Here is a 55,030-nt window from a genome sequence, read left to right on the forward strand (position 1 = left end):
TCGTCGTACCGCACGTAATGGGCGCGGCCGAACGCCTTGATCATTGCGTCGCGATCGGATGCCAACACGGATTTCGGTGTACGTAAGCCCGCCTTGAAGAGTTCCCGCGCCGCGCGCATGGCGACCGTGGCATCGATGGGTTTGCTGGCCAGCATGCACAGCACCAATAGCTGAAACAGCGGCATGGGCTTGTCGTTCAGCCGGATTCCCGCCTCGGCGGCGTACGTGGTTCCGGCGACCTTGAGCAGTCGTCGCACTCGTTGCTCGGGCTTGTCCATAAAGGCGGCGTACCCGCGCCGCGTCAGCGCAAACCGGGCCGGTCATTTGGGAGGCAAGCTGCCTGCATAACCAGCACCGTATTTGACCCAACTCGCAAGCTGGCGTTTGGTTTTCACGCCGTCGGCGGCGACCCGCAACCAGCCGCGGGTTTCTCGGCCGGCCATCACCATCGGGCTGACGTGCTGGCGCGTAAGGAGCTTCTCGGTGTCCGCTGGTGGCACCCGGACTAGCAGTCCGCCCTGACCACTGACGGCGACGGCCAGGTGTCCGCCGATCAGGAACGCGAGGCCGCCAAACATCCGCTTCTCGTCGACCCCGGGCTGGGATGCCAGCAACTCACGAATGCGGTTAGCGAGGTCGGTGTCGTAGGCCATGATGGCGGTGTCAGTCCAGGTCCACTCGGATGGTCAGCAGGTCGGTGCCCATCGTCCGCACTCCCGCGCTATTGAGCCTGGGCAGGCTGCGCAGCCGCTGCCGCGGGTCATCGTCAGGCAGCAGATGTGCGATTCCGCTACGCCACTGACCGCCGATTCGCACCCTAACCGCCGGGTTGGCCTTGATGTTGTGGACGTAATCCGAATGGTGGCCATGTTCGGAGACCATCCAGAACTGGTTGTCGATCACCTTGCCACCCACCGCGGTGCGCCGCGGTTGCCCAGTCTTGCGGCCGGTGGTTTCGAGCATGGTCACCGGCAACTGCCGACCGACCGGATTGACCACCAGCCGTTGAATGCGATGAACGACCTGCCGTTTCAGATGTCGAAAGTCCGCCATAACTTTCGATTCTGCACCGATATTAGGCAGGCCGCGGGGCCGGGACACCAACGGCGCGCAACACCCATTCCCTGGGGACGGTCAACAGCAACGACCGGCGGGGAACGGTGGTCAACACCGCCTCGGGGATCGCGGTCTGGTAATGCATGGACAACCGTCCGGAAAACCCGGGGTCGACCTGGCTGACATCGACCTCGATTGCCAGACCGCTTGCGGACAAGTCGGCTTTCACCGGGCCCTCGTCAGGTTCGTCCCAGCGCTTGTCGATGGCTCGCCCCGCAACCTTGGGCACCGTCGACAAGGTGCCGACGACCCGCTGGGAAGTGAGTACCAGGGCGCCGACATAGCTGCGGATGTTTCCCTTGGCGGTCTTGCCGGGCACGGAGCCGCTGAATCGGAACGTGACGGGGACGAACTCGGCGAGATGCAGGATTCCCTCTGGTTCGAGTTCGGCTCGCACGTCGGCGGGCAGCTTGCCAATGCCAAGCATTCTGCGCAAGATCACGGGCATCCCTGCACAGTAATGCCACGCGCGCCAATCAGCCATCAGCCAGCGACGCCGGCCGCGTCTGCGGTCGCTTGGGCGAGCAGACGCATAAGCCCCCAAAACCAGCGGTTTTCGGGTGCTTATGCGTCTGCTCGCGCGGCGCGCTGGCGTGCCCGGAAGGCTTCGACCTTGGCGCGGTTGCCGCACTTGATCCCGCACCACTGCCGGTTCTTTGCTCGCGACGTGTCGATGAAGAGGCGGGTGCAACCCGGGTCGACACAACGTTTGACGAACTCGATGTCGGCTCCGGCAAGAAGGTCCAACAGATCCGCGGCCAGGGTCGCCAGTAGTTGCGCTGTGGTGCCGTCGCGACGAGCAACGCCCGTGCGCTGTAGTAGCGGAGTGAGCTGGCGCTGGGATGCCAGCTCGTTGATCAGATCGACGTCGGCGAGCTTGGGCCTGCGGTGCGCGAGCCGAGCGATCACCGACCGGTAGATGGCCTCGCGCAACTCGATCGCGGCAGCCAAATCACCGTCTGTGACATCAATCGCGGCATCCAGCAGCCCCGCTTGAACTGCCCAGTCGGACAACCGTTCCGGGTGCGTCAACAGTTCCTCCGAGGCGGGACCACCGCGGTATCTCACGGTGCCCGCGAAGTCGAGGCAGCGGCGGCCGCTCACATAGCGAAACGTCACGTAACCACCTTGACAGGTTTCATGGTCGTCGACAAGATGTAACCATATGAAATGGTTACACCAGCGACGTGTGAACCGCAACGGCATCGCCGCCGTCTATTGAAGTGCGAGAGGTGGAAGGAGCCAACGCAAATGGACCTCTACCGCATAACCCACCCACTGCGGTTGGCCAAGGGATCTCACCAGCCGGGATCGGGCAAAGGGTGCGCGATGAATGTGATTTCCTACATCAACGGCGATACCCGAGTTACCGATTTTCCGGAATGCTCAGCGCGGCCGTTGAGCATCCTCGTCCAGTCGTGTAACGACCTGCTTGCGGGAGGCGATGGCTACCTATCACCGGAAGACAGCATGCTGGCGCTCGGCCTCGCGTGGCAGACGGTGGGTACGGCGGATGTCCCGGACACCGTCGTGCACGCGTGGATCGCCGAATTGCTGGCCAATCCGACATGGGGAGTCTTCGGCTACGCCAGACTGACCGCGGTCAAAGCGATCATCGACGTTGCCGAGCTGCATCGCGCCGCCGCGGCGGGCGACATGCCGCCCGCCGCCGACTGGGAGGCTGCCACCCGCGCCATCCGGATGACCAACTGCAGCGCCGCCGGGCTGCATGCCATCCGCGCCGCCTACGAGTCCGCCGCCATGGTGGACGCCGATCTGCTCCCGGGACTGGATGAGGTGGTCGCTCACGCCATGAACGCCCACGCCCTAGGTGCTGAAGGCACCACGGCCAGCCGGATCATCGAGCTCACCCGCCACGCGATCCGTTCGTGGCGTGATCTTGCCGGACTGGACGACCCGGCGCGGCCGCGCCGCACAGTCATTCCAGCGGAAGCGGCCTAAGACTCCGCAGCTGCGTCACATGCTTGGGCGAAAGCTCCTCAAGACAGGTCACGCCCAGTAGCGCCATTGTCCGGGTGATGCCGCTCTCCAGGATTTCGATCGCGCGTGCGACGCCTGCCTGGCCGCCGGCCATCAGGCCGTAGAGATAAGCTCGCCCGATCAGTGTGCAGCGCGCGCCGAGCGCGATCCCCGCCACGATGTCGGCGCCCGACATGATGCCGGTGTCCAACAGAATCTCGGTGTCCTTACTCAGTTCACGCGCCACCGTCGGCAACAGATGGAATGGCACCGGGGCCCGATCGAGTTGACGGCCACCGTGATTGGACAACACGATGCCATCGACGCCGCGATCCACCACGGCGCGGGCGTCTTCAACTGTCTGGATCCCCTTGACGACGAGTTTGCCGGGCCATTGGGATTTGATCCAGGCCAGATCCTCGAAGGTGACGCTGGGGTCGAACATGGTGTTGAGGTACTCGGCGACGGTGCCCGGCCAGCGATCCAGTGATGCGAACGCCAGCGGTTCGGTGGTCAACAGATCGAACCACCAGTGCGGGTGTGGCAGCGCGTCGAGCACAGTTCGCAGGGTGAGCGCCGGTGGGATTGACATCCCGTTGCGGACATCGCGCAATCGCGCGCCAGCAACCGGAACGTCGACAGTGACCAGCATGGTGTCGAATCCCGCATCAGCGGCGCGCCCCACCAACGCCATCGAACGGTCGCGATCGCGCCACATGTACAGCTGAAACCATTTGCGGCCCTGCGGGACAGCGGTGACCACATCTTCGATCGAGCAGGTGCCCAGGGTGGAGAGTGAGAACGGGATCCCAGCCGCGGCCGCTGCGTGCGCACCGGCGATCTCGCCCTCGGTGTGCATCAACCGGGTAAATCCGGTCGGCGCGATCCCGAACGGGAGTACCACCGGCTGACCGAGCACGTTCCACCCAGCAGTCACGTTGGTGACGTTTCGCAGGATCGTTGGGTGAAACTCGATGTCGCGGAAGGCTTGTCGGGCCCGCGCGATGGATAGCTCATCCTCGGCGGCACCGTCGGCGTAGTCGAAAGCCGCCTTGGGGGTGCGCCGTTTGGCGACGCGTCGCAGATCCTCGATGGTCAGCGCGGCGTCTAGGCGACGCTTCGTGCGGTCGACCTGGGGCCGTTTGAACTGGATCAGCGGCGCCAGGTCGCGAATTTTGGGCACCCGCCGTTTGATCGCCACCAATTCATCTAACCAGTGTGCGACCGTAGTCTGATGAAATCGACAAGCGATCCATTCGATCTGCAGCGCTTTGTCGACGCGCAGTCTCCGATCTATCGCAATGTTGTCAACGAGCTGCGCGCCGGACGGAAACGCAGTCACTGGATGTGGTTCGTCTTCCCGCAACTGCGCGGGCTGGGCAGCAGCCCAATGGCCGTGCATTACGGCATCTCCTCACTGGAGGAAGCTCGCGCTTATCTTGCGCACGATGTGCTAGGGCCGCGCCTGCACGAGTGCGCTGGGCTGGTCAATCAGGTACAGGGCCACTCTATCCAGGAGATCTTCGGCCCGCCCGACGACCTCAAGCTGTGCTCGTCGATGACGCTGTTCGCTCGTGCTACTGACGACAACGCGGACTTCGTCGCGCTACTGGCCAAGTACTTTGGCGGCGGAGAGGACCAGCGAACTGTGGCACGGCTGAGCTTCAAATAGGCCGAGCGACGCGACGAGCCGCCAGGGCCAACGCTGAACCGGCCCCGGCGGCTCCGATATGTGTGCGGTCACGCCACGATCAGCCGACTGCCTCCAGTGTCTGGGCGGTGGCGATCGCTTGTGCCACACCGGAAACGATCGCTGCAACCTTCAACGCCTCCAGGACGGCCTCTCGGCCGACACCCGCCTCGCGCAGCGTGTGCTCGTGAGCAACCATGCAGTGCGAGCACCCATTGATCGACGACACCGCGAAGGACCAGAGCTCGAAATTCGCCTTGTCCACACCCGGATTGGCGATGATGTTCATCCGTAACCCAGGTCGCAGATCGTCGTACTGGCCGTCGAGGAAGCCGCGGCCACGGTAGAACACGTTGTTCATGCCCATGATCGACGCGGCTCCCAGCGCCGCATGGTATGCCTCGGCAGACAGCTTGGCGGCTGCTTCGGCGCCAATCTCGGCCAGCACCTGCGTGTTCCGTGTCGCCGCGGCACTGGCCAGTAAGGTGCCCCACAGCTGCTCGTCGCTCAGCACCGCGCTGCGGGTGATGGAGCCCAGGTTCAGCTTGAGGTCTTTGGCGTACTCGGGTATCGCGGCCTTGAGGTTCTCTACACTCATCTCACTCTCCGATCAGGCGTCACGTGTCAGGCGCCAGGCGTCAGGCATCAGGCGGAAGCCTTGAGCAGTTCGCCGGCGTCCAGGGTCGGGTCGCCCTTACGCCAGTTGCACGCGCACAGCTCGTCGGATTGCAGGGCGTCCAGGACTCGCAGCACCTCATCGACGTTGCGTCCCACGGATCCGGCTGTCGCCGAAACGAATTGGATCTCGTTATTGGGATCGACGATGAATGTCACTCGGTCAGCGACGCCGTCGGCGTTGAGCACTCCTGCGGCTTGCACGAGCTCGCGCTTGATGTCCGAGAGCATCGGGAAGGGCAACTTCTTGAGATCTTCGTGCTGTGCCCGCCATTGGAAGTGCACGAATTCGCTGTCGATCGAGACGCCAAGGACCTGCGTGTCGCGGTCCTCGAATTCATCGTTCAGCTTGCCGAACGCCGCGATCTCGGTCGGGCACACGAAGGTGAAGTCCTTCGGCCAGAAGAACACTACCCGCCACTTGCCCGGGTGGTCGTCGCTGGAGATGGTAGTGAAATAGTCGCCGGGCTGCTTAGCGTCGACCTTCGACAGATCGCCGCCGATCAGCGCAGTCAGGCGGTAGGCCGGGAATTGATCACCAATTGTCAGCAAAGACATTTCACTCCTCTTTTCATTTGTCAGCACACAGCTTTTGGTCGCTCGCCACCATGGTGCCTGGATTTTACTGTGAGGTAAAGGTGATATATCCCACTATACTAATAGGTATGACCGATAAGATTTATCAGCCGACCCTGGCCGGGCTCCGCGCGTTCGCCGCGGTGGGTGAAAAGCAGCATTTCGGCAGTGCGGCAGCGACTCTCGGCATCAGCCAGTCGACCTTGTCGCAGGCGTTGGCGGCACTGGAAGCCGGCCTCGACGCCCGCCTCGTCGAGAGATCGACGCGGCGGGTCTTCTTGACGCCCGAGGGCATTCAACTGCTGCCGTTCGCCCACGCCGTGATCGAGGCGGCCGACGCATTCACTGCCGCCGCCGCGGGGGTATCGGATCCGCTGCAGGGCACCATGCGGTTGGGATTGATCCCCACCGTGGCCCCTTACGTACTGCCGACTGTCTTGGCCGGACTGGCCCGTCGGCTGCCCGCCCTAAGTGTGCGGGTGATCGAAGACCAGACGGAACGCCTACTTGCGATTCTGCGGGACGGGGCATTGGACGCGGCCCTGATCGCATTGCCCGCCAACACCAGCGGCTTCACCGAAGTCCCTATCTACGAAGAGGATTTCGTGCTGGCGCTACCCCCGGGACATCCGCTGTCCGGAAAGCGTCGGGTGCCCGTAGCGGCGTTGGCGGACTTGCCGTTGCTCTTGCTGGACGAAGGCCATTGCTTACGCGATCAGGCTCTCGACGTGTGCCATACGGCCGGTGTACGGGCCGAACTTGCCGACACTCGGGCGGCTTCGCTGGCAACCGCCGTTCAATGCGTAATTGGCGGATTGGGGGTGACGCTGATACCGCAAAGCGCGGTGCCCGTCGAGGCCGCACGCAGCCGCGTTGGGCTCGCGCAATTTGCCGTGCCCAGCCCTGGGCGGCGGATCGGTCTGGTGTATCGCACGTCCAGCGGTCGCGATCAGCCCTACCGGCGGCTCGCCGGCATCATCGGCGAACTGATCAGCGCTCAAGAGCGGGTGCGGCTGGTCAAATAACAGCCGGCGCATCGGCAAGGTGCACACGTTAAGTTCGGCGCTATGGAGAAGGTAATCGCCGTGCTGATGCGGGCCGATCCGGATGACGAGTGGTGCGCCCGACAGCGTGGTCCGGTCGCCGACGCCCTGTTGGGGCTGGGTGTTCCCGGGCTATCGGTCAATGTTCGCGACGGTGCGGTGCGCCACTCCTTGATGACATTGACGACGCTGAACCCACCGGTGGCCGCAGTGGTGAGCCTGTGGACCCAGCAGTGCTACGGCGAGCAGACGGCGGAGGCGTTGCGCCTGCTCACCGCGGAATGTGAGCAGTTCGCCGCCTACTTGGTGACCGAATCGGTACCGCTGGCTGGCCCGATGCCCGAATCCGCGGCTCGCACACCGGGTTTGGCCAACATCGCGCTGTTGCGCCGGCCTGCGGGTCTGGACCAGTTGACCTGGCTGAACCGGTGGCAGCTCGAACACACGCCGGTGGCGATCGAGACCCAGTCGACGTTCGGCTACACCCAGAATTGGGTGGTGCGAGCCCTCACTCCAGACGCGCCGGGAATCGCGGGCATCGTCGAAGAGTTGTTCCCGGCGGAGGCGATTACCGATATCAAGGCCTTTTTCGGCGCCTCCGACGACAACGACCTGCAGCACCGGCTCGCCCGGATGGTCGCCAGCACAACTGCATTCGGTGCCAACGAGAACATCGACACCGTTCCTACCAGCCGTTACGTGTTCAAGACACCTTTTCGCTGAATGTGAGGACCGCATATGACAACACTGGATGAGGCTGTGGCGCTGGCCGCGGCAGAAAGTGGTCTGGCGGTGGTTTCCACGGTTCGTGCCGACGAAACCGTGCAGGCTTCACTGGTCAACGTCGGCCTGTTGCCGCATCCGGCGGGTGGCGCACCAGTGCTGGGCTTCACCACCTATGGAAAGGTCAAACTCGCCAACCTGCGGGCTCGGCCGCAACTGGCCGTCACATTCCGTAACGGCTGGCAGTGGGCGACCGTCGAAGGCCGCGCCGAGTTGGTGGGCCCTGATGATTCGCAAGCGTGGCTGGCCGACCCGGACCAGTTCCGGCTGCTGCTTCGCGAGGTCTTCACCGCCGCAGGCGGCACGCATGACGACTGGGACGAGTACGACCGGGTGATGGCCGCGGAGCGGCGGGCCGTGGTGTTGATCGCGCCCACCCGGGTCTACAGCAACGGCTAGCCCGGCGAGCAGACGCGAAAGCGCCGTGGAACGCCCGTTCCACGGCGCTTTCGCGTCTGCTCGCCAGGTAGGTTGGCTACCTGTGACGCTGCTCATCGACGACCAAAACCGCGTACGCACCTTGACATTGAACCGGCCCGAGGCGCTGAACGCCTTCAACGAAGCTCTGTACGACGCCACCGCCCAAGCGCTGTTGGACGCGGCCGACGATCCGCAGGTCGCCGTGGTCTTGCTGACTGGCACCGGTCGCGGCTTTAGCGCGGGGACCGATCTCGCCGAGATGCAGGCGCGAATCACCGACCCGGACTTCGCCGAAGGCAAGTACGGGTTTCGCGGGCTGATCGACGCGCTGAGCGGTTTCCCCAAGCCGCTGATCTGCGCTGTGAACGGCCTCGGAGTCGGGATTGGCACCACGATCTTGGGCTACGCAGACCTGGCGTTCATGTCCTCGACGGCGCGCCTGAAGTGCCCCTTCACCAGCTTGGGCGTGGCACCCGAAGCGGCGTCCTCGTACCTGCTGCCTCAACTGGTTGGTCGGCAAAACGCCGCCTGGCTACTGATGTCCTCGGAATGGATCGACGCCCAGGAGGCGCTGCGCATGGGGCTGGTGTGGCGGGTCTGCGATCCCGATGCACTGCTGCCCGAGGCCCGCCGACATGCCGAAATCCTTGCCGCCCGTCCCATTGCCAGCTTGATCGCCGTCAAGCACACGATTGTGGAACCCATGCGACCCGAGATTGCGGCCGCGACCGCACGGGAAAATGCGCACTTCGCCGAACTCATGGGCACCCAAGCCAACGCCGCGGCGCTGGCGGATTTCAGCGAACGCCGTCGCTAGGGCGCCGGAACCGGGTCCAGTCGAGCGGCGGCGATGATTGCCCGCAGCGTGCGACGGCAGCGTCCGCAGTCGCCGCCCGCCCCGCAAGCAGCGGCGATCTCTTTGGAGGTCGACGCACCCCGCGCCACGGCGTCACATACGGTCTGATTAGTGGCTCCGACGCATAGGCACACGTACATCAGCAAACCCCTGCCACAGGCTTACGCATCGCCGCCCGCATCATCGGGATGCCTGCCGGAGACCAACGTCGCATATTAGTGGAGTCTAACCTAAGTAGGTTAGTGGAGTCTAACCTAAGCTGCTCACATTGGCCTTGGGCTCTACGTCGGCGTGACGCGCGGACGGCGCAACAAACACGCGCCGACCCCTAGTCGCTGCACTAGATTTAGACCCGGCACCCCAAAGGTGCTGCAAAACCCCAGCATGGTGGCGCTCCAGCCCAGCCCACCTGTTGCGGTCAGACATGCCAGCCTTCACACCGTAGGAGTGCTCATGCAAGGTGATCCGGATGTTTTGCGCCTACTCAACGAGCAACTGACCAGCGAGCTCACCGCCATCAACCAGTATTTTCTGCATTCCAAAATGCAAGACAACTGGGGCTTTACCGAACTCGCGGAGCACACCCGCGCCGAGTCCTTCGACGAAATGCGGCACGCCGAGGCGATCACCGATCGCATCTTATTGCTGGACGGGCTGCCGAACTACCAGCGTCTGTTCTCGGTGCGCATCGGGCAGACGCTGCGCGAACAGTTCGAGGCCGACCTGGCCATCGAATACGAGGTGCTCGACCGACTTAGACCTGGAATCATCATGTGCCGCGAGAAACAAGACACCACCAGCGCCATACTCCTGGAGAAGATCGTGGCCGACGAGGAACAACACGTCGACTATCTGGAAACGCAACTGGAGCTGATGGACAAGCTGGGAGAGGAGCTGTACTCGGCGCAATGCGTCTCCCGGCCACCAAGCTGACGCGGTAGGCGCTCGGCCTGCGGATTGATTGCCACTGGTTTCTCTGGACGGCCAGGCTCACCGATAGCGGCGACGACCTCCGGGTCGCCTACGCAGCTGGGCTGGATCACGGCGAGATCGGCCCGAGCATCCGGCTTCGACGGTCGCCTCGACCGCCGCGCCGTCGAAGCCGCCCGGGGACGTGTCGCTCATCGCGTTCTGGTCCAACGTGATTGGGGCGACGACGCACCGACTGCGACTATTCCGGCAGAGGCTGTCAGCGGCGACGGGTCGCGCGGGCGTACCATCTCGCCATGAGCCGAATCGGAACATTCGCTGACGACGACGTGGCCGGGTGGGTCTTAAAATCCCCGGAACTGGGCGGCGCACTCGCCAACTTCAGCCACGCGGTGTACAGCAAGAACCGGCTGCCACTGCGCACGCGTGAGCTCGCCCGTGCGGTGATCGCCAACGACAATGAATGCGTCGTGTGCGCCAACACCCGCTTCGCAGATGCCGACGCCGGAGACTCGGACATTCCTGAAGAGCTGTATGAGCACGCGGCGGAGTGGCGTACTTGGCCTGGCTATAGCGAACAAGAGCGGCTAGCAGCCGAATTCGCGCACCGGTTTGCGACCGAGCACACCATGCTGCGCGACGACGAGGACTTCTGGCGCCGGTGCAGCGAGCACTTCTCCGACGAATTGCTTGCCGACCTGGCGTTGTCGTGCGCCCTGTGGGTGGGCATGGGACGGGTGCTGCGGACCCTGGATATCGGTCAGGCGTGCAAGCTGATCTTGCCCAGCCACGCATAGCCGCCACCACACTCGTCAACGAAACAATTTGGCCCGCACCGCTGCCATGACCGGCACACCGCTTGCCGCCGCGGCGATCGCCCAACTGGAGGCCGAGGGCGTCGACACCGTTATCGGTACCGTGGTGAACCCGGCCGGGCTCACCCAGGCCAAGACCGTGCCGATACGCCGTACCAACACATTCGCCGACCCCGGCTTGGGGGCCAGTCCTTCGTGGCATGCTTTCGCCATCGACCAGAGCGGCATCGCGTTCACCGAAGATGTCGGTGTAGTTGGCGATCAGCGCATCCGTATCGACCTGTCAGCGCTGCGGATTATCGGCGAGGGGTTGGCGTGGGCTCCCGGCGCGTTCTTCGAGCAAGACGGCACACCCGTTCCCATGTGTGGTCGCGGAACGCTCAACAGGATCGAGACCGCCCTCGCTGACGCCGGCATTGGCGCGCTGATCGGCCACGAAGTCGAGTTCCTCCTGGTCGGCGGCGACGGTGGCCGGCTGCCCTCGACGATGTGGGCGCAGTACGGCCTTGCCGGTGTGCTCGAGCACGAAGCGTTCGTGCGGGATGTCATCGCGGCGGCATCGACGGCCGGCGTCGCGATCGAGCAGTTCCATCCCGAGTATGGGGCCAACCAGTTCGAGATCTCGCTGGCACCGTTGGCACCGGTGGCCGCCGCCGACCAGTTGGTCCTTACCCGAATCATCATCGGTCGCGCCGCCCGCCGCCACGGACTACGCGTGAGCCTGTCGCCGGCACCGTTTGCCGGTGACGTCGGATCCGGTGCCCACCAACACATCTCATTGTCGACTCCAGAAGGACCGCTGTTTTCCGGCGGTATCGGGGCACACGGCATGACGCCAGCCGGGGAAGCCGCCGTGGCAGGAGTGCTACGCGGACTGCCCGGGGCACAGGGCATCCTGTGCGGATCGATCGTGTCCGGATTGCGGATGCGGCCCGGAAACTGGGCTGGAGCCTACGCGTGTTGGGGTACCGAGAACCGGGAAGCAGCAGTGCGATTCGTTGAGTCCAGCCCGGGCAGCCTGCGCGGTGGCAATGTCGAAGTGAAAGTGATCGATCCATCAGCCAACCCGTACTTGGCGTCGGCGACCATCCTCGGGCTGGCGCTCGACGGTATCAAGCACAAAGCAGCGCTACCGCCGGAAACGACAATCGATCCGGCAAAGCTTTCGGACGCCGAGCGTGCCCGTGGAGGCATCGTACGGTTATCCGAATCTCAGGCCGACGCGATTGCCGCGCTGGATAATTCGGATTTGCTTCGCGGAATTCTCGGTGATCCCGCGGTCGACATTGTGGTTGCAGTCCGTCGTATGGAACATGACCGCTACGGCGGCGTCGGACCCGAGCACCTAGCTGACCAGTTCCGCATGGCCTGGAGCCTGTGACGGGGCGCGTTGGAAGTGTCTTACTCCTCGGCGCTGGCCCGACACATCGACGAAGTGGCGTTGATCGATCAGCATGTCCACGGATGCTGGTTGACCGCGGGGGAGCGGCGGCGGTTTGAGAACGCGCTCAACGAGGCCAACACCGCACCGCTGGCGGACTTCGACTCCGGATTCGACTCACAGTTGGGCTTTTCGGTCCGCAACCACTGCGCTCCGATTCTGGGACTGCCCAGACACGTTGACCCGCAAGTGTATTGGGATCGTCGCAGGGAATTTGACGAGGCCGCGTTGGCCCGACTGTTTCTGAGGGCCGCCGGAGTATCCGATTGGCTGGTCGACACCGGAATCGGCAATGCGACAGCAGATGTCGCAACATTGAGCGAATTGTCCGGCGGCCGCGCTTTCGAAGTGGTTCGTCTCGAGCAAGTGGCCGAGCAAGCCGCACAGGAACCTGGCGACTATGCGTCGGCATTTGAGGAGATCCTGCACCGACGCATGGCCACAGCGGTCGGCACCAAATCCATCCTGGCGTACCGGGGCGGCTTCGACGGCGATGTGACCGAGCCGCCAGCGTCACAGGTCGCCGAGGCTGCCGCGCGCTGGCGTGACCAAGGGTCGACGCGATTGCACGATCGGATATTGCTGCGCTTCGGGCTGCACCAGGCGCTACGTCTTGGCAAGCCGGTGCAACTCCACGTCGGCTTTGGCGACCGGGACTGCGATCTGCACAAGACGAATCCGCTGTATCTGCTTGACTTTCTTCGCCATTCGGGGGACACCCCGATCGTGTTGCTGCACTGCTATCCCTACGAGCGCGAAGCCGGCTATCTCGCCCAGGCGTTCAACAACGTCTATCTCGACTGCGGATTGAGTGTGAACTATCTGGGGGCTCGGGGACCCGCCTTCATCGCCCGTCAGCTGGAGATGGCGCCCTTCCGCAAGATCATGTACTCATCGGACGGTTTCGGGCCCGCAGAACTGCACTTTCTTGGTGCAGCCTTGTGGCGCAACGGTATTCACCGCGTCCTACGCGGCTTCGTGGACAGCGGCGACTGGAGCGAGGCGGACGCCATCCGCGTCGTCGACCTGATCGCCCACCACAATGCCGCGCGCATCTACCACCTTGGTGAGAGGACCAATTAGCGGGGAACGAATCGCCGCAGCTTCCCGCTGGCCTGGTGGCGTTGCAGGCTTTCGGCGACCCGGATCTGGATTGTCGGCTCCGGCAATCCATAGCGGCGCAGCGCGGAAACCAGCGACGCGGTCAGCGCATTGAGATCGGGACAACCGATGACCAGGATGTCGGCGCCGGTCGCGGTCTGGGTGACCTGGTATTCCGATACGTGGCGATCGGTACCCAGTACGTCGCGAAACGCCGTCGCGGGCACCGTCGTTTCCCCGTAGCGGAAGTCATCGTCGCGACGTCCACCGATGTCGGCGACGCGCGCGAAGGCGCTGCCGCATGCGCAGCCGCCCGCCAGCGGGGTGACTTGATCGCCAAGGTCGTAGCGGATGAACGGGAACGTCCGGTTAGCCAGTCCGGTGGCCAGCGTGCGGGCCGCCGGCTGGTCGGGGCCGGCCGGGGCGCCGCTGTCGTCGACACGCTCGAGGATCACTTCGTCCTCGCACACGTGCAGTCCCGCTCCGCGTCCGCAACCGACCGCCTGTACACCGATTTCGGTTGAGCCCCAAAGGTTATGGACGACGGCATCCCAAGCCTGGGCAATTGCCAGTCGGTCCTCCTCGAGTAACGGCTCCGAGTTGGTGCTGACCCGCACCGGGTCGATTCGGAGTTCGCCGGCCAGCGCCGCCCGGGCCAGCCGGCCGATCACCGACGGATAACCCACCAGATGGCTGGGTCGGGCTGCCACCACCGCGGCGAGCACCCCATCAAACGGTGCGCCCGCGGCAACCACCACCGTCTCCATGTTCGGAGCGGTAGGCACGTCGAACAGCGGCGTGCTGGCATGCGGCGGGGCCCCCGCGGACAGCACGGCAAGCCGCGCGGGCTTCAACACCCTCGGATTGCGCAGTTCGTCACGCGCCTGCATTCGCCAGGCAAGGCAAGCCGCCGAAACAAAGAACTGCCAGTCCCATACGTAGACACCGCGTACCCCGCTGGAGCCCCCCGAGCTGAACACCTGCAGATCGCCCGCGGCATACGAAAACCATTGCTGTTCAGCAAGAATGCCTTCGGCGCGGTCGCGATCAAGGTCAGCTGTGACGATGTCGTCCCAGTGCTCCTGGGCGTCCTGTTTGGTCATCATCGGAAGGGACGCCAGATCGGCGACGGAGGCGCGGGTCGCGTCGAGCCCGCGCAGTCGCCGAGCGTGAAAGGGCGAGCGGTGTATTGCGTAGCCGAGCAGTGCCCGCAGGCGGTGGTTCTGGTACTCCGCAATCTGCCGACGCGACCATTCCAGCCGGGCCATGTGGTCGGACATGTGGGCCTGTACCGCATTGAGGTGCGCCCGGCGCAAACCCTCGTAGGCCGCCCGTGTCGTCACGATTACCTAGATCAGGCCCGTCGCGTCAAAAATCCAGCTGGTATCAACATTCTCCAGGCCCTCGAAGTGGTTGGGAGGCGCGAAACTGGTCAGGCTGGCCATGTCCCAATAGTCTTTCCACAGCGTAACTTTGCCGTCGATGACCTTGTGCACCGTTACGAACCTCAGGACACCTTGCTCGCCCGTCCTGAAGGTCCAGGTCTCCGAGTGCTCGTACATTACGTCGGGACCATCGGATACCAGCAGACCGTCGTGGTTTTCATAGCCAGCCAACGGCTCCAGCCCGATCTTGAGCCGTTTCAGGATATTGTCCGGGCCGCGTGCCGCCAGGGCGGGAACGGGCATGTCGACGTAGAGGCAGTCGTCGGACAGGAACGTCTTGACCGTGTCCCAGTCTCGTCGCGAAAGTGCCTGCCATAGGCCCAGTACCGCATCCCGAACCGCTACCCTCGAATCTTCCGCCACAGTCGTTATGACACCCGCTTGCGCCACCGGTGTCAACCAGCCCGCCGGCCGGCCGAGCAGTACCATCAGGTCCGCCACTTCGCTACCGTCCACACCGCATCCGGTCACGAAACGAGGACCCTCGCCGTGCACACATATTCCGGAAAGTTTCGCCTGGCGGTCATCGTAGGGGCACTCGGTGTGGTGTTCGGCGACATCGGTACCAGCCCGATCTACACCATCCAGACCGTCTTCAATCCCAGCGACCCGCATCCGATCCCGATCAGCCCGGACAACGTGTACGGGGTCGTGTCTTTGATCGTCTGGTCGGTAATGATCATCGTGACGTTGACGTACGTGACCCTGGTGATGCGTGCTGACAACGGCGGCGAGGGCGGCATTATGGCGCTCATTACGCTGTTGAAGCGCGGCGATGGGCCCCGGAGTGAGCCCCAAACTGGGCGATGCCGAACTGTTATGGCGCTGACCGCCATGGGTCTCTTCGGCGCCGCGCTGTTCTTCGGCGACAGCATGATCACTCCAGCGATCTCGGTGCTCTCGGCCGTCGAAGGCATCAAGGTCATCGAGGCACGGTTGGATACCTGGGTCGTCCCGGTCACCGCGGTGATCATCGGTGCGCTGTTTTCCGTGCAACGCCACGGCACGGCCGCCGTTGGGCGTCTGTTCGGGCCGGTGATGATCGTGTGGTTTACCGCGATAGGCGCCTTCGGGGTGACCGCGATCATGGATCATCCAGAGATTCTCAAGGCGCTCTCACCGATGTATGCGGTGAAGTTCATGGTGGGGCACTTCCACTTTGCGTTCTTTTCGCTCGCCGCGGTCGTGCTCTCGGTGACCGGCGCCGAGGCGCTGTATGCCGACATGGGTCACTTCGGTCGTCGCGCGATCACGTGGGGCTGGCTGCTGCTCGTGCTGCCCGGGTGTGCCCTCAGCTACCTCGGCCAGGGCGCACTGCTGCTCGGCGACGCGAACGTGGTCGGCGCGCCGTTCTTTCTCCTCACGCCAGATTGGGCACGATTGCCTATGGTGCTGCTGGCCACCGCCGCAACAGTGATCGCGTCGCAAGCGGTGATCACTGGCGCATACTCGGTGGCGTCACAAGCCGCTCAGCTCGGCTATCTGCCGAGATTGCGGATTGCCCACACCTCGGAGTCGACAATCGGCCAGATCTACGTGCCGTGGATCAATGCGCTGTTGCTGGTGTCGGTGCTCACCCTGGTGTTCGCGTTCCGCAGCTCAGCGGCATTGGCGTTCGCATTCGGCATGGCGGTCACCGGGACGATCACCATCACCACGCTGCTGTTCCTCTACATCGCCCGAACCAGATGGGCAACACCACTGTGGCTGGTCGTGTTCGGCGGCGGCGCGCTGTTGGTGGTCGATCTGATGTTCCTAGCGGCCAACCTGACCAAACTGATTCACGGAGCATGGCTGCCATTGCTGATTGCGGTGACCGCGTTCACCGTGATGACCACCTGGCAACGCGGACGTGAAATCGTCACCAGCACACGTGAGAAAGCCGAAGGACCGCTGCGCGAGTTCGTCGACAGCCTCCCGAATTGCCAGCCGCCCCTCATGCGCGTGCCTGGCACGGCAATATTTCTCAACCGCGGAAAAGAGACGGCACCGCTCGCGATGCGGGCCAACGTCGAGCACAATGGCGTGCTACACGAACAGGTGGTGATCATGGCGATCGAAACGCTGCCGGTGCCGCGGGTGCCGGAGTCCGAGCGCACCGAAGTCGATGCTCTTGGCTACGCCAAAGATGGGATCATCCACGTGACCGCCCACTTCGGGTACATGGAAACGCCGAATGTCCCTGACGCACTGCGCCTGCTTGATCCGACGCAGACGGAAGGCCCGATCGCCATCGACGACGCTTCTTACTTCCTATCGAAGCTCGAACTGATCAAGGGCACCGCACCCTCCCTGGCGCCGTGGCGCAAGCGCCTGTTCATCGCGACCTCCTACAGCACAGCCGACGCCGCCGAGTACTTCGGGCTGCCGCTAGACCGCACGGTGGTCATGGGTTCGCGCATCGAGGTGTAGCCCTCTAGCGCGAGCAGACGCAAAAGCCCCCAAGTTCGCGCGAACTTGGGGGCTTTTGCGTCTGTTCGCGTCACTGGGCAACCATCGACCGCGCCGGACCCAGGATCACCGGAAGGGTCGACCAACCGCGCAGCACCCGGGTATCACGCCTGCTTCCGGCGCCGGCCGGCCGCACCTCAGGGAAGCGGTCGAAGAAGGTTCGCAGGCCGACCTCGCCCTCGGCGCGGGCGAGCGCGGCCCCGAGGCAGAAGTGGCGGCCGGTGGAGAACGCGAGATGCTTTCCCGCGTTGGGGCGTTCAATGTCGAAGCGGTGCGGATCTGGGAACACGGCCGGATCACGGTTGGCCGCGGCCAGGTAGATCACCACCAACTCGCCGCGTTCGACCACCGTGCCGGCCACATCGACATCCTTGCGTGCCACGCGCGCACTGATCTGGACCGGCGAATCCAGCCGCAGGATTTCTTCCACCGCATTCGGCCAAAGGTCCGGGCGCTGTCGCAGTTTGTCGAGTTGCTCGGGCGCATCAAGCAACATACGAATTCCGTTGCTCAACAGGTTCACTGTGGTCTCGAAACCGGCTACCAACACCAGCCCGGCAATCGCCCGCAGCTCGGTGTCATCGAGATATGTTTCGGCACTACCGCTTTCAGCCATTCGAATCAATTGGCTCATCAGGTCGTCACCGGGAGCGCGTCGCAACTGCCCCAGATGCGCTGTGAGCCATGCGTTAAATCCCGTTATTCCCCGCTGCATGCGCTGATACTGCCGATAGGGCACCCCGATATCCAGACTCGGGGCACCCAGTTCACCGAATTCCAGAACGCGCCGCCGATCGTAGTTCGGTACTCCCAAGATGTCGCTGATGACCGCGATCGGAAGTTGCGAACAGTACCGCCCGACAACGTCGACAACACCGGGCTGATCCGCGAGCCGACCCAAAAGGCTGATCGCGGTCTGCTCCACGCGATCACGCAGTGCGGCAACCGCCCGCGAGGTGAACACCGCCGACACGGTCTTGCGGTAGCGCGTGTGATCGGGCGGCTCAACCGCCAGCAATGACGGCGGCCGCAATGGATGGAGCTGCTTGTCCCGGCTGCGGCGCTCCAGCCAGCGAAGCGGTGTCACCAGATTCTCACCGAAGGAGATGACGCGGAAATCGTCCGATCGCAACAGTTCGTGGCTGAGCCGATAATCGGCGGTCAGATAGTTGGCGCGTGTCCGCACCAGGCGGCCGTGGCTACGCACTTCGTCGTAAAAAGGCACCGGGTTCCCGGCGACCGCAGGGTCGGCGATCAGCCGCGCCTGCAAGTCGCCCCGCCGCATCGCGATTACGGCTAAACCACGGATGACTCCGTGCATCGCGAACCAATGCAGTCTGTCCTTCACCGCTCCTCCATCGTTCGGCTGGGGCACAGTACGCGGGGGCGTCAGCACTCAGCGATGATCTGGAAGTCTGTTGTCACGACTTTATTGGGATTGCGGTTGCTGATTCCATACGCGCTTCCGGTGATTGTGTAGGTGTGGTTGGCGAGGTTGACATGGGCGTCGCCCACCCCGCCTTGCCAGAAGCTGCCGTTGAACCCGTCGACGTTGTGGATCTTCACCCACTGAGGGATCACCCGATCGCCGCTGAGCAAGACGACCGCTTGCACTTGGCCGTCGTGGTCGCGGATGTCGATCGTCCGATACGACTGTTCCTGACTGCATGCCGGTGGACGTGTCGCGTGGCTACTGCCGTCGATGGTCAGGCGGGCGGCGCTTCGAGGCACGGTCTGGGCATGCGAACACCCAGATACGCCGACGACGACCAGTGCGGCTCCCGCCATCGTGACCAAGCGCTTGTCCACGAGCCACCTCCATTTCGGGCCTTCGCATCGTGGAGGAAACATTACTGCCGTTTTGGGTCCAGCCGCGGTAGGGCTTTGACGATGCGACTCCGGACAAACTCCGGGCTGATGCCCTTGAGCCGGTCGATCCAGCGGATGCTTTGCGGTACATACCAATGCAATCGCGTCGGGTGGTGGTACGCCTGCCACGCCACCTCGGCCACGCTGGCCGCGGGCATCAGGCGGAACATGCCCCTCTTGGGCGCGGTCGCGCGGAGCTCCTCGGCAGAAATCGGCTCCGCGTCCTCGGAATGCTGGGGCGTCGCAGTGAGAATCGGGGTGTCGATCAGGCCCGGTAGCACGTCGGCAACCCGCACGCCGTGCCGCTGCCATTCCGCGCTCAATGCCTCGGTCAACCCCTTGACCGCGTGCTTGGTCGCCGAGTAGACGGCGAGGCGTGGCATGCCGTAGGTGCCCGACGACGATGATGTCGAGAACATCAGACTTCCGGGCGCTTTCTTGAGGTAGGGGAGCGCGCCATAGGCCCCAGTCAGCACCGCCTTGAAGTTCACGTCGACGACGCGCATCGCAGCTTCGTAAGGCACGTCCTCGAACCAGCCGCCCTCGCCGATGCCGGCGTTGTTCCACATCATGTCGAGCCCGCCACCGACATGGCCGGCACAAAAATCAGCCAAGGCGCCATCGAGCGCGGCCTTGTCCGTCACGTCAACGACACGGGTCCACAACCCCGGACCGAGCTGCGCGCTCAGCGAGTCGAGACCGTCCTCGTTGCGGTCTATCGCGCCAACGCGCCAGCCCCTGGCGTGGAACAGCTTTGCGCCTTCACGGCCCATTCCGCTGCCCGCACCGGTGATGAATATCGCCTTCATCGATCCGCTCGACGCCGGCCCTTAGCCAGCTTCGACCACATCCTTGATGCGCTGCAGCGTCTTGTTCATGTCGCGGATGTTGTTGCGCTGTCTTAACCACCCCCCGAACACCCAGTAGTACACGCTCGTCAGCACGGACGGAGCCAGCCGAAATGACTCGGTCACATCGGTGCCGTCACCGGCCGGCGTCAACCGGTAGTGCCAGTTGTTCACGGGCCGGTCGCCGAGCATCGCAGCAAATCCGAACTCGCGGCCCGGCTCGCACGCGGTGACCTCGCAGGTCGTCCAGTAGACCGGCCCGATCCCGTTGCGCCGGACGTGCCCGCGGAACCGGGCGCCGAGCTCGGGGCCGGTCGAGTCACCAAGCCACTCGGCCTCGAAGGTTTCCGGTGAGAACCGTCCGGTATTTCTAATATCTGCGATTAATTCCCAGATCTTGTCCGCTGGTGCCGCCATATGAACTGTCGCTGAACCCTCCATAGGAGAATCCAAACACGTTCACTGTAACGAAACCAGACCAACCGCCGATATTCATTGTTTGGGCGTGAATATCCCGAGGATCCCAAGGACAGTCTGCTCCAGTTGACGTACCGGCTTGGGCAACACCACCGGCACGGGTGGCAGGCCGCCTGCGGCGGCACATTTCGGCCATGCGCCGGGTCCCTGGCCGGCCAGGACTCGGTTGGCTACGGCGATTTGTTGCTGCTTAGAGGCGTTTGCAGGGTTTCCGACGCCGCCGTATTCCTCCCACGTGGCTTGCTTGAACTGCAGACCTCCGTAGGCGCCATTGCCCGTATTAGCGCGCCAGTCGCCGCCGGACTCGCACTCGGCGACGGCTTCCCAGTTCATGACATCGGCGTCTGCGACGCCGGTGGATAGCGACATCCCCGTCGCGATGAAACCCGCGGCCATGGCGGACTTGATGAGGGGCTTTGCGATGTTCGTCATGTCCGGCATTTCGCCGGGCGTAGTCAAAGCGTTACCGATTAGAAAAAAATGTGAGATCGGTTATCAATCGCGTTGAGATTGGCGCAAACGGCATTCAGCCAAGCGGATCGGGCCGACGGCTGAGCCTGGCAGTACCAGCGAGTCGCGACTTCCAGGACCCGTTGATACAGGTTGTCGAAGCGGCGCGCCCGCACCGTTTCGCTGCTCGCTCTCTGGAGTTGGCGAGCCCATCCCGGCGAGCGCAGCAAACTCCAATTAAGCGCAATCTGAGAGAAAAACTTATCGTTCAGGGCCGCGCTGACGATCTCAACACGTGGTGATGCGTGTGTACGGCGAGTATCGCAACATGACCGATCACCGCAACGACACCAGCACGTGGACCGACATCACCCGGGGAGTTCACTGGGCCCGTAAGACCCGTTAAAGCCCGCTAACGCGCTCCTGCGCTTGAGGGTCCGTTTGAATCGGCCTGTCAAGCGCAGGAGCGGCGGTGCGGAACGGGTTACGCCCTTGTCAGCGGGCACCCAACGAGCTCTGCAGATCACCCTTCATGGCGTTGAGCTGAGCGCCCCAATACTCCCAGCTGTGCGTCCCGTTGGAGTCGAAGTTGAACACAGCGTTGTGGCCACCGGCGGCGTTGTAGGCATCCTGGAACTTCAGGTTGCTGCTGCGCACGAAGTTCTCCAGGAATTCGGCCGGCACGTTGGCACCGCCCAACTCGGACGGGGTGCCGTTACCGCAGTACACCCAGAGCCGGGTGTTGTTGGAGACCAACCTCGGGATCTGGACCGTCGGGTCATTACGCGCCCATGCCGGGTCGCTCGACGGGCCCCACATGTCCGAGGCCTTGTAGCCGCCGGCGTCACCCATCGCCAGGCCGATCAGCGAGGGACCCATCCCCTGGGAGGGGTCCATCAGCGCCGACAGCGAGCCGGCGTAGATGAACTGCGCGGGGTGATAGGCAGCCAGGATCAGTGCCGACGAGCCGGCCATCGAGAGGCCGACCGCGGCGCTGCCCGTGGGCTTGACGCTCTTGTTGGCGGACAGCCATTGGGGCAGCTCGCTGGTCAGGAAGGTTTCCCACTTGTAGGTCTGGCAGCCGGCCTTGCCGCAGGCGGGGCTGTACCAGTCACTGTAGAAGCTGGACTGGCCGCCGACGGGCATGATGATCGACAGGCCCGACTGGTAGTACCACTCGAACGCCGGGGTGTTGATGTCCCAGCCGTTGTAGTCGTCCTGGGCACGCAGGCCGTCGAGCAGGTAGACCGCAGGCGAGTTGTCCCCGCCGCTCTGGAATTGGACCTTGATGCTGCGGCCCATCGCCGCGGAAGGCACCTGCAGGTACTCAACCGGCAGACCCGGACGGGAGAACGCTCCCGCGGTTGCGGCTCCGCCGGCAAGTCCGACCAGACCCGGCAGTGTGGCAGCGGCAGCTGCGCCGACCAGAAGTCGGCGGCCCCAGGCCCGTATCTTCCCGCTCACCTCAGTCATACGTGTGCCCCTTAGTTCCTTATGTGTGGTGCCCCCGGCAGAACTTACCGCGCGAGTAGGCCAAATGTCGATCTGGACGCGAACTCGTTTCGTTTCGGTATCGGTTACCGACGTGGATATAGCAACTGTGCTATGGGGGCCGCGGCGGTTGTGCCGCATTCGTTATAGCGCCCGCCCGGCGCGGCTAAACGGCACACACGCCGGGCGTTATGCACGCGTTATGCACTTGGAACCTGCTGCGGCAGCATTGGCATCCGGGTCAATTTCGCTGCAGCCACCTGCTGGTTTCCGTTTGGTAACGACACCGGGGAGGCCGAACTCGCGTCGACCGCGTAGGCTCGCTCGAAGTAAGCCGATGGAGACCACGCTATATCTCGGTCCGTTCCGGCGCTCACGTCCCACCGCACCTGGGCTTTGAGGTGCGCCGTGGGATTGGTAGCGGGCGTCGAGGGTCCGGGACAGATTGAGGTGCGAGATTTTGGATACGGTACTTGGGCTGTCAGTAACGCCGACCACAGTCGGGTGGGTACTTGCAGAAGGACACGGCGCCGACGGCACCATCCTGGATCATCACGAACTGGAACTGCACGGGGGTCATGGGGTACGCGCCGTCCACACCGCGCGGCAGGCGGCGGCGGAGGTATGGCGCGCTAGGGAAGTGGCCACCGCGGGTGATCATCGGCTGCGTGTCATTGGCGTCACCTGGAACGACGAAGCGTCGGCGCAGGCGGCACTGCTGTTGGAGGCTCTGACCGACGCGGGTTTCGACAACGTCGTTCCGGTTCGGATGCTCGATGCCGTGGAAACTCTGGCCCGGGCCATCGCACCCGTCATCGGCTACAAGCAAACCGCGGTGTGCATTCTCGAGCACGAGTGGGCCACAGTGGTCATGGTCGACACTCACGACGGAGAGACCCAAACGGCGATCAAGCATGTGCGTGGCGGCTTTAACGGGCTGACTTCCTGGCTGACGGGAATGTTTGACCACAGTGCATGGCGTCCCTCTGGCGTGGTTGTGGTCGGTTCCGACCGGGACGTCAGCGACTTTTCGTGGCAACTCGAAAAGGCTTTGCCGGTGCCGGTTTTCGCACAAACGATGGCGCAGGTGACCGTCGCGCGTGGTGCGGCCCTGGCGGCGGCACAAAGCACCGAGTTCACCGATGCGCAGCTGGTGGCCCATATCAGTGAGCCCGCCGCTGTGGCCGCGCGGTCTCGGCGGCTGTCCTACACCGGTGCTGCGACCACGTTGGCCGCGGCCGCGGTGACCTTCGTCGCCTCCCTTTCCCTGGCCGTGGGCCTTCAACTGGCTCCGGACCAAGATCCCGGAACGCCAAAACACGTGGTGCACAAACCGGCGCCGCGCGTCGCAGAAGCCGCGGCTACCGCCGTTGCACCGCCGACGTCGGCTCGGCCATCGATTCCCGCGGCAGCCCCCAAAGCCCCGGCGCAGCAAGAGCCCGTCCGGCTGACCGCCGGTGAACAGCTCACGGAATCCACTCCGGAGGAGACGCCAAGCCCCATGGCGCCGCAGACAGATCCGACCAATGGGCTCATATTGACCAGGGTGCTCGAGCACATCCCTGGCACCTATGGCGAGACAGCCGGGCGGCCACCGGAGTAGTCATCAACAGTCAGGTTTGAATTCGGGTTGAGCCGCTACCGTCCTTGGCGCGAATTACGTTAAAGGACACGGTCACTTCGTCGGCGACTTGCAGTGAGCTCATCAACAGTGAGTACGGCTTGACGTCGTAATCGGACTGCCGGACGACAGACTCCGCAGTCATGCGCCACGAGTCACCGAGATCGTCTGTGCGCAAGTTGATTACATGATCGCGCGACCGTTTCCGGATGTGCAATGTACCGCTCAGGCGGTATCCGTCGGCGGTTTTGTCAATGGCTTGCGCGGTGAAGCGGATAGCGGGATAACGTTCCGCGTCAAGCGATCTCAGCGCATTCGACCGAACCAACACCTTCTCGGGCCCGGACAAGCCTTTGACGCCGCCTTCGCCGCGCAGCACCTCCAACGAATTCGCCTCGACCGCAAGCTCTCCGGTGGTGGGTTCACCCTCCACCCACCTCACCGTGGCCCGCCACCGGCTGATTGCGATGGTGAGCCGATGACCCATTCGCGCCGCCCTGCCGGTAACGCCGGTCCGAACAAGCAATTCGCCGTCGGATTCGTCCATCATCCACGTGTCGGTCACAGACCGACTGTAGTCACATCGTCAGAACGGTGCGGTAGTGTGACCGCCCCTGCTCCATCGCCGCGTAGCCGTCGGCCGCCCGCGACAACGGGAGCTTCTCGATCCACGCCCGCACGCCGGACAATACCGCGAAATGCATTGTTTCTTCGATATCTTTCGCGGTCCCGGAGGGATGGCCGATAACACTGAGTCCCGGATTTATCAGCTGCACGGGACTGATCGGCAGGGGATCTGCTGTGACACCGATGGCGACCAGTTCACCTTGTGGCAGTAACCCACCGATCGTGTCGGCCATGGCCACCGAGTTCCCGGCAGTGGCCAGCACGACCGCGGCGCCACCCAAGGCTCGCAGTGCATCGGCGACGTCACCGCTGGTGGAGTCGACGTAGTGCTGGGCGCCCAGTTTCCGGGCGTCCTCGGCCTTGGCGGTACCGCGAGCGATTGCGATGGTCTCAAAACCCATCGCCACGGCGAACTGCACCCCGAGATGGCCGAGCCCGCCAACGCCGAGTACCGCGACCCGATCACCGGGCAACGCCTTTGTGCGACGCAGCGCGTTGTACGTCGTGACACCGGCACAGCCCATCGGGGCGGCTTCGATGTCGGAGAGCTCGGCAGGTATGCGGGCCAACGCATTTGCCGGAACTGTTACCGACTCGGCATAGCCGCCGGCATACTGCCAGCTCGGTACTTTCATGTTCGAGCAGTGGATGAAAATGCCTTTGCGGCAGCAGTCACACTGGTTGCAGTTTCCGCCGAACCACCCGACGGCGACGCGATCCCCAACCACGAAATTATCGACCCGTTCGCCGAGTTCTGCTACGGTTCCGGCGATTTCGTGCCCCAGGGTCAGCGGCCACGACATGCCCGGGAAGCCACCCTGGGCAAAGTGGCGGTCGGTGCCGCATACGCCACACGCGGACACCGCTATCCGTACCTCGTCGCGGCCCGGTGGAGGCGTCGCGACCTCGACAATCTCTAATGGCGCACCAGGCGACTGGATTTGGGCAGCTCGGTGAGTGGACACGCGTGTCCTAGTGTGCGACAGGGCATTTGGCTGCCCCATTGCTGTGATAGTCGACCTGCCAATGCTTGATGCCGTTGAGCCAGCCCGAGCGCAGCCGTTCGGGTTTTCCGATCGATTCCAGGTTTGGCATGACGTCGGCGATCGCGTTGAACATCAAATCGATAGTCATCCGCGCCAAGTTGGCACCGATGCAGTAGTGTGCACCAGTGCCGCCAAATCCCACGTGGGGATTGGGATTACGCAGGATGTTGAAGGTGAACGGGTCGTCGAACACGTCCTCGTCGAAGTTGGCGGACCGGTAAACCATCACCACCCGCTGACCCTTCTTGATCTGGACACCAGACAGTTCGTAGTCCTGGAGGGCAGTGCGCTGGAACGAGGTGACCGGGGTCGCCCACCGGACGATTTCGTCGGCCGTGGTGGCCGGACGTTCCCTCTTGTACAGCTCCCACTGGTCGGGGAAGTTGGTGAAGGCCATCATGCCCTGCGTGATGGAGTTGCGGGTGGTCTCGTTACCAGCGACCGCCAGCAGAATGACGAAAAAGCCGAACTCGTCTTCGGAGAGTCTGTGGCCCTCGATGTCGGCCTCGACCAACTTGGTGACGATGTCGTCCCCTGGGTTCTTGGCCCGGTCGGCGGCCATTTGCATGGCATACGTGATCAGTTCCACCGAGGCGGCCATGGCGTCATGGGTGGAGAACTCGGGATCTTGGTCGCCCACCATCTCGTTCGACCAGTGGAAGAGCTTCATGCGGTCCTCTTGCGGTACACCCAGCAACCCGGCGATTGCTTGCAACGGCAATTCACAGGACACCTGTTCGACGAAATCGCCGGAACCTTCGGCGGCCGCCAGCTCGACGATGCGCCGGGCACGCTCACTTAGGTCATCGCGCAACCGCTCGACGGCGCGGGGAGTGAAGCCCCGCGAGATGATCTTGCGCAGCCGGGTGTGCTGCGGAGCATCCATGTTGAGCAGGACGAACTTGCCCCTGTCGATTTGCTCGCCAATGGTGCCGTCCTTATAGCGTGGCAATGCGGTCTTCTGCAGGCTGGAAAAGATATCGCTGCGCAATGAGACCTCTTTGACGTCCTTGTGCTTGGACACCACCCAGAAGCCGCCGTCATCAAAGCCGCCCCGGCCGACCGGCTGCTCGTTCCACCAGATCGGCGCGGCTCGACGCATCTCGGCGAGCTCTGCAACCGGCAACCGCTCGGCGTAGATGTCCGGGTCGGTGAAATCGAACCCGGGGGGCAGGTTGGGGATCCGCTTGGCTGTCGTCATGGGCTCACTCCTCGATACACCATGCGCTAGTGGTTGGCTCGTGCGACTAATTCATTGCTACACCACGGTTGGGAAGGATCGGAAGAAGTTGCCCGAAGCCGAATTGCAACGTGTTCACCCGCGATGAGTTTGCGGCCTGACGTCGGTCGCCGTGACACAGCACCAATGAGCGCCACCCACAGCCGAAGGGCATGAGTGATGCGCATTTCCCCGAAAGCCTGTCTGGCGGCAAAGGCGGTAGCGGCCTTGTGAGCCACGCGGCAATCGTTATGCTTTGGTGAATGTCACCGGCGCCATGGAGGGTGGATCATGATTCGCGAATTGCTCGCCACCGCTGCGGTCGCGGGTGCCGCGATCGGGTTAGCACCGGTCGCCGGCGCCGACAACGGGCGTTGGCCGGGGGACGTGCCGGGGATGAACTATGACGCCTCACTGGGCGCCCCGTGCGACAACTACGAACGCTTCATCTTCGGACGGGGCCCCAGCGGCCAGGCCGAAGCCTGTCACTTCCCGCCGCCCAACCAGTTCCCGGCGGCAACCACCGGCTATTGGGTGATCTCCTACCCGCTGTATGGCGTCCAACAGATCGGCGCGCCGTGCCCCAAGCCACAAGCAGCGGCACAATCGCCTGCCGGTCTGCCGATGCTCTGTCTGGGAGCTCAAGGATGGCAAGAAGGATGGTTCACCGGAGCAGGATTTTTCCCGCCTGAGCCATGACGTGCCACTGCCAGCTCACCGAAACACCCGTTCCGCGGTGGCTGCGTTTCGTGCTGGCGTCCGATCGTGCCGGCTCGGCGTGGTACATCGGGGCAAGCTTCTTCTTCGCGCCGGTACTCGCGGTGCTGTCACCGTGGCCCACGGTCACCGCGGTGCTGTGGTGGATCATCGGGTTGGCGGGCCTTTGGCTCGGCCTGCTCGGAATCGCGATGGCCGTGGGACTGGCGCGGATATTGCGGTCTGGCGCCGAAGTTCCGGAACACTACTGGCGCACCCTCGTCGACTACTGAACACCGATTCTGGCTGGGCGAATTCGCCGGGATTACAGTCGTATCAAGCGTTCGCCAACGAATAGGAGACTCCGATGGCCCTCAATCCCAAAGATGCCGTCGATGCGGTCCGCGACATCGCGACCAACGCCGTCGAAAAGGCCTCCGACATCGTCGAAAACGCCAGCGACATCATCCGCGGCGACATCGCCGGCGGCGCCAGCGGGATCGTCCAGAACTCCATCGACATCGGCACCCACGCCGTCGACCGCGTGAAAGAGGTGTTTACCGCTCGCGACGACGATCAGGACTAGTCAGCCGTCAACCCGCGTCACACGGCGGCGGCGTTGAGTTCGTCCAGCCTGGTGGTGGCCTGGAGGTACTCCTGCACCCAGCGCTCGATGACGGTAGCCGTCTTCTCCACCTTCGTGAACTGTCCAACCACCTGACCGACCGGGTTGAACGCGACGTCGACGGTCTCGTTCGGGTACTTGTTCGTCGCCCGCACCGCCATGCCGGAGACCATGTACTGCAACGGCATACCAAGCGGCTTCGGGTTGTCCGGTTGCTCCCACGCCTCGGTCCAGTCGTTGCGCAGCATCCGCGCCGGCTTACCCGTGAACGACCGGCTACGGACGGTGTCACGACTGCTCGCCTTGGCGTATGCCGCTTGCTGCACAGGGGTATTGGAGGCCTCCTCGACCATCAGCCACTGTGAGCCGGTCCACGCGCCTTGAGCACCAAGTGCCAACGCCGCGGCGATCTGCTGCCCGCTGCCGATGCCACCCGCGGCCAACACCGGGAGCGGGGCGACCTCCTTGACGACCTGCGGCCACAGGACGATTGAGCCCACCTCACCACAGTGGCCGCCGGCCTCGCCGCCCTGGGCGATGATGATGTCGACGCCCGCGTCGGCATGCTTGCGGGCCTGCGAAGGCGACCCGCACAATGCGGCCACCTTGCGACCGGACTCGTGAATGTGGTTGATCATGTCCGCCGGTGGGGTGCCCAGCGCATTGGCGATCAAGGTCACCTTGGAGTGTTTGAGCGCCACCTCGACCTGCGGGGTGGCGGTCGCCTCGGTCCAGCCGAGTAGCTGGAGACTGTCCTCGGCAGCATCTTCGATCGGAACACCGTGATCGGCAAGGATTTTGCGCGCGAAATCAAGGTGCTCCTGCGGCACCATCGCTTGCAATGTTTTGGTGAGCTCTTCGGCGGACAGGTGCGAGTCCATGCCCTCGTACTTGTTCGGAATGACGATATCGACCCCATAGGGATGATCACCGATGTGCTCATCGATCCAGGTGAGTTCGATCTCTAACTGTTCAGGGGTGAAGCCGACCGCCCCAAGAACGCCGAAACCGCCGGCCTTGCTGACAGCGACAACGACATCGCGACAGTGGGTGAAAGCGAAAATGGGGAACTCGATACCGAGGTCGTCGCAGATGGCGGTGTGCATGCCTGCTCCTGGAAAGCTCAACCGATCCGATAAGAACTGAAACGTGTTCTAGTTTAGTACGGAGGGCGGCGACGTGGCCAGCCAGGTCTTGACGCGTCGCAACTAGAACCCCTCAGGACCTGTCAGATCGCCAGGGTATGCCCCACCCACAGGACCAGGAACGCGAACATGCAGCCGGCGCAGACGAGGTGATCCCGACAGATACCTCGCGCCAGGCGGCTCTGTTCGACCGAGCTGTCGATGCGCTTTCCAAGCCGGACTGCGCAAGGGACGGTGTGTAGCAGGGCCAGCATCACGGGGACACCCGCGAGACCAGCCGTCGTCGCAAGCAACCAGCCAGGCTGGTGTCCGCGGGCAGCTTCAAACCCCAACGCGCCCAACAAGATCACCATGACCAGAGCGATCAGCCGGCTCATCGGTCGCGATGTCGTCGTGGCGCGGTGGTAATAAGCAGCGATGGACGCGAGCACGGGCTCGGGCAATGCGCCGCCCACTCGTCGATACCGCAGAACCTGGACGTCGAACATCAAGTCCATCCACAACACCGCAAGCAAGAACCCGCTGCAAGCCGTGAGTATTGGCGCCACGCCGTTTATCCACCTCCGGGTCGCCACAGGCTATCGGTGTTGGAACGGATTAGAACAGGTTCTAGTAGCGCCAAACACCTCCAGTAACCTGGCCCGTCATGGGACGCGTCGATACGAAGGTTGCTCTGATCAGCGGCGCTGCGCGCGGGATGGGGGAGTCTCATGCGCGGTTGCTTGTCGCCGAGGGTGCCGAAGTGGTGATTGGCGACATCCTTCATGACGAAGGTCAGGCGCTTGCCGATGAATTGGGCGCCGCGGCGCGCTACGTGCATCTTGACGTGACCAATCCGGAGCAATGGACCGCCGCCGCGGCTGCGGCGGTGGAACAGTTCGGGCGGCTGAACGTGTTGGTCAACAACGCCGGGATCATAAACTACGGCCCGCTTAAGACTTTCGACCTAACCAAGTGGCAACGGATCCTCGACGTGAATGTCACCGGCACGCTGTTGGGCATTCAAGCCGTCGTCGATCCGATGATCGCCGCCGGCGGCGGCTCGATCATCAACATCTCATCTATTGAGGGACTGCGCGGCGCTGCGTGGGTGCACGGTTACGTCACCTCCAAGTGGGCGGTTCGCGGTCTGACAAAATCGGCCGCGCTCGAATTGGCACCAAATAACGTCCGCGTCAATTCTATTCATCCGGGCTTCATCCGGACCCAGATGACCGCCAAACTTCCGCAGGACACGCTCAACATCCCGCTCGGCCGACCCGGCGAACCCCAGGATGTGTCGTCATTCGTACTCTTTCTCGCCAGCGACGAGTCGTCGTATGCGACCGCCGCCGAGTTCGTTATCGACGGCGGTCTGGTCGCCGACGTTTCCCACAAGGCACAGTAGTCCCGATTGCGCTGAAATCATTTGTGCCACTGCGGTTTTAGCATCGTCAGCGCCGCAGCATCGAGCGCGCCGCGAGGGTGGCGCCGATGAATTTGGCGGGGCGGCGCTTTGCGCCCGTGAGCCTTCGGGGCGCGCCTGCCCCGAAACCCGACCGGGACCGGGGCTGGCAACAAAATATGAAGAATGACTGAAAACGCGTAATCAGGTTGCTCCGATCGCGGTAAGCTCCGAATTTGCCAATTCCGCGCCCGGGGACCGCGCGATCTCCGGCTCGGTATGACATATAGATCTTCTCCTAAATGGAGGTGTCAAATGTCGTTTCTCATCGCGGCGCCGGAAGCCATCGCGACGGCCGCCTCGGATCTAGCGAGTCTCGGTTCGGCGATCAGCACGGCCAATGCCGCTGCGGCGGCCTCGACGACGTCGGTGCTGGCCGCGGGCGCTGACGAGGTGTCCGCCGCTATAGCGGCGATATTCGGGGCACAAGGCCAGGCCTACCAAACGCTCAGCGCGCAGGCGGCGGCGTTTCATGCTCAATTCATGCAGACCTTGAGTGCAGGCGCCAACTCGTATGCGACCGCAGAGGCGGCGGCCGCATCGCCGCTGCTCGACCAGATCAACGCGTTCTTCGTCGCGCAGACCGGGCGCCCGCTGATCGCCAACGGCGCCAATGGGGCCCCGGGGACAGGGGCCGCTGGCGGGGACGGCGGCTGGTTGATCGGCAACGGCGGCGCCGGCGGGTCCGGAACGTCTTCAACTACCGACAACGGCGGGCCAGGCGGCGCCGGCGGCGCCGGCGGCCTTCTTGGGAGCGGCGGGGCCGGTGGAACCGGCGGGAACACCACGGGTGCTGGCAAAACCGGCGGGGCTGGCGGGGCCGGTGGCAACGCCATGCTGATCGGAGCCGGTGGGGCAGGCGGCGCCGGCGGATTCAGCGAAAATGGTACAGGTGGCGCTGGCGGGACCGGCGGAAACGCCGGCATGCTGTTCGGCGCCGCCGGGTCTGGCGGCCCCGGCGGGTTTACCAATAGCCTCGGCGCCAAAGGCGGGGCCGGCGGCGCCGGTGGGGCCGGCGGGTTGTTCTCCGACGGTGGGTCCGGCGGGGCCGGTGGGGGCAACGCCATCGGCAGCGGTGGGGCTGGCGGGGCCGGCGGGGACGGCGGGTTGTTCGGCACCGGAGGCACCGGCGGACAAGGCGGGCTTGGCAGTGTCGTCAGCGGCACCGGCGGGGCCGGGGGCGCAGGCGGCGCCGGCGGGTCGCTGGGGGCTGGTGGTACCGGCGGCAGCGGCGGCGGGGCCAGCGTAGGTGGAGCCGGCGGGGCGGGCGGCAACGCCGGCATGTTTGCCTTCGGTGCCGCGGGCGGAGCTGGCGGCGCCGGCGGGGAAGGCTTCGTCGGGGCCGGTGGTGCCGGCGGGGCGGGCGGCAACGCCGGCGTGTTGTTCGGTTCCGGCGGCGCCGGCGGGGCCGGCGGGCTGGGCACCACCACCGGCGGGGCTGGCGGGGCCGGCGGCAACGCCGGCCTGCTCAACGGCTCCGGCGGCGCCGGCGGGTCCGGCGGCATCGGCAAGGGCGGCGCAACCGGCGGGGTCGGCGGGACCGGCGGCAAGGCCGCGCTGATCGGTAACGGCGGTAACGGCGGCGACGGCGGCGCAAGCCAGACCGGCACCGGCGGTAACGGCGGGGCCGGTGGCGACGGCGTGCTGATCGGTAACGGCGGTAACGGCGGTAGCGGTGGGACCGGCGCAACCGCGGGCAAGACCGGCCTCGGCGGCATCAGTGGCGCGCTACTTGGTCTGGACGGATCCAACGCTCCAGCCAGCACCAACCCCCTACACACCCTGCAGCAAGACGCACTCAATGCGATCAACCAACCTGTCCAGGCACTGACCGGGCGCCCGCTGATCGGTAACGGCGCCAACGGGGCTCCGGGAACCGGGGCTGACGGCGGGGCCGGCGGCTGGTTGTTCGGCAACGGCGGAAACGGCGCGCACGGAGCCACCGCCGCCGCCGGCGGGCCAGGAGGGGCCGGCGGAGCCGGCGGAATCTTGTTCGGCACCGGCGGTACCGGCGGCACCGGCGGGATCGGGACGGCCGGTGCCGGCGGGGCCGGCGGCGCGGGCGGTAACGCTATGGTGATCGGCTCCGGCGGTACCGGCGGCACCGGCGGATTCGGCACTACCCTTGGCGGGGCCGGCGGACGCGGCGGGAACGCCGGCGTGTTCTTCGGCGCCGCCGGGACGGGCGGCCATGGCGGCACTCCCGGCGGCGGCGTGGTCCCCGGCGGCGCCGGCGGCACCGGGGGGCTGTTCGCCAACGGCGGCACCGGCGGGTCCGGCGGGTTCGGCGGAGTCGGCGGGTCCGGCGGGAACGGCTTGCTTTTCGGGGCCGGCGGCACCGGCGGGGCCGGCTCCGCGGGTGCCGCCGGCGGGGCCGGCGGGAACGGTGGGCTGTTCGGCGCGGGCGGCGTAGGCGGCTCCGGCGGCGGCGCCAGCGGCAATGGCGGGGCCGGCGGCGCCGGCGGCAACGCCGGCCTACTGTCCTTCGGTGCGTCCGGAGGCGCCGGCGGCAGCGGCGGGGTTTCCAACAACCTCGGCGGGGCCGGCGGGGCCGGTGGCTCCGGCGGGGTGCTCTTCGGCTCCGGTGGGGCCGGCGGTAACGGTGGCTGGGGCGGCGCCGGTGGCAACGCCGGTACGGGCGGCACCGGCGGTGCCGGTGGTAAGGCTGGCTTCCTCGTCGGTTCCGGCGGCGCCGGTGGCGCGGGCGGAGCGGCCGGGGGCGGCGCGAACCAGGGCACCGGTGGCGCAGGCGGTGCCGGCGGCACGCCTGGGGCGTTCGGCAACGGCGGTAACGGCGGTGCCGGCGGCGACGCCGGAACGACCGGTGGCAAGGGCGGTAACGGCGGCAACGCCGTGCTGATCGGCAACGGCGGTAACGGCGGTAACGGCGGCAAGGCCGCGGCTAATGGCACACCCGGCGCCGGCGGAACCGGCGGGCTGCTGCTCGGCAACAACGGGAACAACGGGTTGCCGTAACCGGTTGGGGCGCAAGGCCGGTTGTTACGGAGGCACTCGGCAGCCAACCGGCCGCGATAGCGCGGATGTCGCTCGAAAAATGGCGCGAGGCAGCAAGCGTGTCACGCCCTCGTGAGCGCCGTCGCACTCGGACTGCCCGGAGGCCGTGTCGAATGACCTCAGTAGACGAGGCCATGTCGCGAAACTAGTTGTGCCACAATAGTTTCAGTAGCATTGCGTCCAGCACGTTTCCAAACCTATTCAACAAACTGGGCAAACACCCCCCGCACACGTTCGCGCATCAACAATCTGCAAGTAAGCACTGGCAAACGAGGTGGTGTCAAGCAACTCGACCAATGCGCTCATCGTGATTGTGCCGTTACGCTCTCAGGGCTCGGGCGACAGGTGTTGGCGGAAAAACCGCCGTTGCCAACACAAATCGCGCAAAGGCCCGCGCACATTCATTGAGCCGATTGCGGCCAATCCGACCTACTGCGATCACCGTTAACGAGCGATCACGGTGAACCGAGCCCCACGGTTCCCGGTCTGACCAAATCGGCAGCGTTCGAATTGGCGCCAAACAACACTCGGGTCAATTCCATTCATCCGGGCTTGATCCGGACCCATATGACCGCCAAACTTCCCGACGACATGCTCAACAGCCCCTCGGCGACCAAACGAACCGTAGGATATGTAGTCGTTCGTACTACTCCTCGCCAGCGACGAGTCGTCATTTGCGACCGCCGCCGAGTTCGTCATCGACGGCGCCTGGTGGCCGACGTTTCCACCATGCACACTAGTCCCGATTACGCTGAAATCGCTTGTACCACTGTGCCTTCAGCGCCGCCGTCGCTGCATCTTCGTCGACAAGCCGACATTGCGTTTTGCGTCGTCGGCCGCCGATGTCCGAAACGAACAAGTTCACTGTTATCGCGCGGTTGGCGACAAAGTAGAGCAGGAAATCCCGAACTGCGGAAGTTGTGGGCCGAACCGCGATAAGATGCAACACTGCAATTCCTGGCTAGAGACCGGGATCTCCGGCTCGGCATGACATATAGCTCATCTCGGATTTCGGAGGTGTCAGATGTCGTTTCTCATCGCAGCACCGGAGGCCATCGCCGCGGCGGCTTCAGATTTAGCGAGTCTCGGTTCGGCGATCAGCACGGCCAATGCCGCTGCGGCGGCCTCGACGACGTCGGTGCTGGCCGCGGGCGCTGACGAGGTGTCCGCCGCGATAGCGGCGATATTCGGGGCACAAGGCCAGGCCTACCAAACGCTCAGCGCGGAGGCGGCGGCGTTTCATGCTCAATTCATGCAGGCCTTGAGCGCAGGCGCCAACTCGTATGCGACCGCGGAGGCGGCGGCCGCATCGCCGCTGCTCGACCAGATCAACGCGTTCTTCGTCGCGCAGACCGGGCGCCCGCTGATCGCCAACGGCGCCAATGGGGCCCCGGGGACAGGGGCCGCTGGCGGGGACGGCGGCTGGTTGATCGGCAACGGCGGGGCCGGCGGGTCCGGAACGGCCGGCGCCAGCGGCGGGGCCGGCGGCGCGGGTGGGGCCGCCGGGCTGATCGGCAACGGCGGGGCCGGTGGGGCCGGTGGAATTGCCAACGGCGCCGCCGGCGTAGGTGGGGCGGGCGGCGCCGGCGGCAACGCCGTGCTGTTCGGCGCCGGCGGCGCCGGCGGGGCCGGCGGGGCTTCAACGAATGTCGCCGGCGGCAGCGGCGGGGCCGGCGGGGCCGGCGGCAACGCCGGCATGCTCTTTGGGGCCGCCGGTGTCGGCGGCGCGGGCGGATTCTCGAATAGCGTCAACGCCGTACTCGGCGGGGCCGGCGGCACCGGTGGGTCCGGCGGACTGTTTACCACCGGCGGGGTCGGCGGTGCCGGCGGGATCGGCGACAACGGCGGGGCCGGGGGCGCCGGCGGCGTTGGCGGGCTGTTCGGTGCCGGCGGCACCGGCGGGGCGGGTGGCTTCGGAACTGACGGAGCAACTGGCACCGGCGGGGCCGGCGGCGCCGGCGGCGCCGGCGGGCTGTTCGGCGCCGGCGGGGAAGGCGGCAGCGGCGGATCGGCCCTGACCACCGGCGGGGCCGGCGGCGCGGGCGGCAATGCCGGCATGCTCGCCCTCGGCGCCGCCGGCGGCGCCGGCGGGATCGGCGGGGACGGCGGCTCACCCACCCTAGGAGGCGGCAAGGGGGGTGCCGGCGGGGCCGGCGGCAACGCCGGCATGTTCTTCGGCTCCGGCGGCGCGGGCGGCGCCGGCGGGTTCGGCTCCGCCACCGGCGGGCAAGGGGGGGTCGGCGGCAACGCCGGCATGCTCAACGGCTCCGGCGGCGCCGGCGGAAGCGGCGGCACCAGCTTCCTCACTGCCACCGGCACCGGTACCGGCGGGGCCGGCGGAGCCGGTGGAAACGGCGGACTGATCGGCAACGGCGGTAACGGCGGTAGCGGAGGGACTGGCGGCCCCCTGTTGACCGGCAAAGGCGGCGACGGCGGGACCGGCGGAAACGGCGTGCTGATTGGAAACGGCGGAAATGGCGGTAGCGGAGGGATTGGCGCGACCGCCGGCAAGGCCGGCGTCGGCGGCACTAGCGGGCTGCTGTTGGGTCTAGACGGATTCAACGCCCCGGCAAGCACCAACCCCCTACACACCCTGCAGCAGGACGCACTCAATGCGATCAACCAACCTGTCCAGGCACTGACCGGGCGCCCGCTGATCGGTAACGGCGCCAACGGGGCTCCGGGAACCGGGGCTGACGGCGGGGCCGGCGGCTGGTTGTTCGGCAACGGCGGAAACGGCGGATCCGGAGCGACGGCCGCCAACGGCGGAACCGGCGGGGCCGGCGGAGCCGGCGGGATCTTGTTCGGCACCGGCGGCACCGGCGGGGCCGGCGGCCTCGGAACGGCAGGCCCCGGCGGGGCCGGCGGCGCGGGCGGGTCCGCCTTGCTGATCGGCTCGGGCGGCGCCGGCGGCAGCGGCGGGTACAGCGGCACCGCCGGCGGGAACGGCGGGGCCGGCGGCAATGCCGGTGCACTCTTCGGTGCCGCCGGGACTGGCGGGGCGGGCGCTAGCACCAAGGCCGGCGGCATCGGCGGCGCCGGCGGCAACGGCGGGCTCTTCTCTAACGGCGGGGCCGGCGGGCACGGTGGGTTGCCCGGAGGGACCGGCGGGGCCGGCGGCAACGGCGGGCTGTTCGGCGCCGGGGGCACCGGCGGAGCCGGCGGTCCGCTCGGCGCCGGGGCTGGCGGGGCCGGCGGCAACGGCGGACTGTTCGGCGCGGGCGGCACTGGCGGTTCCGGCGGCCATGGCACCCCCGGCGGAGTTGCCGGCGGTGCCGGCGGCGCCGGCGGCAACGCCGGCCTCCTCTCTATCGGTGCCTCCGGTGGCGCCGGCGGCAGCGGCGGCTCTAGCCTGACCGCCGCCGGCGGGACCGGCGGCACGGGCGGCGGCGGCGGCTTGTTCTTCGGCTCCGGCGGCGCTGGCGGCAGCGGCGGGTACAGCAATACCGGCACCGGCGGCGCCGGCGGAGCCGGCGGCAACGCCGGCTTGCTTTCTGGCTCCGGCGGGGCCGGCGGAGCCGGCGGCGCCAGTGGGGCCGCCGCGGCCGGGGCCGGCGGAGCCGGCGGCAAGGCGGGCGCGCTCGGTAACGGCGGCGACGGCGGTGCCGGCGGCGATGGCGTCACCGGCGGCAACGGCGGAGTGGGCGGCAACGCCGTGCTGATCGGCAACGGCGGCAACGGCGGTAATGGCGGCAAAGCCGGGGGTACGCCCGGCGCCGGCGGCACCGGCGGGCTGCTGCTGGGTAACAACGGAAACAACGGCTTGACGTAACCAATTGGGATGCAACGTGTTTAGACTGCGGTCGGTGATGACGGCTTGATCCAGGACGCCTCGTGTAAGGCACAGCCGACGCACCGGCCAGCGGCCCGGCCTCCGGGTAGCTGAACTACGCCCCGGTTTGCAAATGCGGACACACGCTATTGATACCGTGCGGCAGCCGCGGTACCGTGATGCTGGTAATTACGAAACTGAGGGTATCGTAATTGCCACTCCATCGAAAGGATCGGCTCGATGCGCAGCCTGTACGCCGGCGCGCCCTTTACGACATCCACACCACAGATCGCTGCCGCACTCGAAGACGTAAGCATCCCGACCCTGCTGCTGTCGCTGGTGCACATCACCGGGGATCCACGTTTTATCCGGGACTTCAAGCCGATGGGCCTGTTTCTCAATGAAATCCAGGGATTCATGTCTGACGAGGACAAGGCCCGGGCCCGTGCCGAGGCGCTCCCGGTGATCGCGGCGTATCGAGACCGCGGCTGCCCCGAGCCCGAGCCGCTTGACCTTCAGCTCGTCAGGGAAATGATGGACTGGGCGGCCTGCGAGCACGTTCCCGACGACTACCAACCACTGCTCTTAGAGGAGATGGACCTCGACGGGCTCGACCCCCGGCGCCCGGAAGCCCTTGCGGCCAGCACTGCGGCAGAGCTGCCGGTCGTCGTGATCGGATGCGGCGAATCGGGCATCCTGGCCGGAATTCGCCTCAGGCAAGCCAACATTCCCTTCACCATCGTGGAGAAGAATGCCGGCCCCGGCGGAACATGGTGGGAAAACCGATATCCCGGGGCCCGGGTTGACGTGGCGAACCACTTCTATTGCTACAGCTTCGAACCCAACAACGACTGGACACACTTCTTCGCCGAGCAATGGGAGCTGCAGGACTATTTCACGCACGTGATGAACAAGCACGACCTGGCCAAGCAAGTGCGCTGGAACACCGAAGTTCTCGCCGCCGAGTGGAACGACGATGACGGCACCTGGAGCCTGTCACTGCGCTCGGACGGCCAGACGAGCACCATCCACGCGCGTGCCGTCATCACCGCGGTAGGTCAGCTAAATCGACCGCGTATCCCAGAATTCGACGGCGCCGAGACCTTCGAAGGACCCGCGTTTCACTCCGCCGACTGGGACCACTCCGTCGACCTGACCGGCAAGCGGGTCGCCCTCGTGGGAGCCGGCGCCAGCGGCTTCCAGATCGCACCGGCGATCGCGCCGAATGTCAAGCAGCTCACGGTATTCCAGCGCACCGCCCAATGGATGTTCCCGAATGCGATGTACCACGACGAAGTTGGCGACGGCGTGCGGTGGGCGATGCGACACCTACCGTTCTACGGCAGGTGGTACCGATTTCTGCTTCTGTGGCCGGGCGCCGACAAGGGCCTTGACGCAGCGCGCGGCGATCCGAACTATGCCAACCAGGACTACGCCGTCAGCGACATGAACGCCGGCGCCCGCATGATGTTCACTCAGTGGATCACCAGCCAGATCAATGAGGGCGACGAGCTGTTGAGCAAGGTCATGCCCGATTATCCCGCCACCGGAAAGCGGACACTGCAGGACAACGGCAGCTGGCTGCAAACATTGCAACGAAACAACGTCGAACTGATACGCACGCCGATCCAACGGATCACCCCGCGCAGCATCGTCACCCAAGACGGTGTGGCACATGACGTCGATATCATCGTCTACGCCACCGGGTTCCGGCACACCGATGTGCTGTGGCCACTAAAAGTACTCGGCCGCAACGGTATCGACCTGCACCACCTGTGGGGACAACGACCTTACGCCTATCTGGGCATCACGGTTCCGGGGTTTCCCAACCTATTCCTCCTCTACGGGCCGGGCACCCATCTGGCCCACGGGGGCAGCCTGATCTTCCAGTCCGAGCTGCAGATGCGCTACATTAACCTCTGCCTAGAACGCCTGGCGGAAGGCGATATTCATTCCCTGGAGCCGACGGCGGCTGCTGCCACTGAATGGCATCAACGGACACAAGCCGAAATCAAAAAGATGGTGTGGTCGCACCCGGCGGTCAAACACTCCTACTTCAAGAATGCCGAGGGTGAGATCCACACGGTCAGCCCCTGGCGCCTCAGCGAGTACTGGGCCGCGGTACGCGAGCCCGATTGGGACCAATTCGTTCTGCGACAACGAAAGTGAGCACGCCGACATGCGCACGGTAGTCATCGACGGGCCCGGCAACATCAACGTCGAGACCCGTCCCGATCCGGCGCTTCCCGGGCCCGACGGGGTCATTATCGCGGTGGCCGCGGCTGGCATCTGCGGATCCGACCTGCACTTCTACGAAGGCGAATACCCGTTGGCCGAATCCGTTGCGCTCGGCCACGAAGCGGTAGGAACCGTTGTCGAGGCCGGCCCGCAGGTGCGCACTGTCAAAGTCGGCGACCTTGTCATGGTGTCGTCGGTGGCCGGCTGCGGCGCCTGTCCGGGATGCGCCACCCGGGATCCCGTCATGTGCTTTTCTGGCTTGCGGATCTTCGGGTCCGGCGCACTCGGCGGTGCGCAGGCCGACCTGCTCGCCGTACCCGCCGCCGACTTCCAGGTGCTCAAGATTCCCGAGGGGATCAGCACCGAACACGCGCTGCTGCTCACCGACAACCTCGCCACCGGCTGGGCCGCGGCACAGCGGGCCGATATCTCGTTCGGCGGCACTGTGGCGGTGATCGGCCTGGGAGCGGTCGGATTGTGTGCACTGCGCAGCGCGTTCGTGCAAGGCGCCGCAACGGTTTTCGCCGTAGACAAGGTAGACGGACGTCGGCAGCGCGCCGCCAGTTGGGGCGCCACCCCGATCGCACCTCCGGCGGCCGAGACGATTCTTGCCGCGACAGGTGGCCGTGGCGCGGACTCGGTCATCGATGCCGTCGCGACCGACGCATCGCTGACCGACGCGCTCAATACGGTGCGGCCCGGCGGCACCGTCTCGGTAGTCGGCGTACACGACCTGAAACCGTTTCCCCTTCCCGCCCTCGGCTGCCTGATGCGCAGCATCACGCTGCGAATGACCACCGCGCCGGTGCAGCGCACCTGGCCGGAACTGATCCCGCTGCTTCAGTCGGGCCGCCTCGATGTCGACGGCATCTTCACCACGACCCTGCCGTTGGACGAGGCGGCCAAAGGCTATGCGACCGCGGCGTGTCGGTCCGGCGACGACGTGAAGATCCTGTTGATGCCCTAGAGCACCTTGGTTGCCGTTATGTACTGCGACCGCATGAAACTGTCGATTTTGACGTCCACGTCCGGCGGGGTCATTCCGTAGCCGGCCTGCAAGTCGAGCGTCGTGCGGACCGGCTCGACCGCCCACCCGTGGCTGGCCAGCCACTGTGCGGGGTCGGTCGTGGTGTCGTCGTAGGTGAGGGCGGAGAAGTCGACGTCACCCGACAGATTGACCCCGGGGTGGATCGCCTCCAGTGCGACGAGTTGCTCATGATCCAAGCGGGATCCCAAGGCGCCCATGGCAAGTCGGCTGCCGGGCGCGCACAGCTCGCCGATCCGCGACAACAGCGACTGCTGGGCCTCGCCGGTCAAATAGGGCAGTAAGCCTTCGACCGACCAGGCACTGGGCTGTTGCGGATCAAAGCCGGCCGCTTTCAATGGGGTGGGCCAGTCGGCCCGCAAATCGGCTGCTACCTCACTGCGACGGGCCTTAAGCTCAGCGCCCTGCTCGTCCAGCACATGTGCCTTGAATTCAAGGACTTTCGGCAGGTCGACTTCGAAAACTGTTGTCCCGGACTGCCAATCAAGGCGATACGCCCGAGAATCCAGCCCGGCGGCGATGATCACCGCCTGTCGTATGCCGGCGTCAGCGGCAGCGCAGAAGAAGTCGTCGAAGAACCGAGTCTGCACGCCGTACAGACGTGGGAACGCGGTCTCGTCCTCCGAGGTTCCGGGGTTGGCCAGCAGACCCGTGAGATAGGGGTCCGCTGAAGCTTCGATAAAGGACTTCGCGTATTCGTCGGTGACTAACGGCTGAGGGCTTACGGCGTGCAGTGCACGCCATCCGGCGACCAGCAGCGCGGTGTAGCCCACGCCGCTGACGATGTCCCACTGGTCGTCGTCGGAACGTAGTGATCCAAACTGCGGTGTCGTCATCAACGCCAACGTACCCGCTCAGAGTTCCAGCATCACCGTCACCGGACCGTCGTTGACCAGTTCGACCTGCATGTGCGCACCAAAGACACCGGTCTCGACCTGCGCACCCAACTGACGTAATGCCTCCGCAAACGCGGCGACCAGCGGCTCGGCAATCGCCCCCGGTGCGGCTGCGTTCCAAGACGGCCGCCGGCCCTTGGCTGTGTCGGCGTAGAGGGTGAATTGGCTGACTACCAAGATCGGTGCGTTGACATCGGATGCGGACTTTTCGTCGGCGAGAATGCGTAGATTCCAGAGCTTTTCGGCGAGCCGCTGCGCCGTGTCAGGGCCATCGCTATGAGTTACCCCAACGAATGCGAGCAGGCCGGCCCGGTCCGCACCGATGGCGCCGACCACCTGACCGTCCACTGATACCGCTGCCGATGAGACACGTTGCACCAGAACCCGCATGGGGCTCGATGCTGCCATGCGACAGTAGATGGGTGTCTGTGCTAGTCGCATTTTCGGTGACCCCACTGGGTGTGGGGGAGGGTGTCGGGGAGATCGTCGCCGAAGCGGTTCGCGTCGTTCGCGATTCCGGACTCCCTAACAAGACGGATTCGATGTTTACCGTGATCGAGGGCGATACCTGGGAAGAAGTGATGGCCGTCGTGCAGCGCGCCGTAGAAGCGGTGGCCGCTCGTGCACCCCGGGTCAGCACAGTCATCAAGGCGGATTGGCGAGCGGGGGTTACCGACGCGATGACACGCAAGGTCGATTCCGTCGAACGCTACCTGTCCGGCCGTTAAGCCTGCACTGCAGCGCGGAAAGCCCGCTCGGCCGCGTCGCCATGGACTGCGAACACGACGCGCTCAAGCGAGGCCGACCGGTGCTGTCGCACCACGTCGACCATGAGCCGTGCCGCATCCTCGAGCGGAAAGCCACCAACGCCGGTACCGAATGCGACCAGGGCCAGCGAACGGCAACCAAGCTCGTCGGCCTTTTGCAGGGTAGAAACCGTGGCCTGGGTGATGATTTCCGACGAGGTCGGGCCGCCAAGCTCCATCGTGGCCGCGTGGATCACGTAGCGCGCCGGCATGTCACCGGCGGTGGTTTCGATCGCCTCACCGAGTCCGATCGGCGCCTTTTCATTCGATTCGCGCTGCACGATCGGGCCGCCGGCGCGGGCGATCGCCGCGGCAACGCCGCCACCGTGTCGAAGTTGGGTATTGGCCGCGTTGGTGATCGCGTCGACCTCGAGCTTGGTCACGTCGGCCTGGAGTACTTCTAACCCGGTCATCGACACATTCTCCCGCAGCCAGAGCGTGAATCGAAGGCTCGGAGGAATTTGCCGAAACACAAAACCGAGCCGACCGAGGTGGCAATATTGACGGCCGTCACTACGTCACCGACGGGCGACGCTTGAGGAGGCCACGATGTCGTACTTGACCGTCGCGCCGGACGTGCTAGCGGAGGCGGCCACGAACGTGGCGGGCATCGGCTCGTCCCTCAGTGAGGCCAACCTAGTCGCGCTAGCGCCGACCACCCAGGTGCTGGCCGCGGCGGGTGACGAGGTGTCGGCGGCCATCGCATCGCTGTTTTCCAGCCATGCCGCGCAGTATCAGGCGCTCGCCGCTCAGGCGGCAGCGTTTCACACCCAGTTTGTCGGGGCTTTGAACGGCGCTGGCGCGGCGTATGCACTCGCGGAGGCGGCTAACGTCTCGCCGCTAGAGTTCCTCGCGCAGCAGATGCTGGCCCTGATCAATGCACCCACCCAGCTCGTGTTAGGACGTCCACTCATTGGTGACGGCGCGAATGCGGCGCCGGGGACCGGGCAAAACGGCGGTGCCGGTGGGATCTTGTGGGGCAACGGGGGTAACGGCGGATCCGGCGCGGCCGGGCAGGCTGGCGGCATCGGCGGTAGCGCTGGGCTCTGGGGCAACGGTGGCGCCGGCGGGACGGGCGGTACCGGCGGTGGTGTCGGCGGCAGGGGCGGCAACGGCGGCTGGCTCGTCGGCAACGGCGGCGCAGGCGGTGCCGGCGGGATCGGCGCGGCCGGCGCGTTCGGTCAGGCCGGTCTCGCGGGCGTGACGGGCGGCGAGGGCGGCAATGGCGGCACCGGGGGAATGGGCGGTGCCGGCGGTAACGGGGGGATGTTGTCTGGCAATGGTGGAGCCGGCGGGCAAGGCGGCGCGGGCGGCGTCGGCGGTCAGGGCGGCCTCGGCGGCGACGGCGCGACCGGCGTGCACAGCATCAACGCCGGAGCCGGCGGGGACGCCGGCAACGGCGGCGCCGGCGGGATGGGCGGGGCCGGCGGCACGGGCTCCATGTTCGGCGGCCAGGCCGGCGCCAACGGCAACGGCGGCAACGGCGGGGTCGGCGGCGCCGGCGGGCTTGCTGGTTCCGGCGGGGCCGGCGCTGCCGGCGACGCTGCTAACCCAAACGGCGGCGCGGGCGGTCAGGGGGCTAACCCTGGGACTCCAGGCGGCGGCGGCAACGGCGGCGCCGCTGGCGGGGCCGGCGCAACTGCGGGGGCCAACGGCGCTAACGGCGCGGCGATCGCCAGCGGCGGCGATGGCGGCGCCGGCGGCGACGGCTTCGACGCCAGCACCGGCGCAGTCGCTGGCGCGAGCGGCGGCAACGGGGGAGCCGGTGGAAACGGCGGCAAGTTCGGCAATGGCGGTGCCGGTGGCAACGGCGGCAACGGCGCGGCCGGCGCCCTTGGCGCCGACGGTGCCAGCGCAGGCGAGGGCGGCGGCACCGGCGGCGACGGCGGCAACGGCGGTACGGGTGGCAATGGCGGTGCCGGCGGCTCGGTTTCCGGTAACGGTGGTAACGGCGGATTCGCGGGTACCGGCGCTGCCGGCGGTAATGGCGGTATTGGAGTCGACGGTGCGGACGGGGTGGCCGGGGTTGACGACGGCGCCGGCGCCGACGGCGGCAAGGGCGGTAGCGGCGGCAACGGCGGCAACGGCGGAATGGGCGGCCTCGGCGGCGCAGCCGTAAATGGCACGGCCGGTCTGGACCGCGACGGCGGGGCCGGCGGCAGCGGTGGCAACGCCGGGTTGGGCGGCGACGGCGGCAACGGAGTGGGCTTTGCCGCCGGCGTCGCCGGCGGCGACGGCGGGAGGGGCGGTGATGCCGGTAGCGGCGGCAACGGCGGGGCCGGCGGCAACGGCCAGGGGGCAGCCAACGGCGGCGACGGAGGCGACGGCGGTAACGCCTTCTTCAGCGGGCTAGCTGGCGGGGCTGGCAGCGGTGCCGACGGCTTCGACGGCGGCACCGGCGGCGACGGCGGGACCGGCGGAAACGGCGGAAACGGCGGCGCCGGCGGCGACGCTCTGGGATCAGGAAACGGCGGTAACGGCGGTAACGCGGGCACGGCCAGCGGCGGCGGGCATGCCAACTCCGGAGGCTTGTCCGGCGGCAATGGCGCCAGCGGCGGTGACGGCGGCAATGCCGGTAACGGTGGCAACGGCGGCAACGGCGGGGTCGGCGGTAATGCCCTGGGGTCGGGCCGGGGCGGTGACGGCGGCAACGCCACCATGGGCGGGGCCGGCGGCTTTGGCGGCCAGGGCATGGCAGGCGGCGTCGGGACCAGCGACGGCGGCGACGGCGGCAACGGCGGCAAGGGCGGCAACGGCGGCATTGGCGGAGCTGGGGGTAACTCCGTAAACGGCACCGGCGGCAAGGGCGGAATTGGCGGGTCCGCCGGCAGCGGCATTCATGGCGGCGACGGCGGCGTCGGCAGTAGCGCCGCCGTGGGCGGCAACGGCGGCGACGGCGGCGACGGCGGAATCGGGGGTGTGGCTGGCACCGGTGGGGTAGGCGGCACCGGCGCCAGCGGCGGCGGCGACGCCGGGAGGGGCGGGAACGGCGGCCGGGGCGGTGACGGCGGCATGGGCGGCAACGGAGGCAGCTCGCAAGACATCTTTGCGGTCAGCGGCAACGGTGGCAACGGAGGTAGCGGCGGCAATGCCACCGACGGCGGGGCGGGTGGCGACGGCGGCAACTTCACGTCCCCCGGCGGTATCCCCGGCGACGGTGGCCAGGGCGGCGGCCCCGGCACCAACGGCCTGGGCGGCCAGGGCGGGACCGCCGGCCCCGCCGGCTCCGGCGGCACGTCCGGCCTAGACGGTATCGACGGCATAAGCGGCACCGCCATCACGAGTGCGGGCGCAAATGGTCAACAGGGCCACCAGGTGTGAGACCGGGACGCCGGTTGCTCGTCCATGGCTGCGAGTAACGTGACTCGAATGGAATTGGATGGCTCACAGCGAGGCGTACTGATCGCCCGTCACCAGGCTCAGGAACTGGCGCGAACCTCATGACCGATGACACGTCCGCCCACAGCAGCCAGGCCGGCGGTACCGGCGGTTGTGGCGGCGCCGGGGGCACCGGAGGTAAAGGCGGAGCCGGAGGCGCTGGCGGTAAGGGCGGCGCCGGGGGCCCCGGCGGTCGAGGCGGCGACGGCGGTCGAGGCGGCGACGGCGGTCGAGGCGGCGACGGCGGCATGGGCGGGGCGCCCGGAGCCGGCGGTCAGCCCGGCCAGGGGGGCGAGGGCGGCGCCGGCGGCGCACCCGGCCCGGGCGGAACCCCCGGACAACCTGGCGAACCCGGACAACCTGGCGAACCCGGACAACCTGGCGAACCCGGCGGTTAAGACGTCACCGTTCCGCTGTCGCGCTCGAGCGCGTAGAGCCGCCACACGCCGGGCACACCTTTGAGTTCGCGTTCACCGCGCTCGGCGAACCGGTGCCGCGATCCGGTGACGATGTCGCGCACTGTCGAAGACACCAGCACCTCACTGGGCGCCGCCAACGTCGAGACCCGCGCGCCGATATGCACCGCCATGCCAGCGACGTCACTTCCCGAGGCACCACGCACCTCGACCTCACCCGCGTGAATACCTACCCGAACCTCGATACCGAGCACACGCACCGCGTCAATGATTTCGTCCGCACAGGAAATGGCCGCACTCGGGCTAGTGAACGTCGCGACGAATCCGTCTCCGGCTGTGTTGACTTCGCGCCCGCCAAACCGCTGAATTTCGTGGCGGACGATGGCGTCGTGATTGTCGAGCACGTCACGCCACCGGTCATCTCCGAGGGCGGCCGCACGCTCGGTGGAGCCGACGATGTCGGTGAAAACGATGGTGGTGAGCACGCGCTCGGCCTCACCGCCACCCCGCACACCGGTGACGAACTCTTCTATTTCGTCAAGCATCGGTGCCGTGTCGCCAACCCAATACAAGACGTCGGCGCCCGGCAATTCGACGAGGCGTGATCCCGCAATGTGCTCGGCGAGGTAATGACCGTGGCCAATAGGAATGTAGGTCGAGCCGACCCGGTGCAAAACTAGGGTCGGTGCACTGATGCGCCCCAAGGCATCTCGTACATCGGCCTCGGCGACGACCTTTGACACCGCGCGGGCCATGCTCGGCGGTCCCGCACGGTTGCCAGCGAGATCCCACCACGCACGAAACACGTCATCACGCGCGACGCTAGGAGCGACGAAGCCGAGCACATCGAAACCCTGCTCGAGCGCGTCGGGCTCCAGTGCGACCGTCAGGAACGGATTAACGCGACGTACCTTGGCGCCAACCGGATAGTCGGGTGCCCACATGGCACGCGCCGAGCCGTTGACCACAATCAGGCTGCGGACCCGCTGAGGGTAATCGGCGGCAAGTACCAGCCCGTTCATCGCATGGAAGTTGGGCGCAAAGACCGTGGCCTGCTCGCATCCGACCGCGTCCATGACTGCGATCGCGTCTTCAGCCCAGAACTTCGGGCCAAGCTGGTCCATCGAAGGCATCCGTGACGACAGACCGACGCCGCGATGGTCGAACCGGATCACCCGGGCGAACGACGCCAGGCGCCGGTGGAAGCGGTGCAACGATGGCTCGTCGTCGATCGAGTCGATTGGCACGAATGGTCCTGGCAACACCAGCAGATCGGTCGGACCGTCTCCGAGAACCTGGTAGGCGATGTCAATTTCGCCGCACTTGGCGTAGCGAGTCCTGGGAGTTCGGGGCGCCTGCGCCACGGCCCTCAGGTTAATCGATGCGTAGGCTCATGGCGGTGAGCGCACGCGCGGGAATCGTGGTCACCGGAACCGAAGTCCTGACCGGGCGGGTCCAAGACCGCAACGGCCCCTGGATCGCCGATCGACTCCTGGAACTCGGAGTCGAGCTGGCACATATCACCATCTGCGGCGACCGCCCCGCCGACATCGAAGCGCAGCTGCGTTTCATGGCCGACCAGGGCGTGGACTTGATTGTCACCAGCGGCGGGCTGGGGCCGACGGCCGACGACATGACCGTCGAAGTGGTGGCGCGTTTCTGCGGGCGCGAACTAGTGCTGGACACCGAGCTCGAAGAAAGAATCGCCAACATCCTCAAAACCCTGATGGGGCGCAATCCCGCTTTCGATCCCGGCAACTTCGACTCGATAAGGGCCGCCAACCGCAAGCAGGCCTTGATCCCCGCCGGCTCGGAGGTGATTGATCCGGTCGGCACCGCACCGGGTGTGGTCGTGCCGGGAAAGCCGACGGTGATGGTGCTGCCAGGACCCCCGCGAGAGCTTCAACCCATGTGGGGCAAGGCTATTCAGACCCCCGCGGCGCAGGACGCGATCGCCGGCCGAACGACCTACCGTCAAGAAACCATTCGGATGTTCGGGCTGCCGGAGTCGGGACTGGCCGAAACACTGCGCGGCGCACAGGCTTCCATCCACCGGTTTGACTCACTCGAGATCACCACCTGCCTGCGGCGCGGGGAGCTTGAGGTGGTGACGCGCTACGAACCTGCCTCCGCGGGTGTGTACGCACAGCTGAAACAACTTCTGCGCGACCGACACGGACGCCACGTCTACTCCGAAGACGGTTCGCACGTCGATGATTTGGTCGCGCGATTGCTGGCGGGCCGCCGGATAGCGACCGCCGAATCCTGCACCGCCGGGCTGCTGGCGGCACGGCTGACCGACAGGCCAGGTTCCTCCGACTACGTCATAGGCGGTGTGGTGAGCTACTCCAACGAAGCCAAGGTCCAGCTGCTCGGCGTCGACGCGGCACTGATCGAGGCGCACGGCGCGGTATCTGAGCCCGTCGCGAAGGCCATGGCAACGGGCGCATTGCAGCGCTTCGGCGCCGACACCGCCGTCGCGATCACCGGAATAGCCGGACCGGGAGGGGGAACGGCGGAAAAGCCGGTGGGCACGGTCTGCTTCACGGTCCTGCTGGCCGATGGGCGCGGCGAAACCCGCACGCTGGGGCTTCCCGGGAACCGGTCCGATATCCGTGAGCGCTCGACGACCGTGGCGATGCACTTGCTGCGGCGCACGCTTAGCGACCCAAAATCCAACTAGATCACGTAGCTAAGCATCTTGATGTCAAGCCAGTGATGCTAAGATGTCACGGTGCGCACCACGATCCGAATCGATGACGAGCTCTACCGCGAGGTGAAGACGCAAGCCGCCCGGTCGGGGCGCACGGTGGCGGCGGTTCTCGAAGACGCGGTGCGGCGTGGTCTCAACCCCGCTAGCCAACGTGCTGGAGGGCGTTATGCGGTCCGGGCGACGGGCAAGGGAGGGCTTCGCCCCGGAATTGATCTCTCGTCAAACGCAGCTGTCGTCGAAGCGATGGCCGAAGGCAAATCACTCGATGCGCTGCGTTGACGTCAACGTTCTTGTGTATGCGCACCGGAGAGACCTTCCCGAACATTCGGACTATCGACGGCTGCTCGAGCGGCTGGCCAACGACGACCAGCCGCTCGGTCTGCCCGACCTCGCACTCGGTGCCTTCGTTCGGGTGATGACCAACCGCCGCATCTTCACGGAGCCGACCACCTCGGATGAAGCGTGGGAGGCCGTCGACGCGCTCCTCGCCGCCCCGGCTGCGATGCAGCTACGCGCAGGAGAGCGCCACTGGAGGTTGTTCCGTCAGCTTGCTCTCGATATTGATGCGCGTGGCAACGACATCGCCGACGCCTATTTGGCCGCCTACGCCCTAGAGAACAATGCGACCTGGCTCAGCACTGACCGCGGCTTCGCGCGTTTCCATCGATTGCGGTGGACTCATCCGCGGGATCTCGAGATCTGACCGTCACCTGACTCGGTTGCAAGAAAAGCGCTTTCCGTTGTGCCAAAGCGGATTCCGGTGGCGTCCTTGCCAATCGCCGTCAGTATGGCAACCGCGCACAGCACCGGCACGATCGTCGCGGCCAACGCGAAGGGATAGCCGTGGGTTTCTGCCAGCTCTTCTTGAATGGGCAGATTGAACGCCGCCAGCAGATTTCCCAGCTGGTAGGTCACGCCCGGGTAGAGGCCGCGGATGGCATCGGGCGACAGCTCGGTGAGATGCGCTGGTATCACACCCCACGCGCCCTGTACGCATACTTGCATCAAAAACGAGCCCAGACACAGCATCGCGGCCGTGTGCGAGTAGGCGAAGAGCGGCACGATCGGCAGTCCCAGGAGTGCGCAGAAAATGACGGTGTAGCGCCGGCTGAACCGCTCAGACAGTGTTCCGAACACCAACCCACCGACGATGGCGCCGATGTTGTACACCACCACGATCCACCGCGCGGTTGTGCTGGATAGGCCCGCACCGTGGTCGGTGGTCGCCGTCAGGAAAGTCGGGTAAATGTCTTGAGTCCCGTGGCTCATCCAGTTGAAGGCTGTCATCAGCAGCACGAGATAGAAGAACCGACGGATGATCGTGGCGTCGCGCAGCACGTCGCGGATTTTGGTGCTGGTCAGCCGCATCCGGTCCTGCGCGGCTTCCCACACCTCCGATTCCTTCACCCGGTATCGAATGATCAGGCTGATCAAGGCCGGGATGATGGACAGGCCGAACAACCAGCGCCATGACAATCCCAGCAAGTTCATTACAACCAGCGATGCGACGGTGGCCAGCAGATAGCCGAATGCGTAGCCCTCTTGGAGCAGTCCGGAAAAAAACCCGCGTCGCTGGGTCGGAACCTTCTCCATGGCGAGAGCGGCGCCCAGCCCCCACTCTCCGCCCATGCCAATGCCGTACAGCAGTCGCAGGATCACCAGAACCGTGAAGTTGGGTGCAAACGCACACAGAAATCCGACCACCGAATAGAACGCCACGTCGACCATCAGCGGGACGCGCCGCCCGACCCGGTCGGCCCACAGCCCGAACAGCAACGCGCCGACGGGGCGCATGACCAGGGTGGCAGTGGTGACGAATGCGACTTCGGCCTTGGTGTGATGGAAGGTCTTTGCGATATCGGCATACACCAGCACCACAAGGAAGTAATCGAACGCGTCCATTGTCCAGCCCAGAAACGCCGCGATGAACGAGTTTCGCTCGTCGCTTGTCAACCGCTGTGTTTTCACGACTGCATCGTGCAGTACTCGGCGCGATACCGCGACTCGAACGCGCCCGAACGCGAGTAAGTTCAGCGCATATGCGAATCATCGATGCCGATGGGCACGTCGCCGAGAACTCGTCGTTGACGATCGAAGCAATCAGACGCTGGCCAGATCACGTGAGGCCCAGCACCGACAAACGGCTACGGCTGACGATCGAAGGCCGCAACTATCCGGAGGATCGAGGCCCAGGCGCCGGTTGCCCGCCCGAGCACGGGATCACCACGGCGCCCGACATCAACTACTCCAGCGCCGAGGGCGTAGTCGGCGACGCCGACCGCGATCACATCGACACCATGGTCCTGTATCCCAGCCTGGGGCTGTGCACACCCAGCCTCGAAGACCCCGAGTTTGCCGCGGGATTCGCGCGTCTGTACAACCAGTGGATCGCGGACTACTGCGCGCCCACGAAGGGCCGGCTGCGCGGCGTCGCGGTGACCCCGGTTGAACACGGTCAGGTGGCCATCGACATCATGGCCGAAGCCAAGGACCTGGGACTGGTCGCGACCCTGGTCCCGCCGGCGCTGAAGACCCGCAACCTCGACCATCCCGACCTTGACCCGTTCTACGCCGCCGCCGCAGAACTCGGGATGCCGCTCGGCATCCACGGCGCGCCGGGCATTCATTTGCCGAAAATCGGCGTCGACCGCTTCACCAACTACATCCAGGTGCACTGCATCAGCTTCCCGTTCGACCAGATGACCGCGATGACGGCGATGGTCTCCGGCGGCGTCTTCGAACGTCATCCCGACCTGCGGGTCGCCTTCCTCGAAGCGGGCGCGGGCTGGGTCCCGTTCTTCATCGATCGACTGCACGAGCATTACGAGAAGCGCGGAGATTGGATTGAGCGGGGCTGGCGGCGCGATCCACACGACTACCTACAGGCTGGCAACATCTGGGTGACCTGTGAACCCGAGGAGCCGATCCTGCCCGGGGTGATCGACGTGCTCGGCGCCGACTTCATCATGTTCGCCAGTGACTACCCACATTGGGACGGCGAGTGGCCCGATAGCACAAAACACCTGCGCAATCGCACAGATATCGCCGAGGAAGCGCGAGAAAAGATCGCCGGGCGCAACGCTCAACGCTTCTATGGGCTCAACTGAAGGGGCCCCGCGAATGATGGCTTTTCTGATCCGCGCAGCATTGACCGGGTTCGCGTTGTGGGTCGTCACGCATTTTGTATCGGGGATGCGCTTTGTGGGCGGAGACACCACGCTGCAGCGGATCGGCATTATTTTCGTGGTCGCGGTGATCTTCGGTCTGGTCAACGCGATCATCAAACCCATCGTGCAATTCCTGTCGATCCCGCTTTACATCCTGACGCTGGGACTTTTCCACATCGTCATCAACGCATTCATGCTGTGGATCACCGCCCGCATCACGGAGAACACCACCCACTGGGGTCTGCAAATCGACCACTTCTGGTGGACCGCAATCTGGGCGGCGATCTTGTTGTCCATCGTGAGCTGGATGCTGTCGCTGCTGACACGCCGCGCATCTCGCATGCGGCAGTAGGTTCTTCAGGCGCTGCGGGAACGTCAGCGCGCCCGCCACCGAGGCGGTCGCTTTTCGGCGAACGCGCGGGGTCCCTCCTTGGCGTCCTCGGTTTCAAACACCCGGTTGCTGTGCCGGGTCTCGTTGGCGTAGGCCGACTCCAGGTCGAGCGCCAGTCCTTCGACGGCCGACTGCTTTGTCGCAAAAACCGCGAGCGGCGCGTTGGCCACGATGCGTTCGGCGTAGTCGTAGGCGGTCTCCATCAGCTGGTTGGCTTCGACCACCCGGTTGACTAGGCCCATTTCCAGAGCACGCTGCGCGTCCACGAGGTCGGCGGTCAGCAGCAGCTCCATCGCGAGCGCGTACGGAATCTGACGCGGCAGCCGCACAGTGCTCCCGCCGCCGGCGAACAGTCCGCGCTTGGGTTCCATCACCGCAAATCGCGCCTCGGGTACGGCCACTCGGATGTCGGTCGAGCCCAGCATCTCGAAACCGCCGGCGACGCAAAACCCATTTACGGCAGCGACGATCGGTTTGTACACGGGGAATTGATGCAGGACGGCATGGATCGCGTCGGTCTTGTTCCACCCCTCGGGGCGGGGCAGCACACCGGTCAGTTCGGGGATGAACTTCTTGAGGTCGGCTCCAGTACAGAAGTCGCGGCCGGTGCCGGTGATAACGGCGACCCAGGCGTCGGGGTCGTCTCGAAACGCAGCCCAGGCGTGCGCCAAATCGCGGAAATGCTCCATGTCGAGCGAGTTGCGCGCTTCGGGACGGTTGATCGTGATGGTGACGATGTGGGCTTGCCGCGTGTAGTCAATGCTCACCGGGGATCTGACCGTTTCACTGTTCAGCAGCTGCTAACCAAATGCACGCATTTCGTCTTCGGCCCCCGACTAACACGAAATTTCGTCTCAGACATCCTATGTTGTCAGGTCTGTTACACATATGCTTACTTGGACTGCTTGCTAACGCCGTCATGACAGACCTGTCGTTGGGTCTGTCGAAAATACCCCTGGCGCGTTACGACACCCACAGACGGCACAACATCACCGGCCACGACGACGGGATATCGCAAAACATGAACACTGTCGCTGTCGGATCACTTCCCGGTCCTTCGAACTCACGGCCGAGTTCACAACTCAGCGACTCGCATAGCGGTCTACGGGCGGTCACCGAGTGCACTGGCACGGCCGTGGTGGTTCATGTCGGCGGCGACGTTGACGCCAGCAACGAAGCCGTCTGGCAACGTTTGGTGAGCCGGAGCGCCGCCATCGCCATCGCTCCCGGCCCGTACGTAATCGACGTGCGCGAGCTCGATTTCATGGGCTCGTGTGCCTACGCTGTTTTGGCTCAGGAGTCGGTGCGGTGTCGTCGCCGTGGCGTGAGCCTGCGGCTGGTCAGCAACCAGCCGATCGTGGCCCGCACGATTGCCGCGTGCGGACTGCGCCGCCTGTTGCCGATGTATTCGTCGGTCGAGACCGCGCTGGTGCCGCCCAGCAGCGGGTAGCGTCGCGGCCGGCAAGTTTTACCGATCACCTCTGGCAAGGCGCGCCACTTCGCGCGCGCAGCCCCATGACAGCGTCACACCATCACCGCCGTGACCGTAGTTGTGGATGCACCGTGCTCGCCCGACTTGCTCTGCCGCCACGCGTACCGACGGCCGATCCGGACGCAACCCGGTAATCGTCTCGATCACCGCGGCCTCGGCAAGCCGCGGTTCGATCCGGCGGCAGTCCCGTAGGATCCGATCGGTCACCTCGGGGTCGGGCGTGGTGTCCCATCGGTCCGGAATGCTGACGCCGCCGCAAACCACGCGCTGCGGGTGGGGAAAGTAGCAGATCCATTCCGAAGGGTTGTCGAGTTCGACAAATAGTTGTTCCAGCCCGGGATTGGTGAGAACGACGTGTTGACCAAACCGCGGCCGCACCGTGTCATCGCCAGCTACCTGTCGAGCGCCCAGGCCGGCGCAGTTGATCACTAGCGGTGCCGCGTCGGCGGCCTCCGCCAGCGAACGCACCCGATGCAATTCGATTTCACAGCCCGCCGCGGCCAGTCGCGTCCTGAGGTAATCGAGATATTGGGGCATGTCGACCATCGGCATGGTGGAGCGAAAGCCCACCCGAAAGCCCTCGGGGAGCTCAGTAGCATCCGCACGTCGCAGGTCCGGGATCAACTCCATGCCTGGCGGCATCCCCTCGTCCTCGGTCGATTCGGCGACAGACAGTGCCGGTGCCAGGCGCACGCCGGTGCTGGGATCCTCGGCCAAGTAGCGGAACTCGTGTAGCGAATGCTCAGCCCAGGCAAGGGTCTTGGCAGCCGGTTCGATTGCTCGTGGTCCCCAGACGGCGCCCGCCACCGCCGAGGTCGTCT

The 55,030-nt window shown here is 65.6% G+C and carries 59 protein-coding genes and 1 pseudogene (2 of these 60 cut by a window edge); 30 read left to right on the forward strand and 30 right to left on the reverse strand.

Annotated features, from left to right (window positions below):
• The 5 genes from AADZ78_RS13865 to AADZ78_RS13885 form a co-directional block, all read right to left on the reverse strand.
• Nucleotides 1-278: the start of an endonuclease gene (locus AADZ78_RS13865; RefSeq protein WP_085249396.1), read on the reverse strand. The gene continues 358 nt to the left of window position 1, outside the view; the window shows 278 of its 636 coding nt (coding positions 1-278); the start codon lies at nt 276-278; the stop codon falls past the left edge of the window.
• A gap of 42 nt (nt 279-320) precedes the next feature.
• The gene (locus tag AADZ78_RS13870; RefSeq protein WP_085249397.1) at nt 321-653 is read right to left on the reverse strand and encodes a TfoX/Sxy family protein; all 333 of its coding nucleotides are present in this window, start codon (nt 651-653) and stop codon (nt 321-323) included.
• A gap of 10 nt (nt 654-663) precedes the next feature.
• Entirely contained in the window at nt 664-1,053 is a 390-nt protein-coding gene (locus AADZ78_RS13875; protein ID WP_085249398.1) for a nitroreductase family deazaflavin-dependent oxidoreductase, read from the reverse strand.
• A gap of 22 nt (nt 1,054-1,075) precedes the next feature.
• The gene (locus AADZ78_RS13880; protein WP_085249399.1) at nt 1,076-1,564 is read right to left on the reverse strand and encodes a hypothetical protein; all 489 of its coding nucleotides are present in this window, start codon (nt 1,562-1,564) and stop codon (nt 1,076-1,078) included.
• Nucleotides 1,565-1,680: 116 nt separating this feature from the next.
• Nucleotides 1,681-2,235 carry a CGNR zinc finger domain-containing protein gene (locus AADZ78_RS13885; RefSeq protein ID WP_169726243.1) on the reverse strand — a complete coding sequence of 185 codons (555 nt, stop codon included), beginning with the start codon at nt 2,233-2,235 and terminating at the stop codon, nt 1,681-1,683.
• Nucleotides 2,236-2,367: 132 nt separating this feature from the next.
• Here AADZ78_RS13885 and AADZ78_RS13890 point away from each other — a divergent pair, with 132 nt between their 5' ends.
• Nucleotides 2,368-3,078, forward strand: coding sequence for a hypothetical protein (locus AADZ78_RS13890; RefSeq protein WP_085249401.1), 711 nt, complete (start codon nt 2,368-2,370; stop codon nt 3,076-3,078).
• Here AADZ78_RS13890 and AADZ78_RS13895 read toward each other — a convergent pair.
• Nucleotides 3,056-4,297: an alpha-hydroxy acid oxidase gene (locus AADZ78_RS13895; RefSeq protein ID WP_085249402.1), complete on the reverse strand. Its 1,242-nt coding sequence runs from the start codon at nt 4,295-4,297 to the stop codon at nt 3,056-3,058. The two genes, AADZ78_RS13890 and AADZ78_RS13895, sit on opposite strands and share 23 nt — an antisense overlap.
• Before the next feature lie 33 nt (nt 4,298-4,330).
• Here AADZ78_RS13895 and AADZ78_RS13900 point away from each other — a divergent pair, with 33 nt between their 5' ends.
• On the forward strand, nt 4,331-4,768 hold the full coding sequence (locus AADZ78_RS13900; RefSeq protein WP_085249403.1) for a DUF1810 domain-containing protein: 438 nt from the start codon (nt 4,331-4,333) through the stop codon (nt 4,766-4,768).
• Between the two features lie 79 nt (nt 4,769-4,847).
• Here the strand turns inward: AADZ78_RS13900 and AADZ78_RS13905 are convergent, their stop codons facing one another.
• Together AADZ78_RS13905 and ahpC are read right to left on the reverse strand one after the other, a co-directional pair.
• Nucleotides 4,848-5,384: an alkyl hydroperoxide reductase gene (locus AADZ78_RS13905; protein ID WP_085249404.1), complete on the reverse strand. Its 537-nt coding sequence runs from the start codon at nt 5,382-5,384 to the stop codon at nt 4,848-4,850.
• A gap of 47 nt (nt 5,385-5,431) precedes the next feature.
• Nucleotides 5,432-6,019 (reverse strand): peroxiredoxin AhpC, encoded by a 588-nt coding sequence (ahpC, locus tag AADZ78_RS13910; RefSeq protein ID WP_085249405.1) that lies wholly within the window; start codon nt 6,017-6,019, stop codon nt 5,432-5,434.
• A 107-nt stretch (nt 6,020-6,126) separates the two neighbouring features.
• Here ahpC and AADZ78_RS13915 point away from each other — a divergent pair, with 107 nt between their 5' ends.
• The 4 genes from AADZ78_RS13915 to AADZ78_RS13930 all read left to right on the forward strand — a co-directional run bounded on the left by AADZ78_RS13915 (nt 6,127) and on the right by AADZ78_RS13930 (nt 9,100).
• Nucleotides 6,127-7,062 carry a hydrogen peroxide-inducible genes activator gene (locus AADZ78_RS13915; RefSeq protein WP_085249406.1) on the forward strand — a complete coding sequence of 312 codons (936 nt, stop codon included), beginning with the start codon at nt 6,127-6,129 and terminating at the stop codon, nt 7,060-7,062.
• A gap of 42 nt (nt 7,063-7,104) precedes the next feature.
• On the forward strand, nt 7,105-7,803 hold the full coding sequence (locus tag AADZ78_RS13920) for a hypothetical protein (RefSeq protein WP_085249407.1): 699 nt from the start codon (nt 7,105-7,107) through the stop codon (nt 7,801-7,803).
• 15 nt (nt 7,804-7,818) lie between these two features.
• Nucleotides 7,819-8,262: a TIGR03618 family F420-dependent PPOX class oxidoreductase gene (locus AADZ78_RS13925; protein WP_085249408.1), complete on the forward strand. Its 444-nt coding sequence runs from the start codon at nt 7,819-7,821 to the stop codon at nt 8,260-8,262.
• Nucleotides 8,263-8,344: 82 nt separating this feature from the next.
• Nucleotides 8,345-9,100, forward strand: coding sequence for an enoyl-CoA hydratase/isomerase family protein (locus tag AADZ78_RS13930; protein WP_085249409.1), 756 nt, complete (start codon nt 8,345-8,347; stop codon nt 9,098-9,100).
• On the opposite strand, the gene AADZ78_RS13935 is transcribed toward AADZ78_RS13930, so the two are convergent.
• Complete coding sequence (locus tag AADZ78_RS13935) at nt 9,097-9,279, reverse strand: (2Fe-2S)-binding protein (protein ID WP_085249410.1); 183 nt, start codon at nt 9,277-9,279, stop codon at nt 9,097-9,099. The genes AADZ78_RS13930 and AADZ78_RS13935 overlap by 4 nt on opposite strands.
• 313 nt (nt 9,280-9,592) lie before the next feature.
• Between AADZ78_RS13935 and bfr the strand changes: the two genes are divergently transcribed.
• Nucleotides 9,593-10,072, forward strand: coding sequence for a bacterioferritin (gene bfr, locus AADZ78_RS13940; RefSeq protein ID WP_085249411.1), 480 nt, complete (start codon nt 9,593-9,595; stop codon nt 10,070-10,072).
• A 57-nt stretch (nt 10,073-10,129) separates the two neighbouring features.
• Here the strand turns inward: bfr and AADZ78_RS13945 are convergent, their stop codons facing one another.
• Complete coding sequence (locus tag AADZ78_RS13945) at nt 10,130-10,264, reverse strand: hypothetical protein (protein ID WP_275579515.1); 135 nt, start codon at nt 10,262-10,264, stop codon at nt 10,130-10,132.
• A gap of 101 nt (nt 10,265-10,365) precedes the next feature.
• Between AADZ78_RS13945 and AADZ78_RS13950 the strand changes: the two genes are divergently transcribed.
• The 3 genes from AADZ78_RS13950 to AADZ78_RS13960 are packed head-to-tail and all read left to right on the forward strand — an operon-like array spanning nt 10,366 to nt 13,408.
• A complete protein-coding gene (locus tag AADZ78_RS13950; protein ID WP_085249412.1) occupies nt 10,366-10,866 on the forward strand; it encodes a carboxymuconolactone decarboxylase family protein in 501 nt (166 codons plus the stop codon).
• Nucleotides 10,867-10,912: 46 nt separating this feature from the next.
• A complete protein-coding gene (locus tag AADZ78_RS13955; RefSeq protein WP_085249413.1) occupies nt 10,913-12,265 on the forward strand; it encodes a glutamine synthetase family protein in 1,353 nt (450 codons plus the stop codon).
• Nucleotides 12,266-12,280: 15 nt separating this feature from the next.
• Nucleotides 12,281-13,408, forward strand: coding sequence for an amidohydrolase family protein (locus AADZ78_RS13960; RefSeq protein WP_372510572.1), 1,128 nt, complete (start codon nt 12,281-12,283; stop codon nt 13,406-13,408).
• Here the strand turns inward: AADZ78_RS13960 and AADZ78_RS13965 are convergent.
• Nucleotides 13,405-14,706, reverse strand: coding sequence for a phenylacetate--CoA ligase family protein (locus tag AADZ78_RS13965; RefSeq protein ID WP_239656832.1), 1,302 nt, complete (start codon nt 14,704-14,706; stop codon nt 13,405-13,407). The genes AADZ78_RS13960 and AADZ78_RS13965 overlap by 4 nt on opposite strands.
• Nucleotides 14,707-14,775: 69 nt before the next feature.
• A complete protein-coding gene (locus AADZ78_RS13970; protein ID WP_372510573.1) occupies nt 14,776-15,312 on the reverse strand; it encodes a limonene-1,2-epoxide hydrolase family protein in 537 nt (178 codons plus the stop codon).
• 48 nt (nt 15,313-15,360) lie between these two features.
• Here AADZ78_RS13970 and AADZ78_RS13975 point away from each other — a divergent pair, with 48 nt between their 5' ends.
• A complete protein-coding gene (locus AADZ78_RS13975) occupies nt 15,361-17,283 on the forward strand; it encodes a potassium transporter Kup (protein WP_239656731.1) in 1,923 nt (640 codons plus the stop codon).
• A gap of 70 nt (nt 17,284-17,353) precedes the next feature.
• Here AADZ78_RS13975 and AADZ78_RS13980 read toward each other — a convergent pair whose 3' ends face one another.
• From AADZ78_RS13980 to ag85B, 6 genes are all read right to left on the reverse strand, one after another.
• Nucleotides 17,354-18,670: a cytochrome P450 gene (locus AADZ78_RS13980; protein ID WP_085249444.1), complete on the reverse strand. Its 1,317-nt coding sequence runs from the start codon at nt 18,668-18,670 to the stop codon at nt 17,354-17,356.
• Between the two features lie 41 nt (nt 18,671-18,711).
• Nucleotides 18,712-19,131, reverse strand: a complete 420-nt coding sequence (locus AADZ78_RS13985; RefSeq protein ID WP_239656276.1) for a lipoprotein LpqH — start codon at nt 19,129-19,131, stop codon at nt 18,712-18,714.
• Nucleotides 19,132-19,172: 41 nt separating this feature from the next.
• Nucleotides 19,173-20,000, reverse strand: coding sequence for an SDR family oxidoreductase (locus tag AADZ78_RS13990; RefSeq protein ID WP_085249417.1), 828 nt, complete (start codon nt 19,998-20,000; stop codon nt 19,173-19,175).
• A gap of 21 nt (nt 20,001-20,021) precedes the next feature.
• A complete protein-coding gene (locus AADZ78_RS13995) occupies nt 20,022-20,480 on the reverse strand; it encodes an SRPBCC family protein (RefSeq protein WP_139828552.1) in 459 nt (152 codons plus the stop codon).
• Between the two features lie 51 nt (nt 20,481-20,531).
• On the reverse strand, nt 20,532-20,948 hold the full coding sequence (locus AADZ78_RS14000; protein WP_085249445.1) for a transglycosylase family protein: 417 nt from the start codon (nt 20,946-20,948) through the stop codon (nt 20,532-20,534).
• Between the two features lie 513 nt (nt 20,949-21,461).
• Nucleotides 21,462-22,439: a diacylglycerol acyltransferase/mycolyltransferase Ag85B gene (gene ag85B, locus AADZ78_RS14005; RefSeq protein WP_085249419.1), complete on the reverse strand. Its 978-nt coding sequence runs from the start codon at nt 22,437-22,439 to the stop codon at nt 21,462-21,464.
• Nucleotides 22,440-22,917: 478 nt separating this feature from the next.
• On the opposite strand from ag85B, the gene AADZ78_RS14010 reads away from it, so the two are divergent.
• Complete coding sequence (locus AADZ78_RS14010; protein WP_085249420.1) at nt 22,918-24,060, forward strand: DUF7159 family protein; 1,143 nt, start codon at nt 22,918-22,920, stop codon at nt 24,058-24,060.
• 10 nt (nt 24,061-24,070) lie between these two features.
• Here the strand turns inward: AADZ78_RS14010 and AADZ78_RS14015 are convergent, their stop codons facing one another.
• The 3 genes from AADZ78_RS14015 to AADZ78_RS14025 are packed head-to-tail and all read right to left on the reverse strand — an operon-like array spanning nt 24,071 to nt 26,952.
• Nucleotides 24,071-24,628, reverse strand: a complete 558-nt coding sequence (locus AADZ78_RS14015; protein WP_085249446.1) for a YceI family protein — start codon at nt 24,626-24,628, stop codon at nt 24,071-24,073.
• 28 nt (nt 24,629-24,656) lie between these two features.
• Nucleotides 24,657-25,670 (reverse strand): alcohol dehydrogenase catalytic domain-containing protein, encoded by a 1,014-nt coding sequence (locus AADZ78_RS14020; RefSeq protein ID WP_085249421.1) that lies wholly within the window; start codon nt 25,668-25,670, stop codon nt 24,657-24,659.
• Between the two features lie 7 nt (nt 25,671-25,677).
• Nucleotides 25,678-26,952, reverse strand: a complete 1,275-nt coding sequence (locus AADZ78_RS14025) for a cytochrome P450 (RefSeq protein ID WP_085249422.1) — start codon at nt 26,950-26,952, stop codon at nt 25,678-25,680.
• Between the two features lie 309 nt (nt 26,953-27,261).
• On the opposite strand from AADZ78_RS14025, the gene AADZ78_RS14030 reads away from it, so the two are divergent.
• The 3 genes from AADZ78_RS14030 to AADZ78_RS14040 all read left to right on the forward strand — a co-directional run bounded on the left by AADZ78_RS14030 (nt 27,262) and on the right by AADZ78_RS14040 (nt 28,252).
• Nucleotides 27,262-27,669 (forward strand): hypothetical protein, encoded by a 408-nt coding sequence (locus tag AADZ78_RS14030; protein WP_085249423.1) that lies wholly within the window; start codon nt 27,262-27,264, stop codon nt 27,667-27,669.
• A complete protein-coding gene (locus tag AADZ78_RS14035) occupies nt 27,666-27,959 on the forward strand; it encodes a hypothetical protein (protein WP_085249424.1) in 294 nt (97 codons plus the stop codon). Before AADZ78_RS14030 ends, AADZ78_RS14035 begins: the two co-directional genes overlap by 4 nt.
• Nucleotides 27,960-28,033: 74 nt before the next feature.
• Nucleotides 28,034-28,252: a hypothetical protein gene (locus AADZ78_RS14040; RefSeq protein WP_085249425.1), complete on the forward strand. Its 219-nt coding sequence runs from the start codon at nt 28,034-28,036 to the stop codon at nt 28,250-28,252.
• A gap of 17 nt (nt 28,253-28,269) precedes the next feature.
• Here the strand turns inward: AADZ78_RS14040 and AADZ78_RS14045 are convergent, their stop codons facing one another.
• Together AADZ78_RS14045 and AADZ78_RS14050 are read right to left on the reverse strand one after the other, a co-directional pair.
• Complete coding sequence (locus tag AADZ78_RS14045) at nt 28,270-29,397, reverse strand: nitronate monooxygenase (RefSeq protein WP_085249426.1); 1,128 nt, start codon at nt 29,395-29,397, stop codon at nt 28,270-28,272.
• A 122-nt stretch (nt 29,398-29,519) separates the two neighbouring features.
• Entirely contained in the window at nt 29,520-29,984 is a 465-nt protein-coding gene (locus AADZ78_RS14050; protein WP_085249427.1) for a hypothetical protein, read from the reverse strand.
• A 98-nt stretch (nt 29,985-30,082) separates the two neighbouring features.
• Between AADZ78_RS14050 and AADZ78_RS14055 the strand changes: the two genes are divergently transcribed.
• From AADZ78_RS14055 to AADZ78_RS14080, 6 genes and pseudogenes are all read left to right on the forward strand, one after another.
• Complete coding sequence (locus AADZ78_RS14055) at nt 30,083-30,823, forward strand: glucose 1-dehydrogenase (RefSeq protein WP_085249428.1); 741 nt, start codon at nt 30,083-30,085, stop codon at nt 30,821-30,823.
• A gap of 312 nt (nt 30,824-31,135) precedes the next feature.
• Complete coding sequence (locus AADZ78_RS14060) at nt 31,136-33,856, forward strand: PE family protein (protein ID WP_204903400.1); 2,721 nt, start codon at nt 31,136-31,138, stop codon at nt 33,854-33,856.
• A gap of 516 nt (nt 33,857-34,372) precedes the next feature.
• Nucleotides 34,373-34,601 (forward strand): annotated as a pseudogene (locus tag AADZ78_RS14065) (SDR family oxidoreductase); the annotation flags it as partial.
• A gap of 318 nt (nt 34,602-34,919) precedes the next feature.
• The gene (locus AADZ78_RS29060) at nt 34,920-37,667 is read left to right on the forward strand and encodes a PE family protein (protein ID WP_204903399.1); all 2,748 of its coding nucleotides are present in this window, start codon (nt 34,920-34,922) and stop codon (nt 37,665-37,667) included.
• Nucleotides 37,668-37,907: 240 nt separating this feature from the next.
• Complete coding sequence (locus AADZ78_RS14075; protein WP_085250180.1) at nt 37,908-39,836, forward strand: flavin-containing monooxygenase; 1,929 nt, start codon at nt 37,908-37,910, stop codon at nt 39,834-39,836.
• Between the two features lie 10 nt (nt 39,837-39,846).
• On the forward strand, nt 39,847-40,872 hold the full coding sequence (locus tag AADZ78_RS14080) for an alcohol dehydrogenase catalytic domain-containing protein (RefSeq protein WP_085250181.1): 1,026 nt from the start codon (nt 39,847-39,849) through the stop codon (nt 40,870-40,872).
• On the opposite strand, the gene AADZ78_RS14085 is transcribed toward AADZ78_RS14080, so the two are convergent.
• The gene (locus AADZ78_RS14085; RefSeq protein WP_085250182.1) at nt 40,869-41,786 is read right to left on the reverse strand and encodes a class I SAM-dependent methyltransferase; all 918 of its coding nucleotides are present in this window, start codon (nt 41,784-41,786) and stop codon (nt 40,869-40,871) included. The two genes, AADZ78_RS14080 and AADZ78_RS14085, sit on opposite strands and share 4 nt — an antisense overlap.
• Before the next feature lie 18 nt (nt 41,787-41,804).
• Nucleotides 41,805-42,236: a D-aminoacyl-tRNA deacylase gene (gene dtd, locus AADZ78_RS14090; protein WP_085250183.1), complete on the reverse strand. Its 432-nt coding sequence runs from the start codon at nt 42,234-42,236 to the stop codon at nt 41,805-41,807.
• A 32-nt stretch (nt 42,237-42,268) separates the two neighbouring features.
• Here dtd and AADZ78_RS14095 point away from each other — a divergent pair, with 32 nt between their 5' ends.
• On the forward strand, nt 42,269-42,574 hold the full coding sequence (locus AADZ78_RS14095; RefSeq protein WP_085250184.1) for an MTH1187 family thiamine-binding protein: 306 nt from the start codon (nt 42,269-42,271) through the stop codon (nt 42,572-42,574).
• Here the strand turns inward: AADZ78_RS14095 and AADZ78_RS14100 are convergent.
• Complete coding sequence (locus tag AADZ78_RS14100; RefSeq protein ID WP_085250185.1) at nt 42,571-43,065, reverse strand: macro domain-containing protein; 495 nt, start codon at nt 43,063-43,065, stop codon at nt 42,571-42,573. The genes AADZ78_RS14095 and AADZ78_RS14100 overlap by 4 nt on opposite strands.
• A gap of 136 nt (nt 43,066-43,201) precedes the next feature.
• Here AADZ78_RS14100 and AADZ78_RS14105 point away from each other — a divergent pair, with 136 nt between their 5' ends.
• Nucleotides 43,202-45,973 (forward strand): PE family protein, encoded by a 2,772-nt coding sequence (locus AADZ78_RS14105; RefSeq protein WP_139828657.1) that lies wholly within the window; start codon nt 43,202-43,204, stop codon nt 45,971-45,973.
• 119 nt (nt 45,974-46,092) lie between these two features.
• The gene (locus AADZ78_RS14110; protein ID WP_085250186.1) at nt 46,093-46,428 is read left to right on the forward strand and encodes a hypothetical protein; all 336 of its coding nucleotides are present in this window, start codon (nt 46,093-46,095) and stop codon (nt 46,426-46,428) included.
• Here the strand turns inward: AADZ78_RS14110 and AADZ78_RS14115 are convergent.
• Entirely contained in the window at nt 46,425-47,810 is a 1,386-nt protein-coding gene (locus tag AADZ78_RS14115; RefSeq protein ID WP_085250187.1) for an adenylate/guanylate cyclase domain-containing protein, read from the reverse strand. The genes AADZ78_RS14110 and AADZ78_RS14115 overlap by 4 nt on opposite strands.
• A 29-nt stretch (nt 47,811-47,839) precedes the next feature.
• Between AADZ78_RS14115 and AADZ78_RS14120 the strand changes: the two genes are divergently transcribed.
• The 3 genes from AADZ78_RS14120 to AADZ78_RS14130 are packed head-to-tail and all read left to right on the forward strand — an operon-like array spanning nt 47,840 to nt 49,862.
• Complete coding sequence (locus AADZ78_RS14120; RefSeq protein WP_085250188.1) at nt 47,840-49,129, forward strand: competence/damage-inducible protein A; 1,290 nt, start codon at nt 47,840-47,842, stop codon at nt 49,127-49,129.
• 51 nt (nt 49,130-49,180) lie between these two features.
• Nucleotides 49,181-49,438 carry a ribbon-helix-helix protein, CopG family gene (locus AADZ78_RS14125; RefSeq protein ID WP_085250189.1) on the forward strand — a complete coding sequence of 86 codons (258 nt, stop codon included), beginning with the start codon at nt 49,181-49,183 and terminating at the stop codon, nt 49,436-49,438.
• On the forward strand, nt 49,425-49,862 hold the full coding sequence (locus AADZ78_RS14130; protein ID WP_085250190.1) for a type II toxin-antitoxin system VapC family toxin: 438 nt from the start codon (nt 49,425-49,427) through the stop codon (nt 49,860-49,862). The genes AADZ78_RS14125 and AADZ78_RS14130 overlap by 14 nt, the downstream gene beginning before the upstream one ends.
• Here the strand turns inward: AADZ78_RS14130 and AADZ78_RS14135 are convergent.
• On the reverse strand, nt 49,838-51,127 hold the full coding sequence (locus tag AADZ78_RS14135) for a sialate:H+ symport family MFS transporter (protein ID WP_085250191.1): 1,290 nt from the start codon (nt 51,125-51,127) through the stop codon (nt 49,838-49,840). The genes AADZ78_RS14130 and AADZ78_RS14135 overlap by 25 nt on opposite strands.
• Nucleotides 51,128-51,198: 71 nt before the next feature.
• On the opposite strand from AADZ78_RS14135, the gene AADZ78_RS14140 reads away from it, so the two are divergent.
• A complete protein-coding gene (locus AADZ78_RS14140; RefSeq protein ID WP_085250192.1) occupies nt 51,199-52,266 on the forward strand; it encodes an amidohydrolase family protein in 1,068 nt (355 codons plus the stop codon).
• Between the two features lie 13 nt (nt 52,267-52,279).
• Nucleotides 52,280-52,678 (forward strand): phage holin family protein, encoded by a 399-nt coding sequence (locus AADZ78_RS14145; protein ID WP_085250193.1) that lies wholly within the window; start codon nt 52,280-52,282, stop codon nt 52,676-52,678.
• Between the two features lie 23 nt (nt 52,679-52,701).
• Here AADZ78_RS14145 and AADZ78_RS14150 read toward each other — a convergent pair whose 3' ends face one another.
• A complete protein-coding gene (locus AADZ78_RS14150; protein ID WP_085250194.1) occupies nt 52,702-53,484 on the reverse strand; it encodes an enoyl-CoA hydratase/isomerase family protein in 783 nt (260 codons plus the stop codon).
• 254 nt (nt 53,485-53,738) lie between these two features.
• Here AADZ78_RS14150 and AADZ78_RS14155 point away from each other — a divergent pair, with 254 nt between their 5' ends.
• Nucleotides 53,739-54,167, forward strand: a complete 429-nt coding sequence (locus tag AADZ78_RS14155; RefSeq protein ID WP_085250262.1) for an anti-sigma factor antagonist — start codon at nt 53,739-53,741, stop codon at nt 54,165-54,167.
• Nucleotides 54,168-54,185: 18 nt separating this feature from the next.
• Here the strand turns inward: AADZ78_RS14155 and AADZ78_RS14160 are convergent, their stop codons facing one another.
• Nucleotides 54,186-55,030, reverse strand: partial view of an FAD-dependent oxidoreductase gene (locus AADZ78_RS14160; protein WP_085250195.1) — the 3' portion only. Its footprint extends 121 nt past the window's final position; only the last 845 of its 966 coding nucleotides appear in the window; its start codon lies beyond the right edge, outside the window; the stop codon is at nt 54,186-54,188.

Origin of the sequence: Mycobacterium riyadhense (genome assembly GCF_963853645.1) — a bacterium.
Lineage (GTDB): Bacteria > Actinomycetota > Actinomycetes > Mycobacteriales > Mycobacteriaceae > Mycobacterium > Mycobacterium riyadhense.

Excerpts from the sequence above, each read along its gene's own strand:
- AADZ78_RS13950 (WP_085249412.1), top strand. The coding sequence starts at position 10,366 with ATGAGCCGAATCGGAACATTCGCTGACGACGACGTGGCCGGGTGGGTC.
- AADZ78_RS14105 (WP_139828657.1), top strand. The coding sequence starts at position 43,202 with ATGTCGTACTTGACCGTCGCGCCGGACGTGCTAGCGGAGGCGGCCACG.
- AADZ78_RS13880 (WP_085249399.1), bottom strand. The coding sequence starts at position 1,564 with ATGCCCGTGATCTTGCGCAGAATGCTTGGCATTGGCAAGCTGCCCGCC.
- AADZ78_RS14155 (WP_085250262.1), top strand. The coding sequence starts at position 53,739 with ATGAACACTGTCGCTGTCGGATCACTTCCCGGTCCTTCGAACTCACGG.
- dtd (WP_085250183.1), bottom strand. The coding sequence starts at position 42,236 with ATGCGGGTTCTGGTGCAACGTGTCTCATCGGCAGCGGTATCAGTGGAC.
- AADZ78_RS14035 (WP_085249424.1), top strand. The coding sequence starts at position 27,666 with ATGACGTGCCACTGCCAGCTCACCGAAACACCCGTTCCGCGGTGGCTG.
- AADZ78_RS14060 (WP_204903400.1), top strand. The coding sequence starts at position 31,136 with ATGTCGTTTCTCATCGCGGCGCCGGAAGCCATCGCGACGGCCGCCTCG.
- AADZ78_RS13875 (WP_085249398.1), bottom strand. The coding sequence starts at position 1,053 with ATGGCGGACTTTCGACATCTGAAACGGCAGGTCGTTCATCGCATTCAA.
- AADZ78_RS14080 (WP_085250181.1), top strand. The coding sequence starts at position 39,847 with ATGCGCACGGTAGTCATCGACGGGCCCGGCAACATCAACGTCGAGACC.
- AADZ78_RS14130 (WP_085250190.1), top strand. The coding sequence starts at position 49,425 with ATGCGCTGCGTTGACGTCAACGTTCTTGTGTATGCGCACCGGAGAGAC.
- AADZ78_RS13955 (WP_085249413.1), top strand. The coding sequence starts at position 10,913 with ATGACCGGCACACCGCTTGCCGCCGCGGCGATCGCCCAACTGGAGGCC.
- AADZ78_RS14100 (WP_085250185.1), bottom strand. The coding sequence starts at position 43,065 with ATGACCGGGTTAGAAGTACTCCAGGCCGACGTGACCAAGCTCGAGGTC.
- AADZ78_RS14040 (WP_085249425.1), top strand. The coding sequence starts at position 28,034 with ATGGCCCTCAATCCCAAAGATGCCGTCGATGCGGTCCGCGACATCGCG.
- AADZ78_RS13870 (WP_085249397.1), bottom strand. The coding sequence starts at position 653 with ATGGCCTACGACACCGACCTCGCTAACCGCATTCGTGAGTTGCTGGCA.
- AADZ78_RS14045 (WP_085249426.1), bottom strand. The coding sequence starts at position 29,397 with ATGCACACCGCCATCTGCGACGACCTCGGTATCGAGTTCCCCATTTTC.
- AADZ78_RS14140 (WP_085250192.1), top strand. The coding sequence starts at position 51,199 with ATGCGAATCATCGATGCCGATGGGCACGTCGCCGAGAACTCGTCGTTG.
- bfr (WP_085249411.1), top strand. The coding sequence starts at position 9,593 with ATGCAAGGTGATCCGGATGTTTTGCGCCTACTCAACGAGCAACTGACC.
- AADZ78_RS13925 (WP_085249408.1), top strand. The coding sequence starts at position 7,819 with ATGACAACACTGGATGAGGCTGTGGCGCTGGCCGCGGCAGAAAGTGGT.
- AADZ78_RS13915 (WP_085249406.1), top strand. The coding sequence starts at position 6,127 with ATGACCGATAAGATTTATCAGCCGACCCTGGCCGGGCTCCGCGCGTTC.
- AADZ78_RS13995 (WP_139828552.1), bottom strand. The coding sequence starts at position 20,480 with ATGGAGGGTTCAGCGACAGTTCATATGGCGGCACCAGCGGACAAGATC.
- AADZ78_RS13990 (WP_085249417.1), bottom strand. The coding sequence starts at position 20,000 with ATGAAGGCGATATTCATCACCGGTGCGGGCAGCGGAATGGGCCGTGAA.
- AADZ78_RS14015 (WP_085249446.1), bottom strand. The coding sequence starts at position 24,628 with ATGATGGACGAATCCGACGGCGAATTGCTTGTTCGGACCGGCGTTACC.
- AADZ78_RS29060 (WP_204903399.1), top strand. The coding sequence starts at position 34,920 with ATGTCGTTTCTCATCGCAGCACCGGAGGCCATCGCCGCGGCGGCTTCA.
- ahpC (WP_085249405.1), bottom strand. The coding sequence starts at position 6,019 with ATGTCTTTGCTGACAATTGGTGATCAATTCCCGGCCTACCGCCTGACT.
- AADZ78_RS14055 (WP_085249428.1), top strand. The coding sequence starts at position 30,083 with ATGGGACGCGTCGATACGAAGGTTGCTCTGATCAGCGGCGCTGCGCGC.
- AADZ78_RS14110 (WP_085250186.1), top strand. The coding sequence starts at position 46,093 with ATGACCGATGACACGTCCGCCCACAGCAGCCAGGCCGGCGGTACCGGC.
- AADZ78_RS14120 (WP_085250188.1), top strand. The coding sequence starts at position 47,840 with ATGGCGGTGAGCGCACGCGCGGGAATCGTGGTCACCGGAACCGAAGTC.
- AADZ78_RS13900 (WP_085249403.1), top strand. The coding sequence starts at position 4,331 with ATGAAATCGACAAGCGATCCATTCGATCTGCAGCGCTTTGTCGACGCG.
- AADZ78_RS14025 (WP_085249422.1), bottom strand. The coding sequence starts at position 26,952 with ATGACGACAGCCAAGCGGATCCCCAACCTGCCCCCCGGGTTCGATTTC.
- AADZ78_RS13905 (WP_085249404.1), bottom strand. The coding sequence starts at position 5,384 with ATGAGTGTAGAGAACCTCAAGGCCGCGATACCCGAGTACGCCAAAGAC.
- AADZ78_RS14030 (WP_085249423.1), top strand. The coding sequence starts at position 27,262 with ATGATTCGCGAATTGCTCGCCACCGCTGCGGTCGCGGGTGCCGCGATC.
- AADZ78_RS14085 (WP_085250182.1), bottom strand. The coding sequence starts at position 41,786 with ATGACGACACCGCAGTTTGGATCACTACGTTCCGACGACGACCAGTGG.
- ag85B (WP_085249419.1), bottom strand. The coding sequence starts at position 22,439 with ATGACTGAGGTGAGCGGGAAGATACGGGCCTGGGGCCGCCGACTTCTG.
- AADZ78_RS13945 (WP_275579515.1), bottom strand. The coding sequence starts at position 10,264 with ATGAGCGACACGTCCCCGGGCGGCTTCGACGGCGCGGCGGTCGAGGCG.
- AADZ78_RS13935 (WP_085249410.1), bottom strand. The coding sequence starts at position 9,279 with ATGTACGTGTGCCTATGCGTCGGAGCCACTAATCAGACCGTATGTGAC.
- AADZ78_RS13965 (WP_239656832.1), bottom strand. The coding sequence starts at position 14,706 with ATGTCCGACCACATGGCCCGGCTGGAATGGTCGCGTCGGCAGATTGCG.
- AADZ78_RS14145 (WP_085250193.1), top strand. The coding sequence starts at position 52,280 with ATGATGGCTTTTCTGATCCGCGCAGCATTGACCGGGTTCGCGTTGTGG.
- AADZ78_RS14000 (WP_085249445.1), bottom strand. The coding sequence starts at position 20,948 with ATGACGAACATCGCAAAGCCCCTCATCAAGTCCGCCATGGCCGCGGGT.
- AADZ78_RS13920 (WP_085249407.1), top strand. The coding sequence starts at position 7,105 with ATGGAGAAGGTAATCGCCGTGCTGATGCGGGCCGATCCGGATGACGAG.
- AADZ78_RS14075 (WP_085250180.1), top strand. The coding sequence starts at position 37,908 with ATGCGCAGCCTGTACGCCGGCGCGCCCTTTACGACATCCACACCACAG.
- AADZ78_RS13890 (WP_085249401.1), top strand. The coding sequence starts at position 2,368 with ATGGACCTCTACCGCATAACCCACCCACTGCGGTTGGCCAAGGGATCT.